The sequence below is a fragment of the Methanothrix sp. genome, assembly GCA_029907715.1.
In the GTDB taxonomy this organism is placed as follows: domain Archaea; phylum Halobacteriota; class Methanosarcinia; order Methanotrichales; family Methanotrichaceae; genus Methanothrix_B.
In genome coordinates this window covers 1-57,671 of sequence record JARYLI010000008.1, presented here as the reverse complement: position 1 = coordinate 57,671, position 57,671 = coordinate 1, and the positions used below count along the sequence as shown (strand labels likewise).

Sequence of the window (57,671 nt, the reverse complement as noted above, 5' to 3'; positions counted from 1 at the left end):
TCTTCGCCTCCTTAAGCAAACGCTCAGCGAAGGCATCCCCTCCGCCAAGGTGGGATACGTCTGGGAATGTGTAGAAAGCCCCTCCCGGAAGCGCGCATCTTATCCCCAGCGATCTCAGACCCTCCACAAGCAGATCTCTTCTTGCCCTGAACTCCTCAGTCATCCTCCTCACAGCATCCTGGGGCCCCTCGAGAGCTGCAATCCCCGCCCACTGCACGAAGGTGGTTGGATGAGAGACAGAGTGCGAGAGAAGCCTGCTCACCCACTTCAGCAGATCCCTCGGACCTGTGAGGTATCCCAGCCTCCAGCCGGTCATTGCGTATGACTTCGAGAAGCCGTTTATGGTAACAGTCCTGTCTGCCATATCAGGGAGCGAGGCGATGCTGATGTGTTCATGCCCGTAGATTATTTTCTCGTAGACCTCATCGGATACGACATAGATATCGTGGTCGATGGCGAGATCCCTGATCTCGTTCATCACATTGCGCCCGAAGACGGCGCCGGTTGGGTTGCAGGGGGAGTTCACCAGTATCGCCTTCGTCCTGTCTGTTATCGCATCAGGAAGGTCTATCGGCATGAAATCCTGGTCGACATCGGCCCATACAGGCCTGCCGCCAGCGAACCTGATGCAGGGCTCGTAGCTGACCCATGACGGGCCGATGAGCACCATCTCATCTCCCTCATCGAGGAGCGCCTGGATGGCCGCGAAGACAGCCATCTTCGCGCCCGGGGTAACCACAACATCCTCCGCCACCGCCGGGATCCTGTTATCCTCGCGGAGCTTCCTGGCGATCGCCCTTCTGAGCTCAGGTATCCCGTTCGTCGGCGTGTATCTCGTCTTCCCCTCCATCATGTACCTGCAGGCCGCATCACATATGTGCCTGGGGGTATCGAAATCCGGCTCTCCAACCCCGAGATCTATGATATCAAACCCCTCAGAGTTCAGGCGCTTGGCCTCCGCAGAGATCCTCATGGTGGCGGATTCCTCTATCGAGGCGAGCCTCTTTGATACCATCTTCACTCCCCCCTCAGGCGCCTGACCAGCTTGACGGCTGCCTCGACCGCGCGCTTGCCGTAATCGACGCGCTTGTGGGCATCCGGCCTGGACATCCTCGGGCCGCTGATGCCGAGCGTGACGGGCTTGTCGAACTCCAGCGAGAGGTCCATGAGCTTTCTTGCAGCATGCTGGGCGACGATCTCGTCATGCGCGGTCTCGCCCTGGATCACACATCCGATCGCCACAACAGCATCTATCTCGTCGCTCTTCAGGAGCTTTCTGACAGCCAGCGGCATGTCGTAGACCCCGGGAACCATTATCGTCTGGACAACCTCAGCGCCGAGAAATCGCGCATGCTCCCTCCCGAGGAGCTCCATCTGGTATGTTATATCCCTATTGAACTCTGAAACCACGAAACCAAGTCGTACCATAACATCAACATCCGATGAAGATGTAACCATCTAGGTTCATGCATTCTTTAATAAATCCATCGATACCGTGCATCAAAACCCATTTATCCTAAGCAAGTTGGGAGGACATCCATGAGCATCGTTTACGTCAACGGCAGCTTCGTCCCGAGAGAGGAGGCTGTGGTCTCCGTCTTCGACCACGGTCTTCTTTATGGAGATGGGGTCTTCGAGGGCATTCGCGCATACGGAGGCAGGGTCTTCAGGCTCGAGGCGCATGTCAGGCGCCTCTACGATTCAGCGCAGGCCATAATGCTCGATATACCGATGACGCAGGAGGAGATGTGCGAGGCGATACTCGAGACCCTGCGGAGAAACAATCTGAGAGACGCGTACATCAGGCCTGTGGTCACCAGGGGCGTTGGCGACCTGGGCCTCGATCCGAGAAAGTGCTCAAAGCCCACTGTCATCATAATAGCGGTCAGATGGGACGCGATGTACGGCAACCTCTACGAGGTCGGCCTGAACGCGATCACAGTCACCATCAGAAGGAACTCGCCTGCAGCGCTCCCGCCGAACATAAAGTCTCTGAACTACCTGAACAACATCCTCGCGAAGATAGAGGCCAATATAAAAGGAGGGGATGAGGCGATATTCCTGGACGCTGAGGGCACGATCTCAGAGGGCAGCGGCGACAACATATTCGTGGTCAGAGACGGCAGGATCCACACCCCGCCGACTCTGAACAATCTGAAGGGCATAACCAGAGAGGTCGTGCTGGAGCTCGCAAGCAGGAACGGAATACCGGTTCATGAGACCAGGCTCGGGCTCTTTGATCTCTACACCGCGGAGGAGGTCTTCGTTACGGGGACCGCAGCTGAGATAGCTCCTGTCTCCAGGATCGACGGCAGGGTGATAGGGAACGGCAGGCCCGGACCTGTGACAAAGCTCCTGATGAAGCTCTTCAGGGAATGCACAGAGTCAGAGGGCACCCCGATATACAGAGAGGATGTTGAGGTCGCTGCCCGGAAGTGAGAATGTTTCTGGCGGTTATGACTGCAGCAATCTGAGGTAAGAATGTCAGAGCTCAGGGAGCAGCTTCTCATCCTGATAAAAGAGATGGCGCTTGAGATCGGCACAGTGGTTCTCTCATCCGGCCGCACCAGCGACTACTACGTAGACCTGAGAAGGATGGTCCTCACACCACGGGGAGCGTATCTGACAGCAAAACTTCTCCTCGATCTCGTCAGACCAGAGGTCAGTGCCATCGGAGGGATGACGCTGGGGGCAGATCCGATCATATCCTCCATGATTGTGGTCGGCCATATGGAGGGAAGGAATCTATGCGGCCTGATAGTGAGAAAGGAGCCGAAGAAGCACGGCAAGAGGAGGTTCATCGAGGGGCCGGCTCTGGAGCCGGGCGCGAGGGTTGCGGTCGTCGATGATGTCGTGACAACGGGGAGATCACTCCTCAGATCGATCGAGCACATCGAGGAGGCGGGCTACAGGCCGGTCCAGGCCCTCGCGGTCCTGGACAGGATGGAGGGGGGAAGAGAAGCTCTGAGGGATGCAGGATTCGAGCTCGAGTCGCTCTTCACAAGAGACGACCTCGGCATCGCTCCGAGCGATCACTCCATGTAGATGGTCTGCTCCCTCGCAGGCCCGACCGATATCGCAGCTATATCCACATCCATGAGCTCCTGTATCCTCTCCACATACGCCCTCGCGTTCTGTGGCAGGTCGTTGTAGTCGAGGGCATCGCTTATGCTCTCAGACCAGCCCTCCATCTCCTCGTACACGGGGACACATCTCTCAAGCTCCGAGGTGCTCTCCGGCGGGTATTCCAGTATCTCACCATCGAGCTCGTATGCGACACAGATCTTTATTCGCCTGAGGCCGGTGAGCACATCCAGCTTTGTCAGAGCGAGCTCGGTGTATCCGTTCAGGTAAACCGCCTTTCTTCCCAGAACCGCGTCGAACCAGCCGCAGCGCCTCGGCCTTCCGGTCGTTGTTCCATACTCCCCGCCAGCCTCCCTGAGCCTGGCTCCTGTCTCGTCCCTGAGCTCGGTGGGCAGCGGCCCCTCGCCCACGCGTGTGATGTACGCCTTCACAACGCCCACAACATTATCGACGCGCACCGGACCAACGCCGAGGTTGGCACAGGCGCTGCCTGCTGTTGTGAAGCTCGATGTGACGAACTTCTGCGTGCCGTGGATCACATCCAGGAATGATCCCTGCGCGCCCTCTGCAAGCACCATCCTCTCCTCGTCGAGCGCCCTGTTTATCTCAAGCGAGACGTCTGTGAGGTTGTTCCTGAGAGACCTGCCGATCTCCAGGTACTCGCTCAGCTGAGCCTCGTCCCTCACGACAGACGGATCTCCTCCCATCTCCCTTATCGCAGCTTCCTTCGCCGGCGCTATCTCCTCCAGCTTCTTTCTCAGCATCTCCGGATCTGTGATGTCGGCCATCTGCACCTCCTCGCGCGCGATCTTATCGATATACGCATACCCTATACCGCGCCTGGTGGTGCCGATCTTTGCTGTCCTGGCCTTTTCCCTCAGGGCGTCCATCTCTATGTGGTAGGGCATTATTATGCTCGTCTTGGGATCTATTCCGAGATCGACCTTCATGCCCTCGCCCCAGAGCGCCTGGAGCTCTCCCCAGAGGATCTTCGGGTTGAGCACCACGCCCGGACCTATCAGAAGTCTTTTGTTGAAAAGAACGCCGCTGGGCACCAGATGGAGCTTGTATGTTTTATCCCCCACCTTCACTGTGTGCCCCGCGTTATCTCCGCCCTGAAAGCGCGCAATGATATCATACTTTTCAGCAAGCAGATCGACAATCTTGCCCTTTCCCTCATCACCAAACTGTGCACCTGTGATTATCGTGAACATGCTGCCTGGGTTTGATGCATTGTAGATAAACCATTTCCCACACTCCCCTCCATGCGATCACACTGCCGGAGAATTCCGGCGATAAAAATGAGGCGCATATCACGCCTTTGATCTCGCCCAAGACTCAATGTTATCGATGAGGTTGAACTCAACGACCTTCTTTGCGTCGAGCAGCATCTTTGCGATCTCCTTGAGCGAGAATCGCCGCTCTCTCCCGTCCCTGTCTCTGACGCTGATCTCCTCGCCCGGAGACTGCGAGTCGATATGAAGGAGCATGTCGCCAAGACGGGAGCATGCCTTCTTCAGATAGCGCACGGTGTAATCCATCAGTGGCTCTCTGTCTGAAAGGTTCTTGTTGACCTCTTTTATTGACCAGCACATCGTGAGGATATCCGAGTACATTTCAGCACCACTCAGAGGGTGTGGAGCATTCTATTTAACGGTGCCGTCAGAAAGGTGGGGCTGGTGCGATTCGAACGCACGATCGACGGGTCTCTCCGATTCTGAGAACACATGATCTTCTCAGTGCTCCAACGGATCATCAACGCCATCCCCGTCGAGATGGCTCAGCAGACCCGTTGCTCATCATCCAAATCATACCGCTGGAGCCCGTCGCCCTACCTGGCTAGGCCACAGCCCCTTAGCGGGCCGAGAGGGATTTGAACCCCCGACCTAAAGGTTAAGAGCCTTTCGCTCTACCTGACTAAGCTACCGGCCCGCGTCGGTAATATGACAAAGCCATTTATAAGCGTTTCGATGTATCCTGCGCAATCGCATCCTGGCGGGCTTTAGGTAGCTGGATTCCACGAGATTATCTCATCGGTGGTCTTGGCTCGTGTGCTCGCATCACTGGACGCTCTTATCCATCTGGTAACTTGTCCGCAGGGTCACCGGTCCTGCCATGCACTCGTTTCGACTTCGTCGAAGGCCTGGCGAACGAATGATTGCGTTCAGCAACCGTCTTGCATCCTTCTGGTTGCTGAATACATAAGAGCGTCACCGAATTCACAGGAATCCGACCCTGTGGTGTTCGGGCGGCAGTATGCCGGTGCATGCTGATCTCTGAGAGCATGTTCATCTGTTCGGGGGCCAGAACTCATGTGACCACAAGATCTATGTCCACGCCCGGGATAACTCATGCGGATGGATCACTCAGACGATGAGATACTCTCTCTGTTCGATGATACGGTCAGGGAATGGTGGATCAGAAGCTTTGGCGGCCGGGAGAGGATGTTCACACCGCCCCAGAGGCTCGCAGTGCCCCTGATCCACGCGGGAAAGAGCGTGCTCATAAGCTCACCAACTGGATCGGGCAAGACGCTGTCCGCCTTCATCTCCATAATAAACAGCCTCTTCATACTCTCCAGAACAGACGGGCTCGAGAACAGCGTGTACTGCCTCTACATATCGCCGCTGAGATCGCTGGCCAATGACATACACAGAAACCTGGAGCGCCCCCTGGCTGAGATACAGGAGATCGCTGCAGAGCAGGGAATAGAGGCGGTGGAGATCAGGCACGCCATCAGGCATGGGGATGTATCATCATCAGACAGGGCGAAGATGCTCAGAAAGACCCCGCACATACTGAACACAACGCCTGAGAGCCTGGCGTTGCTGCTGAACTCACCGCGCTTCAGGGAGAAGCTCAGGACCGTCAGGTGGGTCATAGTCGACGAGATACACTCGCTTGCAGGCTCCAAGAGGGGCGTTCACCTCTCGCTCAGCCTGGAGCGGCTGGAGGAGCTCAAAAGGGAGACAGGCGGGGATAGCTTTGTGAGGATCGGCTGCTCCGCGACCATCGAGCCGCTCCGGGAGGTCGCGGCATTTCTCGGTGGTGTGGGCAGAGAGGTTGAGATCATCGACACCAGGTTCTCCAGAAAGTTCGATCTAAGGCTGATATGCCCGGTGCCCGATCTAATCTCCACGACTCCGGGAGAGCTCAGCCGGGCGCTGTACGAGACTCTGGATGAGCTCATACAGTCACACAGAAACACGCTCATATTCACAAATACCAGGAACGGGGCCGAGCGGATACTCTACAACCTCAGGGCCAGGTATCCGGATCGATACAACGAGAGCAACTCAGGGTGCCATCACGGCTCAATGGGGAAGACGAGCAGGCTGGATGTTGAGGAGAGGCTGAAATCAGGGGATCTGAGGGTTGTGACCTCTTCCACATCACTGGAACTCGGGATAGACATGCCACATCTGGATCTCGTCCTCCAGATAGGGTCGCCGAAGTCTGTGGCTGCTCTGCTCCAGAGGATAGGGAGAGCAGGCCACAGCCTCGATCAGGTGGTCAAGGGGAGGGTCGTTGTTCTTGACAGGGACGAGCTCATAGAGTGCGCGGTGATGCTCGGATGCGCAAGAGAGGGATTTGTGGACAGGATACACATACCCAGAAACTGTCTTGATGTTCTTTGCCAGCACATCCTCGGCATGGCCCTGGAGCGGCGATGGCGGATCGAGGATGCGCTGAGGATCATAAGAAGATCGTACTGCTACAGGGACCTCAGCGAGGGAGATCTGAGGTCTGTCATGAGCTATCTCGCGGGTGCCTATGCCGATCTGGAGGAGAGAAATATCTATGCGAAGATCTGGTACGACCCTGCGACGGGTGAGTTCGGCAAACGCGGCAGGAACTCCAGGATGATATACATGCTCAACATGGGGACGATACCGGACGAGTTCTCCTGCGATGTCGTCACAAGAGATGGGAGGTGGGTCGGGAACCTGGATGAGAAATACCTGGAGCGGCTCTCAAAGGGCGATGTGTTCGTCCTTGGCGGCAGATCGTATGCATTCAGATACAGGCGTGGCGGAAAGATCTACGTTGATCCCACCGGAGAGCGTCCTACGATACCGAGCTGGTTCTCTGAGAAACTACCACTGTCATTTGATCTCGGCCTGAGGGTGCTTCAGTTCAGGGCTCACATGCTCGATCTCATCAGGGGAGCTGATGAGGAGGTGGTTGTTCAGCACCTCCTCGAGATGCTCCCGATAGACGAGAACAGCGCCAGGAGCATTTACCAGATATTCGAGCAGCAGATCAGGTACCTCGGAGAGGATTCCGTCTCGACCGACAGGCGCATCGTTGTGGAGGAGACCCTCTCGCGAGGGAGAAGGGTGTACTACTTCATGACCAACTATGGGCTGAAATTCAACGATGGATTCAGCAGGATGATCGCATACCTCATTTCAAGGGAGGGCAGGAGCAACGTTCTGGTATCGATCGCGGACACAGGCTTCATGCTCTCAATCGCTGAGGGTTCGAGGGCAGATCCCATTACAGCTCTAAGATCAATCAGGCCTGAGATGTGCGAGGATCTGCTCAGGAGAGCGGTCGAGAACACAAACCTCCTGAAGAGGGTGTTCAGGATAAACGCCACCAGGTTCTTCATGATCCTGAGGAACTACATGGGGCACAGGAAGAGCGCTAGAAGGCAGCAGGTATCCGCGGACATGCTCATAGGTCTCGCAAAGCGGCTCGAGGACTTCGCGGTCCTGAAGGAGAGCTACCGCGAGATCATCGAGGACAAGTTCGAGCTTGATAACATGAATAGCGTTGTGGCAGCAATAAACACCGGGGATATAGAGATCGTGAGAAAGATAAGCCCGTCGCCTGGCCCGATGGCATTCGGAATAGCGTCCATTGGAGCTCCTGATGTCGTTCTTGCGCAGGATAGGCTTGCGCTTCTGAAGGAGTTCCAGAGAAGGGTGATGGAGAGGATCGCGGGAGAGAGCGCAGCGTGAGCATCGAGGATCTGCGAGAGCATCTGTTTGAAAGGTTCGATTTCCTTCTGGGATCACTTTATATTAAAGAGATCGGGACATGTGTGCTCTCGGATATCCACATAGGCCTGGAGGAGGTGCTCTTCGCTCAGGGTCTCGTCTTTCCGCTGAGAGAGAGGGAGGAGCTGCTGAAAAGGATTGAGCACATACTGGAAAGATTCAATCCAAGAAAGCTCGTCCTCGCCGGAGATGTGGTGCATTCATTCGGACGGGCGGATCAGAGGATACGGAGGAAGCTTGAAATTGTATTGAGCGCAATCCGGTCCAGATGTGAGCTTGTCCTGGTCTCAGGCACACATGACGGGATGCTGCCATACATGGGATTCACAGCTCAGAGGAGATACGATGAGGGGGGATACACGGTATCCCATGGGGACGAGGACCTGAGGGAGCACGGCCATCTGATAATGGGCCACGAGCATCCGGTGCTGGATGTCGAGATGATGCGCATACCGTGCTACCTCTTCGGCGGGGGTATCATGGACGGCATGGACATCATCGTCCTGCCGGCCTTCAATCCCCTCTGCCAGGGTGTGGCTGTGAACCATCTGGAGAACTCCGATCTGCTCTCACCCCTGCTCAGGAGGATTGACACCGGAAAACTCCACCCCGTGGTCGAGATGGAGGGGGAGGTGATGGTGTTCCCGGAGATCAGGCGTCTGTGAGACTCATGACGCAGCGATCTGATCACGCGCATACCTATCGGCAGAATGTGATGGTGTTTCCGGAGATCAGGCGTCTGTGAGGCGCTTGCCTTCAGGCTCCTCCATGCAGCTCCTGAAGCTGCGTTATCCTCCTCAGCTCCTCCCTGAGGGACTCTGGCAGGCCCTTTATCTCCACATCCAGGAATCCCCTGACTATGACGCCGGTCGCCTGATCCTTTGTCAGGCCCCTCGCCATGAGATACTCCAGCTCCAGCTCCGAGATCTTGCCGACCGCAGCCTCGTGTGACATGTCAAGGCCGCCGCATCTCCCATCCAGCTCTGGTATGGAGTCAATCCTTCCCTTCTCGGAGAGAATCAGCCCCACGCATTCCAGATGCGCCTTGACATCGGGCACCTCTCCGATCATCTTTCCGCGGGTTATTATCTCCCCGCCGACCGAGACCGCTCTTGTTATGGAGTCCGCGCTGCAGCCGGGCGCCCTGAGCATGACCTCGCTTCCGGTATCGAGATGCCCTTCCTTAGCGTACAGCACTGTGTTGAAGCTCGCCACCGCACCCGGCCCATCCAGTATCGCCTTCGGGTATGTCTGAAGGGTCTTGGCGGGCGTCAGGCAGATGTAGTTGTTCGAGAGCGTGGCGCCCTCCTCCATGTATATCGCTGTCCTGGGCCTGACCTCGACCTCGCGCCCCCAGTTATGGATCATTGTGAAGCTGACGTGCGCGCCCTTCTTTATGAAGAACTCAGACACACCGAGATGCAGCCCCCTCTGCACATGGCTGGGCGTCGTGCACCCTGTGATGACATGAAGCTCACTGCCCTCCTCCGCTATTACTATGTTGTGCACCCTCTGGTTCAGGTTCGTCTGCCCTAGATACAGGCAGCTCTTCAGCGGGAATATCGTCTTCGCGCCCCTCTTTGCCCTCAGGAAATATCCCGCAGGTGGATGGAGAGCAACATCTGCCGTGTACTTGTCCTGGTCCACAGGCACGAGCTTCCACCAGTAGTCCCTGAGGCCATCATACTTCTTCAGAGCAGTGGCTATATCCAGAACCTCGATCCCCTCTGTGGAGGATTTTGCAACGACCGGCGTCTGGTCCATCTGGATGTATGCGCCACCGACCTCCTTCTCAAGAGTCACGCCGACCCCCAGCGCTGCCTTCCTGACGTCCTCCGGAATCTCCTCAAGTCTCTGAACCTCTTCGTGAGGCTTAGCCTCAACATCGTACTTCTCGAGGTCCACATCCGGGCCGTAGGTCGCCTTCTTGCCCAGAGCCTTCCTCGCCCTATCAGCTATGTCGGACATAGGCACCTGGCACACCCCTCGTATCCTCTTGTCTTGATCTGCTCCAGTATCTCCCTCGGGCTGCCTGTGCAGACTATCGTGCCCTCCAGCATCACATGGGCTTTGTCTACTGAAATGTAATCGAGAATATGGCCGAAGTGTGTTATTATGATGCCGGAGCGGATCCTTTTGCTCGGCTTCGTGTCCTTCTCAGTGAGCTTGTTTATCGCCCTGCCGATGAGCTTTATGTTCTCCAGATCCACTCCTGAATCCGGCTCGTCCAGCATCACAAGCTCCGGCCTCTGCGCAAGCAGCTGGGCCATCTCGGATCTCTTGATCTCCCCGCCGGAGAAGCCGCGATTGACCTCACGATCCGCGAACTCCAGGAAGTTCATCTCCCTCAGCACCTTCTCCGGGTTCGCATCAGGGTTGCACAGCTTTATGAGGTCCTTCAGCTTCAACCCCCTTATCGCAGGCGGGCTCTGAAACGCGATCCCTATCCCCATCCTCGCCCGCTCGTCCATTGGCAGATGGGTTATATCCTTTCCTTTGAACAGTATCCTCCCGCTCTCCACAACATATCTGGGCACGCCTGCTATCGTATTGAGCAGTGTGGTTTTGCCGCATCCATTCGGCCCGAAGAGGGCATGATTCTCCCCCCGATCGATCTTAAGGTTTATGCCCTTCAGAACCATCCGGCCGCCGATGCTGACATGCAGATCCTCTATCTCAAGCAGCCCGAACACCTCCAGGTTTGGTGGAATTCTGTTGAGTTCTCGGTTTATTTACACTTTCGCATCAATCGCGAGGCTTTTGAATGAATCACACGCATACGCGCATGGATTCTGAGGATGTGGAGCTTCAGATCACATCCACGATGACACTTCCCTGAACCGCTTTCCCTGTGGAGTCACGGACCTTGACGACTATGAGATGCTCACCCCTCTTCAGCCTGCTCGCATCGACATTTATCCTGCTTCCCGACCCCAGGTACCGGTCCATGCTCGACCACCATTCGTAGGTGTACGGGCCTCTTCCGCCGCGCGCGCTGGCCTCCATGACCACAGGACCCTTTGACAGAACAGCTCCCGCCTTCGGGGAGATGATCTTAGCGGTCAGCTCAGAGGAGCCTGATGTCTGGGAGTCCTCCCGCTCGAGACAGCCGGATGCGAGAAGCAGGATCAGCACAGAGATAACCGATATCGTCCTCATGTCTCAACCACCAAACAGAGCTTATCGAATATCCTACTGAGCCCTCAAAGCTGCATGGATATACCTCTGGCAGGATATCTAACTGTTGGTTTCCGCATCTATAATGCCTGGATCGTGGCCTGACCATGAGGATTGCTGAAATGGAGATCACAGGAACGCTCATGAAAGTCTGCAGGTCAGATCCTGTCGATCGGTGATGTGGGCAGACTTCATGCGTCATCGGTTAAGATCGACATGTGTAGAATTGGACTTAATAGTCTTATCTCGCCTCAGTACTGCTATCAGGACTCAAGTCCACAGGCGGTCGATTTGAACCAAACTCGCCAATCTGGCACGGTCTCAATTTGTCAAATTTCGTGGTCAATATATTTACATAAAATCCTTAACCGATGAGCAATGGGGCAGACTTAGATGCCAGGAGGCATTAGCGGCGGCCTGAACACTCCCTTCTCTGTTATTATCGCGCTGACGAGCTCAACCGGCGTGGCGTCGAACGCGGGGTTGTAAACCCTCACGCCCTCTGGCGCAAGCCTTGTCTCCCCGAGACGTCTGAGCTCGTCACCATCCCTCTCCTCGATCACTATCTCGCTCTCATCGTGTGCTGCATCGAATGTCGAGAGCGGCGCTGCCACGTAGAATGGAACTCCATGTGCCCTCGCGATAAGGGCGTGCGTGTATGTTCCTATCTTGTTGAAGACCGCATCCCTCGTGATCCTGTCCGCGCCCACTATGACCCTGTCGATCAAGCCCCTGCGCATGAGCATGCCTGATGCGCTGTCGCACACCAGGGTCACATCTATGCCGTCCTCCATGAGTTCCCACGTGGTGAGCCTGGATCCCTGGTTCAGAGGCCTGGTCTCACATGCGTACACATGGATCTCCTTCCCGTCCATCACAGCCTGGCGTATCACGCCGAGCGCGGTGCCCCATCCGACGCAGGCCAGCCTGCCGGCGTTGCAGTGTGTCAGAACACTGTCACCATCACTGAGGAGCTTCGCGCCATTCCTGCCGATCATCCTGTTGATGATCAGATCCTCCTCTGCAATCCTCTCAGCCTCGCGGAGCGCGATCTCGCGCACCTCATCCGCGACCTCTCCGGCCTGAGCTGCTCTCAGAACCCGGTCCACACCCCATGAGAGGTTGATCGCAGTCGGCCTCGAGCTTTTGATCATCTCTGCAGCGATCTCCATCTCATGCAGCACACCATCCCTGTCAGGAAACCCTGACCTCATCGCGGCCAGGGCGATGCCGTACCCGCCGGCGGCGCCGAGCGCGGGCGCACCGCGTATCTTGAGGGAGGTGATAGCGTCTATGAGCTCCTTCACGCTTCTGATCGTGATCACGACGAACTCTGCGGGGAGCCTGGTCTGGTCGATGGTCTTTATCCCATCGTCCCACCAGATTGTTCTGGACTCAGAGATCATCTCTCCTGATCACCTCCACCGTCCCATTGCGGGCGATGTGAAGCTCATGTATTTTTGTGAATATTCCGTGCTCAACCACGCCCGGTATCAGAGATATCTGCCGGGATAGAGAAACAGGCTCCCGTATCTCTCCAAAAGACACGTCCATCACAAAGTTCCCGTTGTCTGTTATCACAGGGCCGTCCTTCATACGGGCCTGACGTATCACAGGAGATCCACCAATCCTGATGAGCTCGCGCTCGACGACCCTTGCCGCAAACGGCAGGACCTCTACAGGAACGGGTCTGTTCAGCACCTCCACAAGCTTAGATCCATCTGCCACCACCACGAAACGCCTGGCAGCGATCGATACCACTTTCTCCCTTGTGTGCGCCGCACCCCCGCCCTTGATTGCGTTCATCCCTATATCGATCTGATCGACGCCATCTATGGCCAGGTCCAGCACCGGATTCTGTGAGAGGGTCGTCAGCGGAATCCCGCACTCTATCGCCAGCGTCTCTGACTGATAGGATGTCGGAACGCCGAGAACATCAAGCCCATCAGCCACCATTCTCCCTATCGCCCTTATCGTCCATGCAACGGTGGAGCCTGTGCCGAGTCCCACGACCGTGCCGTCTCTGACCAGCGACGCGGCAGACTCTCCGGCAAGCCTTTTTTCATCGAGGTTGGTATCAGGCCTTCTCTCCGTATTGATCCCCCTGCAGCAGCTTTGAGCGCACTGTTGTGAACACCGGCCCGCGGATGTCGATGCGTTTCTTGTAGCTCGTGATGTACCTCTCCAGCGCAGGATCGATTCTCACATTGATCTCGCCCGCGGTCCTCACAATCCTCACCCTGGTCTCGCTGTCCCTACCCTCAATGGTCGCTATCTCGATCTCATGCGCTGCCAGCTCCGCGAATGCGTCTATGAACCTTATGCCGGTCTGGACACCCTCCTCGAAGGCGGCCTCCCACTTCGGTGTTCTCGGTATTCCAAGTATCTCGTTCCTGTAGACCACGATCTCATTTAGGTAAGCGGGACCGCAGAGCTTTGTGTTCTCCTCCGGCTCGACCACAGATACCTTTATTCTCCGGCCGAAGAGCTCCCCCTCCCACGCGTCGAACTCGCACGGCGAGGGGGTGTTTCCATGCTTCACACAGGTCTCCACGATCGACCTCGCTATATCTCTCCCTGCGCTGGTCATAGGGCTCTTATCCACATGTATCATCCTGGCGATCTCGATCGGCTTCAGGCTCCAGTCTGGCTGGAGCTGCGGATAGGACAGAGCACGGAGGTCCTTCGATCCGTAGAGTATCATCGCCAGGCGCTCAACGCCAAGCCCCAGGTTCAGAACGGGGTATGGAATATCGTACTGGGCCAGGGCTGTTGGCGAGTACACACCGAAGGTTGCTATCTCGACCCAGCCGCTCCCGTACTTCGTCTCAGATCCCACAAGGCCTGGATGGTAGGCGTAGACCTCTATCTGCGTCCCCGGAATGTAGTACTTGGAGCGCTTCTCATCCGGCCTGAACCTGAAGTTCTCGAACCCGAACTGGCTCAGAAGCCCCTCTGAGATCGCCTTCCCCTCGTCCACAGACATCTCCTCGTCCATCACAACACAGCTCGCAGAGTGATAGGACATGAGACGGGCTGCATCCTCCGACTGCTCCCTTCTGAAGCATCTGTCCACAGAGAACAGGCGCACAGGCAGGGGCGTCCTGTACCATAGGTTCGAGAGCGATATGAACCACCCGGAGGTCATGTGGCTCCTCAGGGTCCTGCTTGTGGGCTCCGGTTTGAGCTCTCTGAACTCCGGGAACACGCTCTCGAGCATCATCGATACCTGGGAGTCAGGGGCGTTGATCGCCCTGGAGATCTCCGGAACCAGGTCGTCTCCCTCCACAGCGCCCTTCTTGTAACTGTGCAGCACCTCTCTGAGAGCCTCTATCTCCTCAGCGGTGATATCCCTTCCCATTATCGACCTGATCATCGAGAGCCTGCTCTCTGAGATGCCAACATCCGGCCGCGGCAGGCCTGCGAGGTAAAAGCATCTGTCAAGAACAGCAAGCGCCTCGGATCCGAACTGTCTGTGGACCTCCTGTGCATCCACTATAACGGGATTCATCATCTCTGTGAACCCCATGCGCAGATAGGCCTCCCTGAGCCTCTGGATGGTCTCGAAGACAGGGTGCGGTCTTCCGTGAGAATAGCTCCTTCTCGGATAGGTCCTCTCCAGCGAGGGCCTCTCGAGATAGTCAATGCCACGTTTCCAGGCGCTATCAAAGTCCTTTTCAGCAGCCTCTCTGATCTCGGCCGGGTCGAACTTCATGCTCTAGAGATCTGAGTACGACCCTTTAAGCTTATCCTCCAGAAGGGCGAGATGCCTCTCGAGGGACTGTATCTGGATGGCGTTTGTTATGTCGCCGCGCGTCCTCTCTATCATCGACCTCGCCAGATCTGTCTTCCGGCGGAGCCCGCGCATGATGGCCTCAGGGTAATCGAACCTCATGAGCATGTGGTATATCTCCTCCATTATCTCGAGGAGGACCTCTCCATCCTCAGGCCTGCCGTTCCTTATTAGCTCCAGTATGCTCCGCCTGAGCTCGCCCGTCAGATCGCCAAGGCCGCCGAGATAGCTCACCGGATCGACATCGAGATCCACGTGGGTGGGCATTCTCCCCTCGAATATCAGGGAGAAGAGGACGCTCGCCTCGACGAACTCCTGCTCTGCATCGTCCACAAATCCAGAGCATCTCACGTCCTGATGCGTGATCAGGAGGTTCTTTATCGCGCTGAGATGCTCACGCGCCTCTTTGAGAAGCCTCTCCGCCTCGCTCCGCTCCCTTCTGTGAGTGGCGCGTATGGCGGTTGATGCCAATCTGATTACAATTCTGGAAAGCCTCAGCGCCTCCTCCCTGGCAGCATCCTTCTCATCGAAGTGTTTCAGGAGCTCATCGATGAGAGCCTCCAGATCGCTCTTATCTTCCCGCCTCATCTCATTGCTCGGGGTGCGCAGATCCAGCCAGTGCGGAACGATCCGTCCCCTTACCCTCCTTACATCAACCTTTTTATTCTGTTCAGGCTCGTCTGGCCCTGTACCAGGGATCTGGCCTCTGTGACGTATCTGCCTCTGTATCCATTGAGCGATGAAAAGACAAGCTGCCAGTCGACGGTCCCTGAGCCGACAGGCAGATGCTCATCCCTCTCCCCGTGGTTGTCATGTATGTGGACGTGTGTTATCCTCTCTCTGATCTCCAGGAACTCCTTCAGGTTTCCGTTTGTGTTGGCATGCCCCACATCGAGCGTGAATCCCAGGTTCTCCCTGTCGACTGTCTCCATGATTCCAACGATCTCGAACGGCGCCCTGCCCAGAAGCGTTGGTATGTTGACCATGTTCTCAACGGCAATTGTGATTCCCAGGTCAGCGGCATGGTCGCATATGCTCCTTATCCCGAGAATGTTCTGCTCCCACGCGCGGTCCGGCACCTGCGTTCCGAGAGGGGAGAGATGGCCCGGGTGAACCACAGCGAGCTCTGCGAAATCTGCTGCCAGAGTCAAACAGCTCTTCATCTGCCTGATGCTCTCCTCCCATATTGGCTGGTTCACAGATGCAAGGTTCAGATCCGAGTATGGCAGATGGAGTGTTATCACCAGATCTGTCGTCTCCGCTATCTTTCTCGCCTCGTCCACGTTCTCTTCGGTGAGACGCTGCATGCCCTCGCAGACGATCTCCCAGCCTGTGTATCCTAAATCCTCAAGCTGGTATGCCCAGTCGAAAGGCCTGTTCACCAGCGCGCTTGAGGAGAAACTTATCATGTATCCACCTCGTCCAGCTCTATCTCCATCACAGGCTTTCCATCTACAGTCCTGGGAGCAAGCCAGTCCAGGACCATATCGCCGCCGTATATCTCCACATGTATCGATCCGAGCGGCTCTTCCTCTGGCGGGAAGCCAACACGCCCCATGAACGCTCCGGGCTTGCTTATCCTGAACTGATACGAATCGCCCACCCTGCCCGCAAGCATCACAGACCTCGCTGTGTCAAGTATCCTCTCATCTCTTAATATCTTGCGGAAAACCCGGAGGGAGGATATTCCCCCGTAGCCCTGTACCATATCATCCCTTATGTCAAGCGTGAGGTCTGGGAATATCCGCTCTATGGCCATCACAACCCTTTCCACCCTCTCGGTGGGCTTCACCAGGGCGCGAACTGTGATCTCTATCATGGTCATATCCATCTGTTTCCATGCAGGATTTCAATGCTCGTGAGGGTCGGGAAGCATGTGGATTCAGCGGTGTGATGTCTTGTACCTCAGCACAGCCGCGATCCCGCCGAATGCATGCAGGAGCTGCGCCCCCTCCTCGAAGTCTGTGGATATTATCTTCACAGCTGCTCCGCTCTGCTCAGCAAGCTGGGAGAGCTCTGTTATCAGATCAACCTCCTCTGTTATTGTGAGGGGCGAGCCACACCTGGGGCAGATCCCTATCGCGGGGGATGATGATGTCCTCGTCCTTTCATCCGTGTAGTCGCAGCTCTGGTTCTGACATCTGACCTTGACTCTCGTCTTCCTGAGCTCCTCAGAGAGGAGAAGGAGATCCACTGCCCCCAGGGCGAGGTTCTGGCGCACCTCCTTCTCTCCGTACGATGCGAGACCCTTGTCGCTCACGAGCTCCTTCATGAAACGGCGCATGGCCAGCTTCTCCTGGGTGAGCTCAAGGTCCAGAAGCCTGTCCTGCGCAGCCTCGACGAGCTCCGAGAGGCCGGCCTCATCAGTGTATGATACATCGAATGCGTCCAGTATCTTCTTCTGGAGCTCGTGATGCAGGAAGTTCCCTGCGACGAACTCCTCCTTTGTTGGGGATGGGCCGCCTATGAGTATGCCCTGAAGCTCCTTCGGATCGATGCTCAGAAACGCATCGTTCGCAGCCTCCCCTATCCTCTTGTAGAAGTCGTGGATTGCTATCAGCCTCAGCTGCTGAAACCTGTGAGAAGACTGCCCCCCCTTTCTCTGCTTTCCAGGAACTGTTGATGTGAGGTGTTTCAGAGGTTCGATCCTCTTGCCCTTGAGTATGCCGATGGTTGCCTCCCTTCTGTCAAGAACTATCAGGCCAAATGTCTTCTTCTCTGAGAGCATGTCCTCAAGCGGCGTCAGAAGGAACGACGAATCGCAGTGGTAGCGGTATGTGGTGATCGGCTCAGGCGGCTCTATGACCTTTGTGTACATGTCTGTCCTGTTGCCTCCGATGTCAACAGCGCCGATGAAGAGGACGACCCCGTTCTCGGGAGCTCTAGGGATGAGCCTGAGCCTCGCCATCGCTGACTCCAGGGCGCTCTGGACGTTGGTCCTGGTGAGCTTCGACTTTATGTTGGCTGCCTGGCCGTGCTCCTCCCTGAGCTGGGCCATCACATCCGATATCTGCTTGTCCGGGGGTATGTAAAGGGAGATGAGCTCTGTGCCCCTTCCAGATTTCGATCTGAGCTCATCCAGCAGACGCTTGAACTCGTACTTTTCCTGTGCAGAGATCTCCATCTTCTCTCCTCAGATTGATACTGCCTGAAGTAGCCACAGACCCAGATAAAATCCTTTGCGTGGCTGGATGCGGATGGCTCAAACGAGGATTCTGGTTATGGGGCTGGATGAGTTAATGCCCCCTCTCTGGATCATACCACTGAAATGGCTTCTGGAGAGGTATTCGCCATCATGTGCTCAGCAGCTGAGGGCATGCAATCTGGCGGCCGGAAGCACCCGTTCGCTCTCCAGGAGCGGATAGATGGCCAGTGCTTCTTCTGCAAGTGATCAGATGAAATCGAAGACGCTCTTATGTATTCAGCAACTTGGAGGTCATGCGGGAGGTTGCTGAATGCACTCATTCGCTCGCCGGGCCTTCGAATTCGTCGAACTCTTCGACGCAGTCGAAGATAAGTCGAAACGAGCGCATAGCGTGACTGCTCTCTGCGGACAAGTCATCAGATGGATAAGAGCGATAGAAGAAATAACTGGAATTGATCTCTTTTAAAAATGCCGTGCTGGAGAGTGGTGGCACATGGGTGGAATGGGTGGAGATCTGCAGGGCAGCACATCAGATGGAATGCGAGCGCAGGCATTTTCGGCAAGGAGGTGCGGGCTGAGAAAGAAGATGGAGGGACAGCTTCAGCCCGCGGCTAGTAAGACCGGCCGCCCATTACCATGGGTATCAGTAATACTATTTAAATTTTATGTAATAAAAAAGATGACCTGTTAACAATTTATTCACATGGATAAATCACATCGACGCCCGCATATCCTCACACGTACATATCTCCGCGCTCAATCTCTCTGGATGCCTTCTTCCTCAGCGACTCCGCAAGCCGCAGGTAGTACTTCATGGTGTCAGGGGTCACAGAGGGACCTATCTCGCGAATCGCCGCCAGGAAGTGCCTCTGCTGAACATACTCCGAACTCATGCTCTCTCTGAGCGCCAGGCGGCCTGCCTTTCTGCATATCGCCGCTATATCCGCGCCGGTGTAATGCTCTGTCATCTCAACAAGCGCATCTATGTCGACATCCGGAGCCAGAGGCATGTTCTTTGTGTGAACCTCAAAGATCTTCCTTCTGGAGGGTTTGTCAGGCACAGGCACGAGTATAAGCTCGTCGAATCTTCCTGGCCTCAGAAGCGCCGGATCCACGATATCCGGGCGGTTTGTCGCTCCTATAACCACAACACCATGGAGCTCCTCCAGGCCGTCCATCTCTGAGAGCAGCTGATTCACGATCCTCTCCGTGACATGGGGCTCCCCAACCGCACCGCCGCGGACCGGTACGAGTGCATCGAGCTCATCCAGGAATATCACAGCTGGAGCGACCTGTCTGGCCTTTCTGAATATCTCCGCGACCCGCTTCTCGCTCTCGCCGTACCATTTTGATAGGAGCGCGCTTCCCTTCGCCGTTATGAAGTTGGCATCGCTCTCGTTTGCAACCGCCTTTGCCAGCATGGTCTTTCCAGTGCCTGGCGGTCCATACAGCAGTATTCCCTTTGGCGCGTTGATCCCCAGCCTCTTGAAGTTGTTCGCGTAGCGGAGCGGCCACTCAACTGCCTCTATGAGGAGCTGCTTCACGTCCTCAAGACCGCCTATGTCATCCCAGCTGACCTTCGGAACCTCGACCATTATCTCCCTCAGCGCAGAGGGCTGTATCTCCCTGAGAGCAGCCTCGAAGTCGACCCGCCGGACGACGAGCCTGTCGAGGATCTCCTTGGGTATCGTCGGCTCATCCAGATCTATCTCCGGCAGGATCCTGCGCAGAGCATTCATGGCAGCCTCCCTGCACACTGCCGCTATGTCCGCGCCAACGAATCCGTAGGTCAGCTCCGCGAACTCATCGATGTTGACATCGTCTGCAAGAGGCATCCCCCTGGTGTGTATCTGAAAGATCTCCTTCCTGCCTTCATAATCCGGGACCCCGAGCTCTATCTCCCTGTCAAACCTTCCGGGCCTCCTGAGGGCGACATCCAGGGCCTCGGGCCTGTTTGTGGAGCCGATGACGAGAACGTTCTTCCTCTCCTTCAGGCCGTCCATGAGCGAGAGGAGCTGTGCCACAACACGTCTCTCCACCTCTCCTGTGACCTCGCCGCGCTTCGGAGCTATCGAGTCCAGCTCGTCCAGGAATATTATCGCGGGAGCGTTCTTCTCAGCCTCCTCGAATATATCTCTCAGGGCCTTCTCGGACTCACCGTAGTACTTCGACATTATCTCCGGACCGTTGACAGATATGAAGTACGCATCGCTCTCGTTTGCCACGGCTTTAGCCAGCATGGTCTTCCCGGTGCCCGGGGGCCCGTAGAGGAGTATGCCCTTGGGTGGATCTATGCCCAGCCGGTCGAAAAGCTCCGGGTGCTTCAGCGGTAGCTCGATCATCTCCCTGACCTTGGTTATGGCGTTCTTCAGCCCGCCGACATCCTCGTAGCAGACAGATGGCACCGGGCGCTCTGAAATCTCAACTGCCTGGGGCAGAAGCTCGATCTCGGTCGCATCAGTTATCTTGACAAGCCCCGGGGGATTCGTGGAGACGACCCTGAGCTTGATCTCTCCCAGGCCGAACGCCTGCGCTCCCAGGAAACCCCGGAATATCTCCTCGAACATCGTCTCTCTGCCGAATGTATCTGATGGTGGTCTTCGAACACTTGTGGTCGAGATTATGTCGCCCTTGCACACCGGCCTCCCCTGGAAGACCTTGGTGAGCACCTCGCTCGGAGCGAAGATCTGCATGCCCTTCGTCACGGGGGCGAGGGTCACATGCTTCGCCTCTGACCACTCCGCCTTCTTCACCTCAACATACTGACCTATGCTCGATCCGGCGTTCGATCTGATCAGGCCATCCATGCGTATGATGTCCAGCCCCTGGTCTGAGCTGTAAGCGCTCACGACCAGCGCAGCGGTTCTCCTGTCGCCTGTGATCTCGATGACATCAAGCGGGCGCACGCCCATTCTCTTCATATACTCATCGCTGACCCTGGCTATGCCCTTTCCCACATCCCTCTGATCTGCCTCTGCAACCTTCAGCCGCACAGATTCGCTCATAGTCCAAAACCATCCCCTGAATGCGGTAGCGTTCCCGATTTCCGACCCCAGCTAGCTCCAATCCCCCACGGAGATATGGTAGATTGATTCTTAAAAGTTTGCCTCCTGCCCCCAAAGGCCACTATCCCGAGATTATGCCATCTGTGCACGCATGGATTGTAAACACGTATGATTAAGGCGCATGCGACCACGGATTCATCCGGTGTTGTGCAAGTGCCTGCTGATTCCTGGCAGCACATCAGCTATTCAAGCGCCAAACCGATAAGGGGACGTCATCTGGTGAGCGTATCGATCCGGCAGGAACCTCCACAGGGCTGAGAGAAGCATTATATCCCTCCCTGGAGAAGAAGCGAGCATGCTGAAGAGGAGACATGTGCTCTCCATGAAGGACTTCTCCAGGGAGGAGATCGACGAGATCCTGGAGACCGCGGAGTCGCTCGAGCCGTACGCGCGCGGAAAGGGATCTGACATTCTCGATGGGAAGATCCTCGCGCTGATGTTCTTCGAGCCGTCCACGCGCACCAGAATGTCATTCGAGACTGCGATGAAGCGGCTCGGCGGCAGGACAATAAACCTGGGCTCGGCTGAGGCGAGCTCCATAGCCAAGGGCGAGTCGCTCGCAGATACGATACGGGTCGTCGGTGGATACGCGGATGCCATAGTTATAAGGCATCCGAAGGAGGGATCGGCACGGCTCGCCGCAGAGTTCTCGCCAGTTCCGGTCCTGAACGCCGGTGACGGTGCAGGCCACCATCCAACGCAGACGCTTCTCGATCTGTATACAATAAAAAAAGAGAGCCATCTCGACGATCTCTCAATCGCGCTCGTCGGGGATCTGAAGTACGGCAGGACAGTTCACTCTCTCGCATACGCGCTCTCCCTCTACGGAGCTGACATATACCTGGTATCACCCCCAACTCTGAGAATGCCTGAACAGATAATCGGGGATCTCTCAAGAATGGGCACGAGGGTGACAGAGGTCTCTGATCTGAGAGAGGTCATAGAAGAGGTCGATGTGCTCTACATTACAAGAATCCAGCGGGAGCGCTTTCCGGATCCAGTGGAGTACAACAGGGTGGCGAGGAGCTACAGCATAACCACAAGGGACCTGGAGGGCGCAAAGCCGGAGCTCAGGATAATGCATCCACTCCCCAGAGTTGATGAGATATCCCCGTCTATAGATGAGACAGAACATGCGGTCTACTTCAGGCAGTCCTTCTACGGCGTGCCTGTGAGAATGGCCCTGCTCAAGATGATCCTGGAGGATTGAACAATGGCGGAGAGAGAGCTCAAGGTCCGCCCCATCAGGTCTGGAACCGTCATAGACCACATACAGGCAGGTCAGGCGCTGAATGTGCTCAAGATTCTCGGCATCTCCGGGACAACTGATGCGACAGTCAGCGTGATAATGAATGTCGGCAGCAGAAAGCTGGGCAAGAAGGATATAGTGAAGGTCGAGGACAGAGAGCTGAGGGAGGATGAGGTCAACAAGATAGCCCTCATAGCTCCGGGCGCGACTATAAACATAGTCAGGGATTACGCGGTTGTGGAGAAATACGCTGTCGATCTACCGGATGTGATAGTGGGAGTTGTGCGCTGCCAGAACCCGAGCTGCATATCAAACACCAATGAGCCGATAAAGCCGAAGATGCTGGTGAAGGGGAAGAACCCGGTCGTTCTGCGGTGCTTCTACTGCGATCAGCCTCTGACAGAGAGGATCGCGGATTACCTGCTTTGAGTCAGCTGGATCCACCGGTGGTATGGATCCACTGATTGCAGCCGTGTGGCCTTTCAGGGATAGGCATTCAGTGGCATGCGACCGCCTGAAAGAGGATGCTGTCGGAGATCATGGGTAGCGACCTATCAGTGCACAGGCGACGATCGCTCTTATGTGTTCAGCAGCTTGAAAGACATGCAAGCTTGTTGCTGAATCCACTCATTCGCTCGCCACGAGCGCATAGCACGAGTGGCGCCTCTTCGGGCAAGTTATCAGATGGATAAGAGCGGAGACGATCATGAGCAGATGCAGACCTGAGCAGCATGATGCCTGTCCCTGCAGCTCGATCGATAGATTAATATGACACCTCTGCAACGAGAAGAAACAGGCAGCCCGGTGGTGTAGCGGTCAATCACGGGAGGCTCTGGACCTCCTTACCTAGGTTCGAATCCTGGCCGGGCTACCATTATCATCACCGCCTATACAGGACAGTTCTTCTTTGGTCTCGAATTGTATCGTCAGCACTCCTGCTATCTCCTGGGCTTACCGATGCGTCTCTCGAAAACTATTTTTAATCTCGGCGATCACAGCCTTTTGTGATCTTCAGAGCATATGATGTTAGGGGCATCTACGGAGATGAGCTGACAGAGGACGTTGCGATGCGCGTCGGTGCCGCTTTTGGCACCTATCTCTCAGGCGGGGCGATATCTCTGGGCCGGGATACCAGGACCAGCGGCCCCTCGCTGGAGGGTGCGTTTCTCAGGGGCGTTCTCGGGACAGGCGTGGATGTTCACAGTTACGGCGTGATACCAATACCGATTCTGGGATACGTGACCATGAGGAGTGGGAGAAGAGCTGCAGCATACATATCTGCTTCTCACAACCCACCTGAGTACAACGGCATACGCTTCCGAACCGGCGATGGCTATGGCATGCTTTACAGAGAGGCCGGAATTGTGGATATATACACAGGAGGCGGGTTCAGGTCTGGAAATGGAAGCCTGACCGTGGAGGACGCTGACAGGGCAATTATCGAGTACGGAGATTATGCTGCAGAGAAGGTCGAGATAACCAGAGATCTCAGAGTCGTGCTCGACACGGGCAACGGATCTGCATGCGGCATCTCTCCTGTATACACCAGAGCCGGAATCGATGTGGAGCTCCTGAATGCGACCATGGACGGAAGGTTTCCGGGGAGAGGGCCCGCGCCAACAGCAGAATCACTTCGAGACGCTGCTGCGAAGGTTATCAGCACAGGCGCGGACTTCGGAGTGGGGTTTGATCCAGATGCAGACCGCGGGATGGTGATCGATGATAGAGGGAGAGTTCTGCCCCCTGAAAAGATAGCGATAATAATCGCGAGAAGGCGTTACAAACCAGGAGATCTGGTCATTGCAGGCTTCGATTGCTCCATGATACTGGAGAGGGAGCTCGAGCGCTACGGGATAAAGGTGCAGCGTGAGAGGGTTGGTGATGTATTTGTGGCCAACAGGGTCAAGAACTCGGGGGCGGTTCTCGGCGTCGAGAGAAGCGGTCATTTCTTCATTCCCGAGTTTCAGTACTCCGACGATCCATTCGCCATGAGCCTGGCGCTTGCCGAGATCGTGGCCGTGGAGCGGCTCTCTCATATGGCTGACGAGATACCTGATTATCCATACATCCAGAAGAGCATAAGGCTGAAGGATATCGCTGATGCACCGGCTCTGATGAGGAGACTCCTGGAGAGGCTCTCGGATCTCGAGCCCGACACCACCGATGGCATAAAGGTGATGGGGGAGGGTCACACCGTTCTCATAAGACCATCGAACACCGAGCCGCTGATCCGGATCTACGTGGAGAGCGTGAAGGATGACGTGAAGGAGATAGCGGGCATGTATGAGAACATGATCCTGAGCGCAATGAGGAGCGGGAATTGAAGAGAGACGATGTTTGTGTGCTTATACCCACGCTCAACGAGGCGGGGTCCATCAGGGGAGTCATAGAGGACTTCCGACGCATGGGCTTCCAGGATATCCTCGTGATCGACGGGCACAGCACAGATGGCACCCCTGATCTGGCGAGGGAAGCCGGCGCGAGGGTGATCGTCCAGAGCGGATCCGGGAAGGGGCAGGCCCTCCTCGAGGCCTTCGGGCTTATAGACAAGGAGTACATCGTGCTCATAGATGGCGATGGCACGTATCTGCCGTCAGAGGTTGACAGGCTTCTGGATCCACTCATGAGGGGCAGAGCTGATCACGTCATAGGTAACAGGTTCTCCAATCTGAGGGGCGGATCGCTGAAGCGTTTGAACCTGGTGGGGAACTGGCTCATCAACCTGCTATTCGGGATAATCTATGGGGTGAGGCTCAGGGACATACTCTCCGGATACAGGGCGTTCACCAGATCGGGTATCTCCAGCCTGGATCTCTCAATGACAGGCTTCGAGATCGAGTCGGAGATAACGATAGAGAGCCTGAAGAAGGGCCTCCGGATCGTGGAGGTACCGATAACGTACCTGCCGAGAGCAGGTGGAACCAGGACCAAGCTCAGCCCGCTCCGAGACGGCCCGAAGATCATGCTAACGATCTACAGGCTCGCCAAGACACAGAATCCTCTCTTCTACTTCGGGCTGATGGGTGCTATCTTTGGATCTGTCGGATTTATGCTCGGTCTATACGTCGTGAGGGACTGGCTCAACGGAAGGGTGGAGCACATACCTCTGACGATCCTGACCGCTATACTGATCATCGTCGGGTTCCAGCTGTTCCTCATGGGCATCCAGGGAGACATGATGGCCACAATGCACAGAGAGGTGATGAGGGAGCTCTACAGAAAGAGGCGTTAGGGATACAAAATGCATTTGAAGATGCTTCTCCTCATCGGGCTTCTAATCGATTCCTCCCTTGCGCTTCAGGCGCCCGACTTCTCCATCATTATCGGGAATGCAACCGTTCGGGGAAACGAGGGGTCAGGGGTGCTGACCACAGAGGCGCACTGCTTGATGTTCAACCTCTTCTGGCTGAGGGATGCTGGCGTCGGGCCTGAGAAATACCTTGATGCAATCCAAGAGCTGTACACCGGCAACGGTCTTGTGGTTGGATCCGTGAGCCGCTACAGCTCCCGCATCAGAGATATTGAGGTGAGCTTTCTTGATATCAACTACAGCTTCGCGGGATGCAGCACTAGGAAGACCTTTGCAGTGTGGTACTCTCCCGCCACGGATCGCACATACATCGCCTCGATGAAGTCGTGCTCCGGCGATACCCGGATACTGTTTGACATTCTGAGAACAATCTCAGAGACCGACAGATCCACGACTCTGGTTAAAAGAGGGAGGCGCAATGACACGTGGTCGCTCCTCCTCTCAGATCTGCTCTCGAGCTGGAGGTACGCAGACCCATCACACCTGACCGGCGGTCAGTTTCTGATACACACGAATCACACGGTATCTGAGAGAGGGCTTCTATCATACGATGGCATTGATGTTTCATTTCCTCAGGATCTGTTCCTGAGACCTGCTGCTGTCTTTTATCTCCTGAAGGGTGCTGGATACACCCCTGTTATCATGCAGAGGCATGGCAGCATATGGGTCGCTGTGAAGGACGGTGATGAATGGCAGGCGATCTCGCTCAACCCTCTTAACCCCGACAGGGCAGTGGGGGCGCAGGTCTTTGAGGATGAATGGTATACTGGAATTGTGTACAGAGATCCTGAGGAGCTTGCAGCGGCCAACTCGATCAATCTCAGTGTGCCTGTTGATTATATCGTGAGGAGATGTGAGCCATCCAGATATGTTCACCTGGAGATGGACAACAGCACAGACCGCAGAGACCTGGAGAGGCTTCTCGAGGAGCACATCTACATCCCACGATACCGTGAGAGCGTGTTTGATTGCTCCAACGCATCGCAGGTCTGCTGGTCTTTTCTGAAAGGAATGGGCTACGACGCGTATCTGATGGTTGGGGCGAAGGATCATCCGCTCGGCGAGCACATGTGGGTTGTGGTCAGAACGGAGGATGGATACACAGCGATAGAGTCCGCAGTGGTGGATAGCGCGCAGAACTTCGTGAACCTCGGATCGATCAGGAGCGACGCAGCCTATTACAGAGGGGTGATGTACAACTCGAGCGTCCACTACTCGCTTCTGAACCCTGAGGAGGGCATGTGGCTGGAGCCAGGGGATGAACGGCTCAGGTCGTGGATGCGCATCAAGGCCGTGAGATAGAACTCGTGCTCTTATATGCTTAGCAGCCTGAGGGCATGCAATCTGGTTGCTTGAGGCACCCTTTCACCATCCAGGAACGGATAGATGGCCAGTGTTTCTTCTGCAGGTTATCAGATGGATGAGCTCGAGAACTTATATCGGAACAGCCAGCATCTGGGAGGGCACAACTTGCTGGAAGCCATGAGCCTGAGTGATCCACATGACGAGATGGATTGCTGACGCAGTTTTGTACGACCTCAACCGGTGTGATGCCCAGCCTGCTCTCGTCTCGCAGCCCAATCTCCATCAATCCACATTCTCATTGCGCCCGATTTTCATGCACATCTCACCATATTTGTTCTGAGGTGGAACATCTGTGATCTTCTACCTCCAGATTGGTGAACTACACAATGTTAATTAAAAAATATAATGTATTTCGAATTTTGCCTGTGTATCGCATCCTTTTCAAACGTTTATATGCATGCACGATGAGAGAAAGTTAAGTATGATGAATGCAAACAATCAATGCGGAGGAATATCATGGCTAGGATACTGGTCGCGTACTACTCCCGCACGGGCAACACGGAAAAGATGGCCAGAGCTGTGGCGGAGGGGGCGAAGGATGCTGGAGCAGAGGTTGCTCTCAAGAGGGTAGAGGATGTGCAGCTCGATGATCTCAAATCGGCCGACGGAATAGTGATCGGCTCGCCCACATACTACGGGCTGATGGCGGCAGAGGTCAAGCAGCTCTTCGACAGAAGCGCGAAGGTTAGGGGGAAGCTGGAGAACAAGATCGGTGCTGCCTTCACCTCGTCTGCAAGCATCGAGGGGGGAAATCAGACGACGATCCTCTCCATAATTCAGGCGATGATGATACACGGGATGGTAGTTGCAGGGGATCCGATGGAGACCGGAGGGCATTACGGCGCCATAGCAATTGGATCTCCTGATGATAATTCTCTGAACACATGCAGAAAGCTTGGCGAGAGGGTCGCAAAGCTGGCTGAGAGGATATGGAGATGAGAAACGCGATGATCTCGATGACTCTGGATCTCTGATGGACGTGTCCGATTAAGGATTGCGTGTCTCTGATCAAAAGCAGCAAGGTTCAATTTCTGGCTTCTGCTCCTTATTCGGAGAAACCCCTGGTACATCGCAACATAGATCTCAGGAGGATGCGCTGCATAGAATCATGATAGAGGATACCGCAGAGAAGATCAGGAGCATGGAGATAAGGGGCGCAGGGCTCATCGCACGTGCCGCAGCTGCTGCGCTGAGGGATTTTGCTCTGACCCTCGACGTCTCGAGTCTGGATGAGTTCGACAGGGAACTGAAGAATGCTGCGGATACGCTTCTAAGAACCAGGCCAACGGCCGTCTCCCTATCGAATGCCGTTAGGATGGTGGTGAGGTACCGTTCTGCTGATCTCGAGTCTGCCAGGAGAGAGATCGTGGCAAATGCTGAGCGCTTCATAGAGAGATCCCTGAAGGCTGTGGAGAGGATCGGTGAGATCGGAAGCAGGAGGGTCAGGGATGGGGATGTGATACTGACTCACTGCAACTCAAGCGCTGCTCTGGCGGTCATAGAGCGCGCTCACACGGATGGAAAGAGCATAAGAATCATAGCCACCGAGTCCAGGCCCAGGTATCAGGGGCATCTGACCATAAAAAGGCTTGATGAGGTCGGCATTCCAACAGAGCTGATTGTGGATTCTGCAGTCAGAAGCGTCATCGAGGATGTGGATCTTGTTGTTGTCGGCGCTGATGTGATAACTGCCAACGGCTCGCTCGTCAACAAGATAGGGACATCACAGATCGCTCTCTGCGCACATGAGGCCAGGAAGCCGTTCATGGTGGCAGCAGAGACTTACAAGTTCAGCCCGGACACTCTCATGGGGGAGCTTGTCGAGATCGAGGAGCGGGGACCTGAGGAGGTTCTGGATGACTACATGAGGTACAAACATCTCCGGGTGAGAAATCCTGCCTTCGATGTGACACCACATCAGTACATAGATGTGATATGCACCGAGGTCGGAGCCATACCGCCCGAGATGAGCTACATAATAATAAAGGAGTGGCTCGGCTGGGAGATGGGTGCATGAGTTCTCCGGCCTGATGATACGAGGCCTGTTGGACCGCATAATGCCGGATCGCGATCTGTTGTGGCGATAACAGAATCAGCAATAAACAGACGCTCTTATGTATTCATCAACTTGGAGGCATGGGGGGAGTCTGCTGAATGCACTCACCCCTCGCAAGGCCTTCGACGCAGTCGAAGATAAGTCGAAACGAGTGCATAGCACGGCTGCTGCCTCTTCGGGCAGGTCATCAGATGGATAAGAGTGTAAACAGAATGCGCATGCACAGGAAAAGAGGTGTGCTGTGATGGGCCACCGGCACCTCCTTGTGGACACACTGCAGAGCTTGACACCTGACGATCCCGGGATCAGCATGATGGATGTCGAGCGCCTTTACGGCATACCCGCTGAGAGGATAATATTTCTCAGCAGGAATGAGAACCCGTACGGCCCGTCTCCCGAGGTCGTCAGGGCCGTGAGCTCCGCGGATCTGAGAAGGTATCCGTCGCAGGATGAGTTTCTGAGCGCTGCTGCGGAGTACCTTGGCGTTTCAGAGGATCTCGTGATCGCAGGGGCAGGGCTTGATGGCATAATTGACACTGTGTCGAGGCTCTTCCTGGAGAGGGGCCGGTCGGTGTTCATACCTGTGCCGACATACACCTACTACGAGCTCGCAGCGAGGCTCTGCGGCGCAAAGCCCGTGCTCGGCCGCAATCTGAGGGAGATTCCAAAGGATACATCACTCACATTCATCTGCTCACCGAACAACCCCACAGGAGGGTTGATAGATGATGAGCTGCTCCGGGAGGTTCTGGAGGGCACAGACTCCATGGTCTTTCTGGATGAGGCTTACGCCGAGTTCGCGGGTGTGGGCCATGCGGAGTGGGTCGAGAGGTACGAGAACCTCATCGTTGGAAGGACTTTGTCAAAGGCATTCGGCCTCGCAGGGCTCAGGATAGGGTATGCGGTCGCGCCAGAGTGGGTGGTGGAGCAGTACACCAGGGCTGCGCCGGTTTTCGGCATAAGCGCTCCTGCGATAGCTGGCGGCGTGGCAGCTCTGAGAGATACAGACCACATGCGGAGGATCGTCGAGAAGATCGTGGCTGAGAGGGAAAGGGTCGCTCGATATTTGAGGGCGTCCCCATCGCATGCAAATTTCCTGTATGTGGAGACCGAGAGGAATTCCAGCGCGCTAGTTGAGGATCTTCTGAAAGAAGGAATATCTGTAAAGGACTGCTCGGGAATACCTGGCTCTGACAACCACCACATAAGGGTCACCATGGGAACGCCGGAGCAGAACGATGCATTCCTGGAAGCTTACAGAAGGGTGGAGGGGTCACGCAGTTCGCGATGATCTCGGGAGCAGACTCAGGAGAGGGAGTACTCCCGGCGCATCACGGATCACGCAATGGTTGTGTACACCATATCTTTGAGATACGTCGCATGCGACCTCCTGGGATTCATGCGGCGTTATACCAGTGCACGCTGATTCCTGCGAGCCCATTCAGTTATTCGAGCCCACAACATGATCTCTAACCTGAACAAGAATAAAGAGAATCGAACTGTTGGAATCGAAACGCGAAAATACTACAGACTGGAACATTAATATGGAATTTGGGATAGAACCTAACAACACGAGATTCAAACGGTGGTTTTATATAGCAGATTGGATGATAGGGATTTTCAGGAGGGAATAAGGTTACTCAGTTGATATGTTGGGCAGACTGGCTTATTTATTAAGTGAGCGCGATACAATAAGATTGTGTAATGTTCGGTTTCGAATTATATGTTATCAGTTGTTAGTATCATATATTAAATGCTTGGGTGGTTGACATATGATCCAGTTTTGTAATTTACTACTTTTGGTGTTAGTTTTTAAGTGTTTGACAACTTCGAGCTCGTGCAAGCCGGTTGGTGTATGTGCACATCCATTCACAAGAAGCGCACGGCCGGATCAACATCACCGCATGCAATTTATTATATATATGATATTACTACTTATATTTTTTATATACGCATATCCTTTTATGACACATGGTCAGGAACCGTACGAAATCGAGTGCTGCGATGATATTTGTTGGAACAGTTATTATGATAATACCAAAAATACTTATAATTATACGATAGATCTTCAGGAAATACGCAGAGGAGAAGTTTGCATTAAGTTGAATGTAACGGAAGATATCAATGATTTCACGTTTGGATGGTGGAAGGAAGATGCACCATTTACATATATGAAATTCTACAAAAATAATGTTTTCCAGTGTGAGTTTATAGGTACGGAGTGGCAATTAAAAAATTATACTGTTAGACGAGGTGACGAACTAAAATGGGTATTTGGCATTATGTCTACCATACCCAAAGGTCGTGCAGTAGTCGGACTGCCTCTCCAGTCTCGATGTCCATTTTTGGACATAATCGTCTCAGATAATACACACTGTGTAAATCAAACTAACTTGAGAGCTGAAATCTCTAATATAAACGATGCAACATATCAATGGTCTGTGAATGGTAATGGTATTGTAAGTGGCCAAGGCACTCCGAGCATAATATGGAATGCTGGAGATAATGATACGAATCTCCAAGTCGATGTTTTGAGATCGAATGGTGCAAGATGTTCGTATAGAAAAGTTATTCCTGTAAACAGAGCTTGTGTATATTTGAATTGCCGTGATAATATAAATGGTTATGTCAAAAACAATACGCAGATTTATCTGCTTCCTGGCGGCTGCAGGTATGATGGTGACGTAAAAATAGAGGGTGTACATGATCTCTCTATTAAGTCCGCTGTTGCAGATAGTAAGCCGGAAATATTCGGGAGAATTGAGCTCGGCAACTCCTCGCGAATCCTAATAAGCGGGGTTACAATTAGGACGCCGGAATCTTCAGGAAGTGATCATTATACCAAGGCAATTTGTACAGACAAATTAAACGACAGTATTATCTCGGATAATATTATTTATTCATCGGATGGGTTTATATTTTTTAATGACTCATTTAGAAATACAGTTGAACGCAATATTATTTATTCAAACACAATAAATTGCTTAATAGGTGTTCAATTCAGCCAAAATATAAATATAAGTGGTACTAATAGAATTTACAACAATAGCAATCTGTATAGAATAGTCGAAAGAAATAGAAGTGGTATCAATAGTTGTATTATCAACCAATCGCGTAGTTGCTACAGCTGTACAGCAGCAGATATACGATCAACCACGACAAATGTGTGGGGGATTTTAAATGGATGCGATGTATGTAGATAATACGCATATTTACTCAAAAATTATTATATATGTGTTGTTGATACTACTGATGGTCTCTCCAGTAGCTTTGTCACTGCGTTATACTGCAGAAGAGACAAAAGAATTGGATCGAATTGTTTATGGCATATCTGAGCAAAAATCCGCTGTTAAGGCAGTTCCTGCTGCAAGCCCATCAATCTCTATATCTTCAGGAACGACAGCAAGAACGATCGAAAGGCAGTACTATCAAGCAGGTGATCCAATTAAAATAAACAAAGTTGTATATCTATGTCCGGGAAGAAGATTTTATAGCGATGATGGTTATTATCCTGGGGATACCTTAGTTGTATTTACTGAGTTAATACCTGCTACGTCCGACGAGATAAAAGGGTTGTGGATCCACGAGAATATTGATAGGGGTTTGTATGTACAAAATATATCCAGGATTTATGAGGTGTTAACGGGGGGTGACCTCAGTATATGTCAAAATAGCGCCTCTGATGGAATCTTTGAGATCAATGAGACTGATTATGAAAATAGTTTCAAATTTTCATATGACCCAAAAAAGCATCTGATAACATTTGGAGACCTGCGGCTCCAGAAACCATCAAGACTTTTATACTGGTACGCCGTTAAGCCCAATGATACAAGGAAGTACAACATCAAGACCACACTCAGGTTTTATGATGTTTCGTTTGCTGATATGGATTACAGTACAGAAATCGATATAAATCCACCAGAACCGCTATTTGAAGTTGGTGCAAACATCAATCAAAAAGACATCTCCAAAAACGATATTGTTAGAATAATATATGATATATCTTATTTGGGTGGTATGGGTAATAGGACCCAAAATATTACAGTAGTCTTTGAAGATACAGATTACTGTGAGTATGTGGATCAAAATAAGTTTGAAAATGTTTCGTTGGATCACAATGAAGTAATAAATATAGAGGAATATTTGAAATTCAACAAAAGTGGAATGTTCTCACTGCCAGCTATTACGATAATATCAGATGATTATCTTTTTAAAAAACGATTCCATTTTAAAGATGACGAGATTGTAGTAAAAGATTTTTGGGAAAGATGGGGCAACCATATATTATTAGCTCTTAGTATATTTGGTATAATTCTAGGTCCGATTTACGGTGCAATTAAAGATGAACTCTGGAAAACAAGAGTTAAATATATTATTATATTTATTTTATTAATGGTGTTAATATTGATGGTGATTATAGTAAAACACACGTAAATCGAATACGTTCGATGGAAATATAATTATAATTTTTCTATGTTCAAATCACAGGCGAAAACAATAAAGAGGTGGTTGTGAATACGCTGATTTTGTTGTCGAAACATATCGTGGGTGGGGATGTTGAACGGGAAAAACAAACAGCTGACCCTTACGGGTGTTGTTGTCTCCGCGATGCCCAAGGTGCGCACCACAGATGGGCATCTGCTCGACTGGGACAGGAACGCGATAGTGAAGCAGCTTCTCAAGGAGACCAAGCTATCTGAGAATTTTTATAAAATGCCCGCCATAACTGAGGATGAGGCAAAAGAGATCGCGAAGGAGGTGGAGCGCAGGATACGATGGATGAACGTCCGCTACCTCTCAGGGCCCCTCGTCAGGGAGATCGTGAACGTGGTTCTTCTCGAGAGGCATCATCCCGAGTGGCGCAACATATGCACAAGAATAGGCACACCCGTGTACGATGCTCACCTCATCGATATAGGCACAGGGTTCGAGTCGAGGGAGAACGCGAACCTTCAGGACAACGCGGAGACGTCGCACAAGAAGAAGGCAGACAAGATCAGCAAGGAGCAGTACCTCCTGCTTCTTCCCCCGCACCTCTCAGATCACCACATCTCCGGGGACCTCCACATCCACGATCTGGAATACTTCGGCACACGTCCGTTCTGCCAAGATCATGATCTCAGGTACTTCTTCTACTACGGATTGATGCCTGACGGGCGCGGGACCAAGGCATCCGTCGCGGGTCCTGCCAAGAAGCCTGAGGTGGCGATACTCCATGCGGTAAAGGCGCTTGGCAGCGCGCAGACGAACTTCGCAGGAGGGCAGGGCTTCTACAACTTCCTGACATTTGTGGCACCGTATCTGGAGGGGTTGAGCTACACGGATATCAAGCAGCTCATGCAGATGTTCGTCTACGAGATGACCCAGATGATGGTCGCGCGGGGCGGGCAGCTAGTCTTCTCCTCAGTCCAGCTCACGCCTGGCGTGCCCACGATCTGGAAGGACAAACCTGCTGTCTATAAAGGAAGGATATGGAACGGGGAGCAGGCGCCCCTCAGAACATACGGCGAGTTCGAGAGGGAGGTGAGGCTCGCATTCAAGGCGCTGATGGAGGTCATGCTGGAGGGCGATTACTGGGGAAAGCCGTTCAATTTCCCGAAGCCGGAGATAAGCATCGAGCCTGATTTCATGAAGGAGGACGAGGAGTTCAACCGTGCACATCCGGATCTGCCGACTTACAGAGATCTGTACATGCTTGCCTTCAAGCTTGCTGCAAAGTACGGCGCGCCATACTTCGACAACCAGCTCCCAGAGTACAGAGGTGCTGGAAAGGGGATATCGTGCTACCAGTGCTGTGCGTATCAGTTCTCCTCCACCTTCCAGAACGACACCGAGTTTGAGGACAAGCTCTACTTCAAGGACGGAAAACACTTCTCGATGGGTTCGTGGCAGGTCGTCTCGCTGAACTGCCCGAGGGCTGCCTACAGGGCGCGCGGGGAGGACGAGCTGCTCTTCGAGTATCTAAAAGAGCTGATGGATGTCTCAGTGGAGATCTTCAAAGTGAAAAGAGAATGGATGAACAAGATCATAGCAAACGGACGGATGCCGTTTGCCACCCAGCGGCCCAGGGACCCGGTCACCGGAGAGAAGGGCGCGATGGCTGTGGATCTTGAGAAACTCGTCTACACAATAGGCGTCGTGGGTATAAACGAGATGGTCCAGTTCCACACAGGTAAACAGATGCATGAATCGAGGGATGCATGGCGGTTTGCTGTCAGGGCGATGACCGAGATGCAGCTTTATGTTAAAAAGCTGAGCAGGGACCACGGGATGACCATCGCGCTTGCGAGGACTCCAGCCGAGACCACTGCGCAGCGCTTTGCGGTCTCGGATCTGCTGCATGACGAGTACAGGGAGTGCGCAAGGCGTGTTGTGAAGGGTGATCTCAGGACAGCGCTGGAGAACCTTCACAGGACAAGGGATCTGCCGGTCTACTACACAAACGGCACCCATGTGTGCGTGAACGCAGACATCCCCATAATGGAGCGGGCCATGCTGGAGCATGTCTTCTTCCCGATAGTGGATGGGGGCAACATCTTTCACATCTTTCTGGGAGAGAACGATCCGGATCCAGAGTCGCTGATGAGCTTCGGGATGAACCTCGCGAAGAGCACTCAGATCGGGTACTTCGCGTTCACCAGGGATATGACCGTGTGCCTGAGCTGCTGCGCAATATCTCCGGGTCTCCAGGAGATGTGCCCGCGCTGCGGCTCTGCTGAGGTGGATCACATAAGCAGGATAACAGGATACCTGCAGGCTGTCAGCGGCTGGAACGCCGCGAAGCAGCAGGAGCTCAGGGACAGGAAGAGATACAGGGACCTCAGCTGATCAGCCTGCTCTCACACCATTCTCAGTGCAGCATGCTGCATTCGCATTTATTGCAAAAGCTGCTGACGAAAGGTATATATCATATCTGCCTACTCCACGATTACTGGCCGATAAAAGGCAAATTGGAGGATTTCGTAATGCCTGCAGTAGTTAACAGAGAGGAATGTGTGAGCTGTGGAACCTGTGTGGAGGAGTGCCCGGAGGAGGCTATCAAACTCGATGATGAGGAGATAGCAGTGGTCGACCCGGAGAAGTGCACAGAGTGCGGCACATGCGTAGAGGCCTGCCCATCTGAGGCAATACACATTGAGTGAGAATCTCTCCGCTTTTTTTATTTGTTCGCTCTCATTGTTTGGCAGGTGCAGGTTGCGCAATCCGGCTGCTGGAAGCACTCATTCGTTCTACAGAAGCGCATGCCAAAGCCGATGCCTTTACCATCGCATGCGGGGTTCACAGGCAATTTATCAATAAGAGCTTATCTGTTTCAGGTTACAGACACCATCCGACCTCATGCGGTGGGTTATCTGAAGACAGAGTGCATGCCGGCTCTGAATTGGATGCATGCGTCATCGGTTAAGATCGACATGTGTAGAATTGGACTTAATGGTCTTATCTCGCCTCAGTACTGCTATCAGGACTCAAGCCCACAAGCGGTCGATTTGAATCAAACTCTCCACTATGGGGAGATCTCAATTTGTCAAATTCCATGGTCAATATATTTTCAGAAAATCCTTAACCGATGACAAATGGAATTGGATGCATCCAGAAATTCGGGCGATCCACATCGTTCCGAGCTTCAGGGAGAGATCGCAGCCCTGCATGAGATCTCTCCTTCTGTAAGCACACAATCAGGGCATGCACTGGGAGCATCCTGAATAGGATCCTCAAAATCCAGCTCTTTGGTATAAAGCCTGTTTGATAAACGCATGCGGCAGCATTCGCAGATACCCGAACAGGAGGTTGATAGGGATCCTCTGAAAATAGGTTGCTGAGCTCTCAGGATCAGTAGAACATCCTGAGAGACTCGTCGGTCTTCTCCTCCTCACCCATAACCTTCTTCACGGCCTGTCTGAAGTCATCCATGTTGACCACAGTGGCCTCTCGCCGTATCGCGTTCATTCCGGCCTCGACAGCAATGGCCTTCAGCTCAGCGCCGCTCGCTCCATCCGTCTGCTTCGCTATGGCTGAGAGATCGACATCATCGGCCTTCTTCATCTTTCTCGTATGGATCTCAAGTATCTTCAGCCTCGCGACCTCATTGGGCATTGGTATCTCTATGATCCTGTCGAATCTGCCAGGCCGGAGGAGAGCTGGATCCAGGATGTCTATCCTGTTTGTTGCAGCGATTATCTTGACATCCCCTCTCTCCCGGAAGCCGTCCATCTCGGCCAGGAGCTGCATCATGGTTCTGTTGACCTCTGCGCTGCCTGTTGTGCCGTCGTGCGTCCTGATGCTTCCCACAGCGTCTATCTCATCGATGAAGACTATTGATGGTGCCTTCTCCCTTGCCATCTGGAATATGTCCCTCACCAGCTGTGCGCCCTCTCCGATGAACTTGTGGACCAGCTCGCTTCCCGACATGTGTATGAACGTTGCCCTGGCATGGTGCGCAACAGCCTTGGCAAGGAGTGTCTTGCCGGTGCCCGGGAGCCCGTAGAGGAGCACCCCCCTGGGCGGCTCTATTCCTATGTTGCTGAAGAGCTCCGGCCTTGTCAGCGGAAGCTCAACGGTCTCGCGTATCTCCTGTATCTGAGCGTCGAGACCTCCAACATCATCATACGTCACATTCGGAGCCTCTATCAGCTCCATTGTCTTCGCCCTGACATCCACAGATCTCTCCAGGAGTCTCACTATCGTCAGGGAGTTGTTTATTGCAACCCTGCTGTTCGGCTGCAGCTTCTCCATTATCTCCGGAGGAGCTGTGGTTATGAACTCCTGGTTGTTCCCATGCTGTCTGAGCATGACGTAGTCGTCGCCCACCTCTATCACTGTGGCCAGAAACAGCGGCATGCGCCTCAGCAGAGCGTTCTCCTTCTTAAGACGCTCAAGCTCGCGCAGATACTTCTTGTTGGATATGAGAGACTCGAAGAGCTTCGCTCTGGCCTCCTCGCGCTCCATGCGGAGGGCCTCGGCCTCCTCAGCCAGTGCCCTGTTCTCCCTCTCGAGCGCTGCGATCCTCTTGGTGAACGACTCGATCAGGCTTTCCTGATCCGTCATAGCTGACGATTCACTCATGGTTGCATCTTCGATCTTCAACGATATAAACTCATGCATCCACGCTCGGGAGGCGCCCATAAATTTCGCATTCGACGCGGCTACACCGAACATGCTCGATACGTTGAGCTAAAATGCCCTCCTGAGAGATTTCTGGATGAACGACTATGCCCGATGATAGCGGCTTCACTTGATCTGTACCTCAAGCACGCGCACGATATTTAGCAAATACGCTACACCCTTCGCTCTCATTCCAGGCCGAAAACAGGGAAAATCCCCGGCTTTGACCAGCTCTCGACTGCGTGGAGCGTTCGACAGGTGTCATAGTTCTCCATTCCTGCGGGCTGGAGGCGCATCGTTCAGGATTTCATGCGACGACTGATGCAGCCATAGTTATATGTGCATTCAGGATCCATGCTTCCTGGATGGCAGAGCATCTTGCTGAGATGGCCGGGGCTCTGGTGAGGATCAGGGATGGGGTACCTGAGGTCCTGACCGATCCCCAGATCAGGTTCTGCCCTCTCAGGAGGGATCTGTACGGGATCCATGAGGAGAGCCGTGAAACCGTGGAGAAGGTGATTCGCAGCCACATCATGGATCTCGGCATGTACAGCTCGCAGCGGGTTCTTGAGCTTGCAGAGGATCCGGTGAGCTTCGGCGCATCGGAGATCCTCATGGACGGGATGGCCGAGGGTCTGGTGGACGCGGCTGTTGTTGTCTGCGACGGCGCCGGCACAGCTATCGTAACCAGGCCGGATGTGCTGCAGGCTGTCGGAGCACACATGACAGGGCTCATCAAGACTGAGCCAATAAAGGCGATCCAGGATGGCCTGGAGCAGCGTGGATGCATCCTCATCGATCGTCATGCTACCATAGACCAGATCAGAGGTTTCGTGGCTGCACTCGATGCAGGCTTTGAGCGGGTTGCTGTGACCCTGGCTGGGAGCATGTCCTCTGATGCCAGAGATCTCCGTGCAATAGGGGCAAGGGCTGGAAGGAGCCCTCTGATCCTTGCGGTACACACAACCGGCATAGGCAGGGATGAGGCTGCTGCTCTGGCAGACACCTGTGATATCATATGGTCCTGCGCGTCCAGGGCCGTCAGGGAGGTCGCTGGGGAGAGGGCCATGCTCCAGATAGGTGTATCGATACCGGTATTCGCCATGACCCAGGAGGGAAAGCGGCTCGTCCTGAACAGGGCGCTGCATTTCAGAGGCAAACTTGTGATCCACAGATCGAGCCTGCCATATCTGCATGCGGATCGCCAGCCGAGCCCTCTGATATAGTCTCCCGCCTCGCCTCTCGCATATGATGATTGCACCTACCCGGCGGCTCTGGTGCGAAGGTTCATATTTGCAGGCTCATAGCATAATTCTGTGCTGATCAACAGGATGCTCCATCTCGGAGAGGACGAGTGCGTATTCCTTGCGGAGGAATCCCTCGAGGACCTCATATGGCTCCCGGTCACAAGAAATATTGTGGCTGAAGCCGGTAGTTTCGATCGCGCCATTGCTGTAAACGACAGGTCTCTTGCGCTGCACTCGGAGCCCCAGGATCTCTGGATCCTCCTGACCGATCTTTACTCAGAGAGCAGACCTGTGATGGAACTCATCAAAGGCATGGATTGCGAAAGGGTCGATGCAGATGAGGATGAGCTCTTCCAGGCCATAGTGGAGTGCCTCTCGGTATCGCTGATGGAGGGCATATTCTGCGATGGGTGTGCTGAGAGCGGGACCGTTCACCATCCTGCGGACAGGATATCCAGACTTGAGAGCATGCTGAAAGAGCTCCTTGAGGATCTGCTGGACGATGGCTCTCGGCTGCTTGAGGTTGGATGCGGAAGCGGCACTGGAACAATGGTTCTCAGGAAGCTCGGAACAGACCCATGGGCGATGGACGTGGACCGGTGCGAGGTGTGCCAGGGTCTGAGAGCTGGCGCTCTGGACCCCTTCAGGACATTCGTGCTGGATGCCAGGCTCCTCCCGAGGTTCTTCAGCACGGAGAGCTTCGATGCTGTGATCGGATTCATGGTGGGGTTGATAGACGACTCGAACTGGCACATCTGGAGGGATATAATAGTTAAATCATCATCACTCGCCAGGAGCACGCTACTCTACACGGTGTACTCCAAGAGGGAGGCTGAGAGGATCGCAGATCTTCTCGGAGGTCTCGGCTGGAAGGGCAGTCTTATAGACAACAGCAGCTCCATAGCCGTATACGATCAGTGGGTGTATCTGGGACGGAGGAGCTAAGATCGCTGATCGCGGGCACGTTGCGATTACGTTAGCATGCCTTTGGATTAAGGGATGCGAGCCCGCGATCGCTGATGCAATTATTGTGGACGCTTGTGTTCAGCAACTTGTGGGTCATGCGGTCCGGTTGCTGAATCCACTCATCCCCTCGCCGGGCCTTCGACGCAGTCGAAGATAAGTCGAAACCGGCGCATAGCATGAATTTTCTTCGGGGGAAGTCATAAGATGAATAAGAGCGATTGTGGATACCGGTCAGTCCTCGCTGGGCCGGGCTGCATGTGATCATTTTGCATCAACATTTATAGATATGTATTCTTCATTCAGCTTTATGAAATAAACAAAATCACCATTCACAACGTTTATATATCAATTGAGATTGATGCGTTGTGTGGTGATTGCTTGCTGGACAAGATCTTTGGCAGGATGAGTGGTGGTTGCTGTGGGCGTGTTATCAGCCTTCAGCAGATAAACGTTGGAGGTCGCCTCATAGGCATCATGGGAATGAACGAGGTCTTTCAGGAGTATTTCAGGAAGGGAAAAACGCCTGACGACTCAGTCGGCGATGAGCTTGTAAAAGACCTCAGGAAATTCAACTACATCGCTGAGGGAGCGGAAGAGCTGTACAAAGAGGCCTTCTTGAGGGAGTACAGGCGGTACTACGAGGCCAGAACGAAGTAGAGCCAGTCATTTACTCTATTTTGGATGCAGGATACCTTATGTCTTACCTGCATCAGGCTCTGGATATTCGGGGTGGTCGGGTGTTTCATGACAATTTAGTTGTAGCTGTCGATTTCTTTGTGAAGATCGCATTAGAACTGACCGTTCTGTTCATAGGTGTGACCTTTCTCGTGGGACTCATTCGGGAGTATGTGCCGGATGAGACTGTAAAGAGGGCTCTTGGCGGCAGACACATCGTTGAAGGCAGCGTTTTAGGTGCTGCTTTTGGTGCGCTAACACCGTTCTGCTCCTGCTCCACAATACCGCTGCTTCTTGGGATGCTCAATGCCGGAGTCCCATTTGCAGCCTGCATGGCGTTTCTGTTCTCTTCCCCACTGCTGAATCCCGTCATATTATCGCTCTTCCTTGTGCTGCTGGGATGGAGGGTTGCTCTGCTTTACCTCATCGTAACCTTTGCGGTGGCGGTTTCGGCCGGTCTGGTACTGAACGCCCTTGGCTTTGAATCTCAGGTGAAGTCTGTGGCTTTTGTGAGGGATGATCAGCCAGCGCAGGATGCAGGATCGAGGATACGGAGATCGGCTGATTTTGCTCTCGCCCTCTTCCGTCAGCTCATGCCGTACCTTCTGCTTGGAGCAGGTATTGGGGCGTTCATTTACGGTTTTGTGCCTTCAGATCTCGTTGTCCAGATTGCTGGGCGGGACAACCCTCTCGCCATCCCTGCGGCTGCCCTCATCGGCATCCCCCTCTACATCAGGGCTGAGACGATCCTTCCAATAGGCCTGGCTCTCATCGGGAAGGGCATGAGCGTCGGTGCTGTGCTCGCGCTCGTCATAGGTGGTGCTGGCGCAAGCATTCCCGAACTCTCCCTGCTGTCGGCCATGTTCGAGAAGAGGCTGCTTGCGGCATTTGTGCTCACCATCTTCACAACAGCAGTGGCTGCAGGTTACCTGACAAACCTCCTGTAGCTTTTGCAGGAATGGCCACCGTCTTCAGGCACTGATGAGGGGCGGAGCCCCCCTCAGGTCTGATATGGCGATGATCTCCTCTCTGATGGAGGAACGTGGCTCTCAGAGAGTGCATGTATGCACGCTCCGACGGTGGAGATCTGCTCTTCATAGCGTGGTTTTCAATGCGATCGTATGATTGCAGCGCTCTCTTCAGCTCTCATGCATCGGGCTAAAGATCTGAGCTCAATCAGTGACCGGCGAGAAAGTCCTCGGGTCGAGCGAGATCGCGGCCTCACAGAATGAGCATGCTGTCTCAAGGTATCTGTTCTCGCTTATCGCGCGGTCCACATTCTCCTGTGGTGTGAGGTACTGTGTCATCTCCTCTCTGCATATCGGGCACCTGACCCTGAGCCACTCCAGCCTGGTGAGGGATCTGACGATCCTTATCAGATCTGCCACTGCGTTCGCGAACGCACCGGACGAAAATGTGATGGGAACAACATCCTCGATGAAGAATGTCACCTCCACCCCATCCTCTGCGATCGGAATTATGAGGTGATCTACAGCCTTAGCGAATCCTATCTCCATGTTGACAGTCCTGGAGAATATCGAGTTCGACGTCAGGATTGGCACAAAGCATTCCGATGATCTTATGCCGAAGGACGCCCACTCTGCCCTGGAGATGCCGCGATGGTATCTGAATTGAGACGTGAGCGTATCGAGACAGATGCGGTAGAGCGCAGAGCTGATTTCTCCTGCAAGATCAGCGTCAGACTGGCTGTGAGAGATGTATATCTTGGAGATCATGCTTTATCCAACCCTCGACGAGGGCACATAAACTGGCATTATCATAGCCCCCTCTCCCCATCTATGAATGCCCGTGATTTTAAAGGCGCTCTGTGGCATCCGCAGAGGACCCAGGACGCCATCAGACTTCCATGTAAAAATAACTCTGAAGCATTATAAGCCTTGTGACATCTGAGGATGTGTTGGCTTTCTGCGCCCCGGCACGCCTAGCTCTGTCATGATCTCAATAATAAAGATGATGTGCGAGCATGTCCCGAAGCCTGTCCAGTGATATCCGCTACCATTCCACCCAGCCCGAGGGTTAATATACAGGCATGAGTCTGAGTAGCATACTGTTGAGGAAACCTCATGCCAGCAAGTCTGGCTCAATGATAGTCCATCCCTGCACCCGGGGAGGTATTATGAAAGAGAAATGGCTCATGGCGCTTGCACCTGAATGGGATGATGTAAAGCCGCTGATAACCACAGCGCTCGAGTCCGGCTTCGACTGTGTGGTTGTGAGCAGAGATCACATCGATCTTGTGAGGGAGCTCGGGAGCATTAAGATCGCGTGCTTCGGCCGCGAGCGCGGCTCTGAGGATATTCTGATACTGGATGCATCAGTGCCAAGGGAGAAACAGATCGAGGCCGTCGAAAATATGGGCAGGCCCATCGGGGGTTATGTTGAGATACGCTCCAAGGAGGATGAGCTCTTCGCCGCAGAGCTCGGCAAACATGTCGATTATCTCCTTGTTGTCGGAACCGACTGGAAGGTCATACCGCTGGAGAACATGATCGCAGCGCTCCAGGGATACGGCTGCAGGATAATCAGCTGCGTCCGCTCCTCAGAGGAGGCAGAGGTCGCCCTCTCCACACTCGAGCACGGCGCTGATGGCGTGCTTCTTGATACCCGAGACCCCTCTGAGATCAAGCGGGTCCAGGCAGCCGCAGAGCGCTCTGGGATGAGCAGGATAGACCTGAAGGCCGCGACCGTGGTCTCTGTCAGGCCGGTCGGCATGGGCGACAGGGTATGCGTCGACACCTGCAGCCTGATGCGGAGGGGCGAGGGGATGCTTGTCGGCTCACAGTCGAGGGCGTTCTTCCTGGTGCAGAGCGAGGCCGAGGAGAGCCCGTATGTTGCGGCAAGGCCGTTCCGCGTGAATGCCGGAGCGGTCCATGCCTACATACGGGTTGGGGATAAAACCCGGTACCTGTCAGAGCTGAAGAGCGGTGATGAGGTAACGATAGTGGGCGGTGACGGGATGACGAGAAGCGCGGTTGTCGGCAGGGTCAAGATCGAGAGGAGGCCGATGATCCTGGTCGAGGCAGAGGTCGATGGCGACAGGGTGAGCACGCTCTTGCAGAATGCTGAGACGATAAAGCTCGTGTCCCATGACGGAACCCCGATATCGGTGGCAGAGCTGAAACCCGGTGATAAGGTTCTGGTGCATGTTGAGGACAGCGCGAGGCATTTCGGCATGAGCATCGATGAGACGATAATCGAGAGATGATCGAGGGGTCTCAACAGCGGAGATGTGCATGATGGATGTGCAGCAGAACGGTTGATCTTGGAGGCCTGAGGATCCGAACCCCTGCGATCGTCGCCTCGCTCGGGGCAGATGCGGAGCGCGCAGCAAGGAGCGCCGAGTCAGAGGGGGCGGACATAATAGAGGTGCGTCTCGATCTTCTCGAGGATCCAGATGTGATCAGAGACATAAGGGCGTCAGTATCGCTGCCACTTATGGCCACGAATCGCATCCCATCAGAGGGCGGCTCCTTCAGGGGGTCTGAGGAGCGACGGATAGGTGTTCTCATGGATGCATCGCGCTTTTCCGATATCATCGACATCGAGCTGATGGCGCCAGGGAGGGATCAGCTGCTGGAGAATATCTCATGCCCTGCTCTTGTATCATACCACGACTTCAGCGGCGTGCCGGAGAACGTGCAGGCCATAATAGAGGACGCCAGGAGCGCGGGCGCTGATGTGGTGAAGATAGCCGTCACCCCGCGCTCCATGCGGGAGGCGCTGGATCTCCTGAGAATTCTCCTGGATGAATCACATCCCATCTGCGTGATCGGCATGGGCGCTGTTGGGAGGCATCTGAGGGTTGTGGCCCCCCTCTATGGCTCTGTGCTGACCTACGGCTATGTTACAGAGCCCACTGCACCGGGGCAGATGAGCATCAGGGAGCTGGATACCGCTCTCAGGTGCCTGGGGGCGAGATGATGCTGAAGTGAAGCGCAGTCTCTAGATATGGCGAAAATGAAAGGAGGGAGCAAAAGTCGTCTGGGATGTAGGAGGGAGGAAAAATGGTACGACTTTTGCCACATCCGCTTACGTCTATAGTCGAATATAAATCTTTCGGTCGCAGCGGGGCTGTTCGGCGCAGATCTCTAAGACCTCTCTGGCCCAAAATCGGGGTCTCGGGCTCTAATCACTTATGATTTTGCCGGAATCGACAGCCTCGGGCGAGATCTTCCATGCGCCTGGAGGGACTGAGCACTGCGGGGGTTTCATGAAGAGTACATATCCCTCGCACGATTCACGATCTTTTCTCCCGGACCACATGATCTTGACATGGATTGCATGGTATCGGCCAGTGGCCGGCAGCAGGCAAACCTCTCGATGGAGAACAGGAGCATTCGCCGGATTATCGTCTTCCCGTCCCATGATGAGGATATCAGGCTGTTATGCAGGTTAATAAAAATTGTTTGATCTCTGAGCTGCACCAGGATTGCATCACAGCAGACCTGATACAAACATGGCTGCGCATGCTACTGCGAGAACACCTATCCAGTACGGAAAGACATTTTTCATTTTATCACAAACCTCCAGTAGGTTAATGTATTTCTGTACAAAAAGGTATTTAGTCTTTTGCATGTGCGACGCTGGAGACCACGACATCAGAGTCATGCCAAAAGGATGTGGTCTCATCCCGGTGATTCGGCGGACAGGTGATCTCGCGGAAAGATGGAGTGCCGGTTGATGCTGGATCGATTGCCAGAGTTTGCCTCTCCGGCGATTCAACCACATGAGCCAAGATGAGACCCGCGTGGACTGCCGTTGGACTCGAGCTGTTCGTATTCTGGCGTTGGGTGTGGATTCGCCATATGAGGGTTCGCCGGTATATCACCTCATGAATTCGGTGAGTCACATGATGTTGATCTCAGCGGGAGGCGTGGGCAACCTGTTAATCCAATGGATGCATGCGTCCCTGCATTTGTCCCTGCACCGAACCGATGACTCAGCCATTGATTGTATGGCGATCGTGAGACAAGCGAAAACAGTTAAATCCGATCCCCCCAACCTTGGATCCGTATGCCCGAGCCTCAGAAGACGCAGGATCTCGTCTCCATAGAGGTCAGCGGCCTCAGCGCATCCCTGCTCATGACACACGGCTCGATAAGCCTCTGGTTCGGAAGGAGCGCGACTCCGTCGCTTGTATCCCGGATCATAAGAACGATCGCTAGGATTGACTGCGCTGCAGAGCACGAGCGGGTGATAATCTGCGACTTCGATGAGATAGGCGATTTTGAGGGCAGGGGGTATGTTCTGACATCATACGCGCGAAGCGGCGATATGTACAGGGCCATCTTCGTCGTTCCCTTCTCAAGGGAGGAGGCTCTTGATTTATTCATCGATTCGATCCTAGATGCCATCTCGAATGGCGATGTCAGCGTGAGCCTGCGCTGGCGTGGCGGCCCTGTGCGCATGAGGGCTCTCTGCGAGGAGCTCAAAAGGCTGAACTACTTCACGAGATTCATATCAAACTACAGAACAGATGAGTGATTGGAATGCGATTTGCGGAGCACATCATGGAGATTGAGAGCTCTGGTATACGGAAGTGCTTTGATGGCGCCGGACCTGGCGCGGTCAACCTGAGCATCGGGCAGCCTGACTTCGACACTCCAGGGCACATAAAAGAGGCGGCGATCAGGGCGATCGAGCGAGGGATGACCGGCTACACGCCAAACCTGGGAATACCTGAGCTGAGGGCAGCGATATGCGAGAAGCTCGGACGCGAGAATGGGATGAAATACACTCCGGATCAGGTGATGGTGACATCGGGCGCGAGCGAGGCCCTCTTTCTGGCAATCGCAGCCGTCACATCTCCCGGGGATGAGGTGCTGATTCCGGATCCGGGCTTCGTCTCGTACAGGCCGCTGGTCCAGACAGCCGGAGGGCGTCCGGTCGGTGTGCCCCTCGATCAGGAGCTGAAGCTCTCTGTCGATGCAGTTGCAGAGCGCATCACTCCGGAGACGAGCGCGATCATAGTTAACTCGCCCGCAAACCCCACAGGAGCTGTCCAGTCGGAGAGCGAGATCCGGGGGCTTGCAGAGCTCGCCGAGGATAACGACATCGCCCTCATCTCGGATGAGGTCTACGAGCACTTCATATACGAGGGGGAGCACGTCAGCCCCGGCAGGTACAGTGAGAATGTCATAACTGTGAACGCTGTCTCGAAGACGTACGCCATGACCGGATGGAGGCTGGGCTACCTGGCTGCGCCTCCGGAGGCCATCGATGTCATGCTTAAAATCCATCAGTACATCCAGGCATGCGCATCATCCATATCACAGGCCGCCGCGCTCGCGGCCATAACAGGGCCGCAGGACTGCGTGCGGGAGATGAGGGAGACCTTCCAGCGTCGGAGGGATATGATGGTTCGCGGCCTCAGAGATCTTGGAATTGATCTGGTTATCCCGAAGGGGGCGTTTTACATATTCCCAAGGGTCGGAGATGGCGATGAGTTTGCGGCCAGGCTGAGCTCAGCCGGTGTCATAACGGTGCCCGGGTCTGCATTCGGAGCGAATGGAAGGCCGTACATACGGATATCATACGCCACATCCGACGAGAGCCTCAGGCTTGCTCTGGAGAGGATCAAGACCGTCATGGAGTGACCCGGGAGAGGTGCAGAGGAAACTCCTAGTGTTCATGGGCAGCTGATCTGGCAGTAGCTGCCCTCTGTTCAGATCAACTCTGGGATAATGTCGAATTGCCTGTGAAGATGAAGTTCATCCTTGCACATCCGGCTTTCGAGCGACGCCTCAGTGCAGCAGCTTCACCCTTATCTTCCCGAAGTCCTCCTTTATATCGACGGCGAACCCCATGCCTCTGAGGATCTCCTCGACCTCGGTCCTCACGAACTTCTTGCTCAGATCAGAGGAGAGTATCAGCGTGTACTCACTCTCGGATGTCCTGCTCAGCTTGAATAGGTTGCACGCCTCCAGTCTTTTCAGAATAACATCTGCGTTGTAGAGCCTGTGCCTGAACTGCTCCGCATGTGCCTTGCATACGTCCTTGTGTTTCTCCCAGAACGCCTCAGCATCGGGGTGGGTATCGATGAACCTGAGGAAGAGGAGCCAGTGATCTATGTCGAGTATCACGTGCTCCCCTGCGGAGAGCATCTCCGCGTGCGTGTAAAGCTTTCTGTCCTCCACAGATTCGAATATGCCCCTGTGGCGGCTGTAGAACTTCAGCGCCTCCCTCATCATCTCGCTCTGAGAGATGCCGAGCTCGTCCCTTAGCTTCCTGAATATCCTGGCGGTCTCTTCGTCCATGGATATCGTTATCCTCTCAGGTGCCTTCATGGTTCCTCCCGGCTGTCATCACGAAATCCCGCCTCACCGGACACACTCCTGCCGCCACAGTCCGGGCACCGCTCGTTCCTCTCAATCGGGATCTCGTCCATCTGGGCGCATCTCCCGTCCCATATGAGGAGCCTGCTGGCAAGCGGCTCGCCGAGGCCCGTGAGCATTTTGATCGCCTCCATAGCCTGGATCGAGCCGATGATGCCGCATGTCGCACCTATGACAGGAGGCGCAGCCCTCGGCGGTGGTTTGGGGAATACGCATCTCAGGCACGCAGTCCTTCCGGGAATGATTGTGGTGACCTGCCCGTCGAACCCTGATACAGCGCCATGGACCAGAGGCAGAGCATGCTCAAGCGCAGCCAAGTTCAGGATGTACCTGGCCTCGAAGCTGTCCATGGCATCGACTATGATGTCAATATCATTCAGCAGATAGTCTATGCTGCTCTCCGATATGCAGACATCAACGCCCTCAACCTCGATCGTGGGGTTCAGGGATCGCAGCGCCTCCTCAGCTGATAGGGCCTTGCGCAAGCCTGGAACGCGATGCAGTATCTGCCGGTTGAGGTTGCTGAGGTCGACAACATCTGAGTCCGCGATTCTAATGTGTCCAACACCGGCTGCCGCCAGATAGTATGAGGATACAGATCCCAGTCCGCCAGCACCTGCTATCAGAACTCCAGCTTCCTTCAGGCGCTCCTGCCCCTCGATTCCGAGAAGCGGGAGCTGTCTTGCGTACCTCCTCTCCTCTCCCTCTGTGAGCACACTCAGCCTCCGATTATGGCCGGCACGATCGCGATCTCATCGCCATCCCTGAGAGCTGTGTTGATATCGCTCACACTCCTTCCATTCACCAGCACGTAGACGTCATCCTTTATCCTAAGACCGTCAAGCAGCCGCTCATGCCCTCGCAGGGAGAGGAGCGCATCCCTGAGCAGAGAGCCCTCGCCCATCTCCAGAATGAGATCTCCGCCCAGATCTCTTCTCAGAGTGCCAAACGATCGCAGCCTGATCCGCATTCGATTCCAGCCTCCTCGCCCTTTGCAGATCCGAAGACGGCTTTAAGGACTGCAGGCCTGATGCGATTGCTTCCAGCGCCTCTGCCGTCTGACATCACGATCGCTTCAGGGTCCTGAGCGTTACCTGGGGAATTAGCTGCTCGAAGTCCTCCCTGCTGGCGAGGGCTGTGCCCTTCCTGAGGGTCGTCGCAGTGCCTGCTGCCACAGCAAAGATCAAGCACTCGTCCAGCGATTTTCCGTTGACCATGCCATAGATGAAGCCAGCAACCGACGAATCTCCAGCGCCCACTGTGTTCTCGACCCTGACCTGGGGCGGGATCGCATGGTACTCCTCATGGGCTGATACAAGAACTATTCCGCGCGGCCCCATCGAGACCAGCACCACCTCCACGCCCTTTCTGTTTATCTCTCTGGCCGCAGCGAGAACCTCCTCGATCTCCTTCAGCTCCCTCCCGACGAGCTCGCTGAGCTCGTTTATGTTCGGCTTTATCACATCAGGGCAGGCCTCTATCCCGGATCTCAGAGATCTGCCGTCGACATCGAGGAAGACCTTTGCCCTGCAGCCGTTGTGCTCGCACTTCTTCGCCTCTGCCACTATTCTCCTGTACACAGCAGGGCTCAGGCCAGGAGGGAGGCTGCCGCCGATTGTCACAATCTCGGGCGCCCTCAGGGACTCTATCTGCTCTATGAGCATGACGAGCTCATGGGGCCTGATCTCCGGACCCTTCGCGTAAAATGAGAGTTGTCGACCGGTCGAGATCTCGTGGATGATTATGTTTGTTCTGGTCTCTCCAGAGACCCTGATGAAGTCGGTGCCGATGCCCTCGTTGAGGAGCCTGCCCTCAAGCTCCATTCCGGCGAAACCTCCGACGAATCCGAGCGCGGTGCTCTCAACCCCCAGGTTCTTGAGCACCTTCGAGACATCGACGCTCTTTCCGCCCGCGTAGTTCTCCTCTCTGACTATCCTGTTTGGCTCATCATCAGTTATGCGTTCGACCCACATCGTCCTGTCTATTGCAGGGTTCAGTGTGATTGTGTATATCATAATCACCCACTCCTCAGCTGCACCTCGATCCACTAATCTCATACCGGCAGCGGAGCCGTTTGATCTCACTTCCCGATGCTCTCGAACCTTCTGTTTGCCTCCTCCCAGTCGGCTATCTGCCAGAATGCCTCCACGAACTTCGCCCTGTCATTCCTGTAGTCGAGATAGTACGCATGCTCCCAGACATCCAGCACCAGGAGCAGTCTGAACATGGGGTACACGTTGACGTTGTGCTTCTCGATCTGCATTATTATGGGCCTTCTGGTCTGCATGCAGTACGCAAGCGCAGCCCAGCCGGAGCCCTCGACGCTCACAGCGGCTGCTGTGAACTCCTTCCTGAATCGCTCGAAGGAGCCGAACTCACTCTCTATCTCCCGGGCCAGAGCGCCAACAGGACCGCTGCTCGGTGGTTTGCGCAGGTTCGCCCAGAAGAGGCTGTGCAGCAGATGCCCTCCAATGTGGAAGGACAGCTCCTTCAGCGTTGACTTCTGGTCGATCTCCGCTCCATCTCTTCTGGCCTTATCGAGCCGCTCGAGAATGGCGTTCGCACCATTGACGTATGCAAGATGGTGCCTGTCGTGGTGCAGCCTGAGCTGCGCCTCGGAGATGTAGGGCTCCAGGTCGTTTGCGCTGTATGGCAGCTCAGGAAGTGTGTAGAACTTCTGTGTCATAAAAAATAATATGCACAGGTCCTTGATTAACCCAGCGCCTGTGCTCAGCGCATTGCTCTGTAGCCACTCGCGAACTCGCAGTTGACCTCGACGACCTCAGCGTTGAATCCCCTGAGAGAATCGGGCACCGGTCCTAGGGCGTCCGCCTTTTCCTGGGTGTCGATGACGCTTCCGTGCGGCACAAAGCTCCCATCCTTCAGCGTAACACCCATCACCAGCGCCCTGTGGCCTACGAAGCACCTCTCCCCCAGAGTGGACGCGTGCACAACTGCATTGAACCCTATGAAGCTCTCGTCTCCGATCGTCAGTGGGCCGTGGATCACAGCGCCATGTGCGACGCTGACCTTCCTTCCGAGCTTTATGGAGCTGCCCTTCAGCCCGTGGAATATCGCGCCGTCCTGGACGTTGCACTCATCGCCTATGACTATCGGCGTCGCCTCATCCGCCCTTATAGACGCACATGGTCCGATGTAAACGCTCTCCCCTATGCGGACATCGCCTATCACAACCGCAGACTCATCCACGTATGCGGTGGATGCAACACTGGGCATCGATTCCTGGCTGTTCCAGGATGTTCTCGGGTTCCTCCTGAGCATGAGATCCCTCCTGAAAAAGAATGTGATTTCAACGCATAAAGCGTTTTACCAGACCTTGAGATCGATCGCCTCTATCCTGACCCTCGACCCCTCTGAGTGGACGACAACCCCTGAGTGGACCTTCTGCATCATGCAGTGCTCTGGCAGGAATCTGACGGTCCTCCCTACCTCGGGCACTCTTCCACGCACCACCCTGCCCTCGAAGGCCAGGACCATGCATATCCCCAGGTCCCTGCAGTTCCTGCCTTTCGCGGAGAGAGGGCCGACGATGCGGACTCTCGCCACGCCGCGATCGAACTCCAGGACCTCTGCGAAATGAGTTATTGGGCATCCAAGAGGCCTGTATCTTATCAGGTCCCCGGCCTGCAGGGAGCAGTGATCGAGCGGGTGGAGATCCTCTGTGCACGACATATCCCCATCGAGCGGCCCGAGCGAGAACTCTGCCTCCAGACCATCCATGACGCCCACGATCCTCTCGTGGGATGCTCCCCTCTCCAGGATTCTGCGTATCTCCTCCAAACGACCTCTGAAGCGCTCCTGCGACATGAAAGGGCAGCGCGATATATCCTCAGCGGAGGAGAGATGCTCCGCAAAATCCCTGCAGCTCCTGCGCCCGCACTCCCCGCAGTTGTACCCCGGAAGAAGTCTCTCCAGCACTCTCATTCCCCCACGTACTCCGTGAAGCCATCGAGATGTCTCAGAACTCCACGATGGTGTTTCTTCGATACTCTCAGCTCACCGGTGCAGAGCGTGCAGACCGCCAGGGGCGGGTTGTGCCTCAGAAGCATCTCATCCTCTATATCGCTGGAGTCTTTTATGAGATCTGCAAGCTCCCTCGACCCCTTGCCTGTGAGCCCGTTCGCCTCAACGATCCTGCAGCCGGGATTGACCTCGACGATCCTCTCCCTGAAGACCTCCCGCTCCGCCTGCGATACCAGATCCCCTTTTGTGGCGACCACAACATCAGCTGTCGTGAGCAGCGGGCCGATCTTGAGAGGCGTGTTCGGCCCGGAGGTGACATCAATGACGCAGACCGCCAGGGCTCTGTCCGGATAAGGGGCGCACCTGAGACACAGCCCGGCTGTCTCATTCAGGAGAACATCAGCACCCTGCGATCCCGCCCATGAGATCATCTCCTCTGTGTTGTATATCGAGTAGTGATCCGGACACATATCGCGCGCGAGACCGACGCGCACCGGCACGCCCAGTCTTCTGATCCGCGCGTCATCCTCTGTCCAGAGGCAGTCAACCTTGACCACAGCAGCTCTGAGACCGAGATCCTGCAGGTTTTTTATGGCATGAATCATGACAGATGTCTTCCCGGATCCGGGTGTTCCGGCCACTATCACCACCTTCAAACAGCTGCCCCCGTCGAGCTCAGCACCTCCCCGCGCCTTATCAGCTCTCTCAGAGAAAGAAGCCAGGTATCAACCCTGAACAGGGAATCGCAGAAGCGCCTCTCCTCCTCTGTGGTTTCTATGACCTTGACCATCCCGCCGTTTCTCATGACGATCCTGCGCTCTGTCATGAGTGCGAGAAGCGGATCATGTGTGACAACTAACACAATCTTCCCCTCTCCCGAGAGCATCCTCAGAGCCTCTTTCTTCCTTATGCCGGCGTTCTCTATCTCGTCTATGAGGACTATGGGAGAGTCGCTTATGATGGCGATATCTGCAACCATCAGCGCCCTGGACTGGCCGCCGCTAAGCTCTGTCAGGTTGTCATCTCCATGTACGGGCTCTCCGGTCAGGGTGTTCGCCATCTCCAGAACTTTGGAGAGCAGCCCCGGGTCCCTCCCCCTGCTCCTGGCGTGCATGTAAATAAAATCACAGACGCTCATGTCAGCCAGAAAATGCATGTTCTGGGAGAGCTGGGCGACCGGCTTCCTTCTCGGATCATGCCGCATACCCGGATCCGGCGGGGAGCCGTCGATCAGTATATACCGCCTCGATGGTGTATCGCCCTGGGCGAACTGCTCCAGATCTGATATGAGGGAACTCTTGCCAGAACCTGTGGGCCCAACGATGCCTATAACCTCACCGCTCGATATATCCAAACTTCTGACACATTCAGGCATGCCATCCTTATCAAATCCGCCTTTTATCGTGATGATCATGCAGAAACCATCTCCTCTATCGATGCTATTCCATCAGCAGAATCCTGCTGCCCGAGCCTGAGATCGCATTTCAGTCTCATGCGGCTGTAGTCCTCGGCGAGGCGCTTCATGCCGCCGCCTGTTATGTTCAGCAGGATCTCATCATCCCTCCCCACAGATCCGGATTCCACGGCATCTGCAAGCGCTGCAACAGCAACCGCAGCCGCTGGGAGTATGTCGATCCCCTCCGATCTCTCAAAGAGCCTCTGTGCGCTCGCCGCCCGGGTGTTATCCACGCCGTATATCCTCCCACGTGAGGAGATGACCGCGTCCCTGACGCCGCCCGGAACTGCGTATGGCGGGTTCCGGTTGAAGAGCACGTCATCGTGCATCCCCTCAGGGCAGCCGTATGCATCGAAATTCATCTCCTCCTGGCCTGCACCATGCCACATCGCATGCACAGGCGCGCAGGGGATGTTCTGCGCCAGGTGGAGGCGTGGGAGGCTCTCTCCAAAGCGGCCGTCCCCGATGACGCGCATCGATGCCTCCCAGACAGCTATCCCGCCTGTGCCGCTCCCTATCGCCTGGAAGTAGTGGGCCGGCAGGGATCCAGAGCGTCTCACATGATCGAGAAGCACCGTGCCCATGCCATCCCTCCTCGCGATGTTCCTGGCGCCGCCCTCTGGCCTGAAGCCGTTTCTTGAGGATAAAACACCGGCGAGCTTTATCGCGTCAGCGTAATCTCCCTCCACCCCAACAACCAGCACCCTGCCAGGCTCGACGGTCGTCCAGAGCCTATCCAGTGATGGTACTGGCACAAAAAGGACAACCGGCTGTCCGGTGATGGAGCAGACCTCGGCGAATGCCCTTGCGGTGTTGCCTGCGGATGCCACAACCAGGATCTCCTCTGCACCTCTATCAAGAAGCATCTGCATCGTCGGCGCTGCCTCGAGCTCCTTGAAGCTGCATGTCCTCATCAGCGCCCCGCGCTCCGGCCAGTACCCCGAGAAGCTGATGTACAGGCACTCCAGATCCAGCTCGTCTGCGAGCCCGGAGCTCCTGTAAGTCACCGATGATGATCCAGTGCTTGGATTCCATCCATCCACTGGCAGCCAGTCGATGAAAGACCAGATGCCAGGAAGCTCTCCGGGATTGAATCTGCGCTCGAGGTAATCTGCCCTGGGAAGACCGCCGTCCAGAGGACATGAGGTGGCGCCGTCGCTCAGAACATTTCCGCATCCGGCACACCTCAGAGTGTACTCGCCCATGCTTCCAGGTTGGCCATTGCAGCATATAATCTTTTCTGTTTTGTACAATTAGAATGCCTTTTTGTGAAATAAAATGATAATTTATTATCCAGAAAGGACAAAAACCTGATCGATGAGAATATCTAAGATGCGTGTCTCCGGTGAGGTGTATGTTGCTTGCAGTTGATGTCGGGGCGGGCACTCAGGACATTCTCCTCTACAGGGAGGATGTGGAGCCTGAGGGGCTGTACAAGATGATCATGCCCAGTCAGACAGTGGTGATTGCGAGTAGGATCAGAAGTGCGACAGATCGTGGAAGTGATGTCTTCCTGCATGGATACACGATGGGCGGGGGACCTCTGACCGCTGCGGTCAGGAACCATATCGCATCCGGTTTCAGAGTCTATGCGACAGCTGATGCAGCCCTGAGCATGCATGATAACCTCCAGCGCGTCAGATCCATGGGTGTGGTGATCACCAAGGACCCGCCTGAGGGCTGTGTTGATATCAGGACGGGCGATGTGGAGCTCACGGCTCTGCGGAGAGCATTCAGATCGTTTGATATTGATCTGCCGGAGGCGATCGCGGTCGCGGTCCAGGATCATGGCTTTTCTCCGGAGAGATCGAACAGAGCCACGCGGTTTGATATAATGAGAGCAGCTCTGAAAAACGGCGGACGGATCGAGGATTTCGCCCACAGAGAGCCTCCGGAGGTTCTGAGCAGGATGCGTGCTGTCTGGAGGCATCTGCGTGATGAGGGAATGGATGTGATGCTCATGGATACAGGCCCGGCTGCGGTATTCGGCGCTCTTGAAGAGAAAGGATGCAGAATGCCTGCCCTTGTGCTCAACATAGGGAACGGTCATACGATTGGAGCTCTGGTGGATGATTGGAGGATCACGGCGATCTTCGAGCACCACACATCCGCAATCGATCCTGAGAAGCTTCATCTTATACTGAAACGGTTCTGTGCCGGAGAGCTCACGAACAGCGAGATCTTCGAGGACGGCGGCCACGGGGCTCATACAGAATATGTTCCCGGTGAGGTGAGATCGATTCTCGTCACAGGACCGAGGCGATCTGGTTTCGTGCAGAGGATGAACATGAAACTCACACAGGCCGCCCCCTGGGGGGATATGATGATAGCTGGCTGTGTTGGACTTGTCAGGGCGTGGAGAGCGCTTAGGGGGTGATTGTGATGGAGATAGGCAGGGGCGCTGAGGCCATACTCACACGCGACGGTGATGTGGTGAGAAAGTGGAGGCTCCCGAAGAGCTATCGCATGAGGGAGCTTGATGAGCGGCTTCGTGCGGAGAGGACTGTTATGGAGGCGAGGATAATGGCCGAGGCCAGGCGCGCCGGAGTCCCGACGCCGATAATCAGGGATCTCTCGAGGTTCGAGCTCGTGATGGAGTATGTTGATGGAAAGAAGCTCAGGGATATCATAACTCCGGAGCTCTCAGAGCGTGTGGGGGAGCTCGTCGGAAGACTTCACAGAGCAGGAATCGTGCATGGGGATCTCACGACATCGAACATGCTCCTGAAGGACAACCGGATATACTTCATCGATTTCGGCCTCGCCTACCACGACCAGAGCATCGAGGCGCAGGGTGTTGATGTTCATGTCTACTTCCAGACTCTGAGAAGCACGCATGATGATGCAGACGCTCTGATAGATGCGTTCAGGCGCGGCTACAGAAGAGCGTACCAGCGCGCAGATGCTGTTCTCACCAGGGTCGAGGAGATACGATCCAGAGGAAGGTATCTGTAATCTCTTAATATCTCAGGCCCTGATTTTGAACCTGATTTTACAAAAAAGAGCTGGAGAGCGATAAGCTCTCCTCAGTTCCTCCTGCTGACAAGGTATGCGACCGCAAGGAGTCCGGTCACTGCGAAGACCGCCTCGAATCCGGGAGCGCCCTTCTCAGCTGCAGGCTTTGCCTCTGCCTCTGCGGCAGGCTTCTCCTCGGTCACGTTGGTCGGGGCAACCTCCTCGACCTTCTTCTCCTCGACTACAGGCTTCTCCTCGGTCACGTTGGTCGGGGCAACCTCCTCGACTACAGGTGCGGGAGCAGCGCCCTCAATGGTCGCCTCCTTGTATATGTAGAACCTGAGCGGGTTATCAGCGTCGATTACGTCCTGGTCGGCTGTCTTGACGTGGATGCCAGCCATCAGGGCGATGTCCTTGTTCTTGTTCAGTGTTATGGCGTTGTCCTTGGAGATTCTCATCTTGTCGTACTCTGTATCGACGGAGACATCCATTGGCTGATCGGAGACCTGGAATATGCCCTTGACTGTGGCTATATCCTGGTCAGCGCCGCGGAATGCGTTCTTGAAGTGGACGCCGATTATGACGAGCTTCTCAGTGTCGCCGATGTTCTTCTTGTAGTAGTATGTCTGATCGCTCATCGTGGCGCCTTCTTTGGACGGGGAGATGACCTTTGTGTCAACG

Annotated in this window: 54 protein-coding genes and 3 tRNA genes (1 of these 57 running past the window's edge); 27 read left to right on the top strand and 30 right to left on the bottom strand. The window is 54.6% G+C overall.

Translation table 11 applies throughout. The features are described 5' to 3' along the window. Both QHG98_06575 and ribH read right to left on the bottom strand, forming a co-directional pair. A protein-coding gene (locus QHG98_06575; GenBank protein MDH7597381.1) for a pyridoxal phosphate-dependent aminotransferase crosses the window boundary here: on the bottom strand, positions 1 to 1,015 show its 5' portion. Its footprint begins 125 nt before the window's first position; the window shows 1,015 of its 1,140 coding nt (coding positions 1-1,015); it begins with the start codon at positions 1,013 to 1,015; the stop codon falls past the left edge of the window. A gap of 2 nt (positions 1,016 to 1,017) precedes the next feature. Continuing rightward, a complete protein-coding gene (gene ribH, locus QHG98_06570) occupies positions 1,018 to 1,428 on the bottom strand; it encodes a 6,7-dimethyl-8-ribityllumazine synthase (GenBank protein MDH7597380.1) in 411 nt (136 codons plus the stop codon). A 111-nt stretch (positions 1,429 to 1,539) separates the two neighbouring features. On the opposite strand from ribH, the gene ilvE reads away from it, so the two are divergent. Both ilvE and pyrE read left to right on the top strand, forming a co-directional pair. After that, the gene (gene ilvE, locus QHG98_06565; protein MDH7597379.1) at positions 1,540 to 2,439 is read left to right on the top strand and encodes a branched-chain-amino-acid transaminase; all 900 of its coding nucleotides are present in this window, start codon (positions 1,540 to 1,542) and stop codon (positions 2,437 to 2,439) included. 42 nt (positions 2,440 to 2,481) lie between these two features. After that, positions 2,482 to 3,045, top strand: coding sequence for an orotate phosphoribosyltransferase (gene pyrE / locus QHG98_06560; GenBank protein MDH7597378.1), 564 nt, complete (start codon positions 2,482 to 2,484; stop codon positions 3,043 to 3,045). On the opposite strand, the gene QHG98_06555 is transcribed toward pyrE, so the two are convergent. The 4 genes from QHG98_06555 to QHG98_06540 form a co-directional block, all read right to left on the bottom strand. Further along, positions 3,033 to 4,298, bottom strand: coding sequence for an adenylosuccinate synthase (locus QHG98_06555; protein ID MDH7597377.1), 1,266 nt, complete (start codon positions 4,296 to 4,298; stop codon positions 3,033 to 3,035). The genes pyrE and QHG98_06555 overlap by 13 nt on opposite strands. A 99-nt stretch (positions 4,299 to 4,397) precedes the next feature. After that, on the bottom strand, positions 4,398 to 4,700 hold the full coding sequence (locus tag QHG98_06550) for a hypothetical protein (protein ID MDH7597376.1): 303 nt from the start codon (positions 4,698 to 4,700) through the stop codon (positions 4,398 to 4,400). Positions 4,701 to 4,755: 55 nt separating this feature from the next. Further along, positions 4,756 to 4,938 (bottom strand) — tRNA-Trp (locus QHG98_06545). A gap of 4 nt (positions 4,939 to 4,942) precedes the next feature. Beyond that, positions 4,943 to 5,016: transfer RNA gene (locus tag QHG98_06540), tRNA-Lys, on the bottom strand. A 425-nt stretch (positions 5,017 to 5,441) separates the two neighbouring features. Here QHG98_06540 and QHG98_06535 point away from each other — a divergent pair. Both QHG98_06535 and QHG98_06530 read left to right on the top strand, forming a co-directional pair. Then, complete coding sequence (locus tag QHG98_06535) at positions 5,442 to 8,051, top strand: ATP-dependent helicase (GenBank protein ID MDH7597375.1); 2,610 nt, start codon at positions 5,442 to 5,444, stop codon at positions 8,049 to 8,051. Continuing rightward, positions 8,048 to 8,755, top strand: a complete 708-nt coding sequence (locus tag QHG98_06530) for a metallophosphoesterase (protein ID MDH7597374.1) — start codon at positions 8,048 to 8,050, stop codon at positions 8,753 to 8,755. Before QHG98_06535 ends, QHG98_06530 begins: the two co-directional genes overlap by 4 nt. A 91-nt stretch (positions 8,756 to 8,846) precedes the next feature. Here QHG98_06530 and QHG98_06525 read toward each other — a convergent pair whose 3' ends face one another. From QHG98_06525 to QHG98_06475, 11 genes are all read right to left on the bottom strand, one after another. Beyond that, complete coding sequence (locus tag QHG98_06525; GenBank protein MDH7597373.1) at positions 8,847 to 10,058, bottom strand: SufD family Fe-S cluster assembly protein; 1,212 nt, start codon at positions 10,056 to 10,058, stop codon at positions 8,847 to 8,849. Then, entirely contained in the window at positions 10,046 to 10,783 is a 738-nt protein-coding gene (locus QHG98_06520) for an ABC transporter ATP-binding protein (protein MDH7597372.1), read from the bottom strand. The genes QHG98_06525 and QHG98_06520 overlap by 13 nt, the downstream gene beginning before the upstream one ends. Positions 10,784 to 10,898: 115 nt before the next feature. Next, positions 10,899 to 11,249 (bottom strand): hypothetical protein, encoded by a 351-nt coding sequence (locus QHG98_06515; protein ID MDH7597371.1) that lies wholly within the window; start codon positions 11,247 to 11,249, stop codon positions 10,899 to 10,901. A 407-nt stretch (positions 11,250 to 11,656) separates the two neighbouring features. Further along, the gene (locus QHG98_06510) at positions 11,657 to 12,673 is read right to left on the bottom strand and encodes an S-methyl-5-thioribose-1-phosphate isomerase (protein ID MDH7597370.1); all 1,017 of its coding nucleotides are present in this window, start codon (positions 12,671 to 12,673) and stop codon (positions 11,657 to 11,659) included. Continuing rightward, on the bottom strand, positions 12,663 to 13,367 hold the full coding sequence (rpiA, locus tag QHG98_06505) for a ribose-5-phosphate isomerase RpiA (GenBank protein MDH7597369.1): 705 nt from the start codon (positions 13,365 to 13,367) through the stop codon (positions 12,663 to 12,665). The genes QHG98_06510 and rpiA overlap by 11 nt, the downstream gene beginning before the upstream one ends. After that, the gene (sepS, locus tag QHG98_06500; GenBank protein ID MDH7597368.1) at positions 13,345 to 14,982 is read right to left on the bottom strand and encodes an O-phosphoserine--tRNA ligase; all 1,638 of its coding nucleotides are present in this window, start codon (positions 14,980 to 14,982) and stop codon (positions 13,345 to 13,347) included. The genes rpiA and sepS overlap by 23 nt, the downstream gene beginning before the upstream one ends. 3 nt (positions 14,983 to 14,985) lie before the next feature. Beyond that, a complete protein-coding gene (locus tag QHG98_06495) occupies positions 14,986 to 15,648 on the bottom strand; it encodes a translin family protein (protein MDH7597367.1) in 663 nt (220 codons plus the stop codon). Between the two features lie 59 nt (positions 15,649 to 15,707). Continuing rightward, on the bottom strand, positions 15,708 to 16,469 hold the full coding sequence (locus QHG98_06490; protein ID MDH7597366.1) for a sugar phosphate isomerase/epimerase family protein: 762 nt from the start codon (positions 16,467 to 16,469) through the stop codon (positions 15,708 to 15,710). Further along, positions 16,466 to 16,879 carry an RNA-binding domain-containing protein gene (locus QHG98_06485; GenBank protein ID MDH7597365.1) on the bottom strand — a complete coding sequence of 138 codons (414 nt, stop codon included), beginning with the start codon at positions 16,877 to 16,879 and terminating at the stop codon, positions 16,466 to 16,468. Before QHG98_06485 ends, QHG98_06490 begins: the two co-directional genes overlap by 4 nt. Before the next feature lie 63 nt (positions 16,880 to 16,942). After that, positions 16,943 to 18,184 (bottom strand): peptide chain release factor aRF-1, encoded by a 1,242-nt coding sequence (gene prf1 / locus QHG98_06480; protein MDH7597364.1) that lies wholly within the window; start codon positions 18,182 to 18,184, stop codon positions 16,943 to 16,945. Positions 18,185 to 18,939: 755 nt separating this feature from the next. Beyond that, positions 18,940 to 21,210: a CDC48 family AAA ATPase gene (locus QHG98_06475; GenBank protein ID MDH7597363.1), complete on the bottom strand. Its 2,271-nt coding sequence runs from the start codon at positions 21,208 to 21,210 to the stop codon at positions 18,940 to 18,942. Positions 21,211 to 21,565: 355 nt separating this feature from the next. On the opposite strand from QHG98_06475, the gene pyrB reads away from it, so the two are divergent. From pyrB to QHG98_06410, 13 genes are all read left to right on the top strand, one after another. Next, on the top strand, positions 21,566 to 22,480 hold the full coding sequence (gene pyrB / locus QHG98_06470; protein MDH7597362.1) for an aspartate carbamoyltransferase: 915 nt from the start codon (positions 21,566 to 21,568) through the stop codon (positions 22,478 to 22,480). Positions 22,481 to 22,483: 3 nt separating this feature from the next. Further along, positions 22,484 to 22,948: an aspartate carbamoyltransferase regulatory subunit gene (pyrI, locus tag QHG98_06465; protein MDH7597361.1), complete on the top strand. Its 465-nt coding sequence runs from the start codon at positions 22,484 to 22,486 to the stop codon at positions 22,946 to 22,948. A 369-nt stretch (positions 22,949 to 23,317) separates the two neighbouring features. Further along, positions 23,318 to 23,393, top strand: a tRNA-Gln gene (locus tag QHG98_06460). A gap of 130 nt (positions 23,394 to 23,523) precedes the next feature. Continuing rightward, positions 23,524 to 24,843, top strand: a complete 1,320-nt coding sequence (locus QHG98_06455) for a phosphoglucomutase (protein ID MDH7597360.1) — start codon at positions 23,524 to 23,526, stop codon at positions 24,841 to 24,843. Next, positions 24,840 to 25,751 carry an S-layer glycoprotein N-glycosyltransferase AglJ gene (gene aglJ / locus QHG98_06450; protein ID MDH7597359.1) on the top strand — a complete coding sequence of 304 codons (912 nt, stop codon included), beginning with the start codon at positions 24,840 to 24,842 and terminating at the stop codon, positions 25,749 to 25,751. Before QHG98_06455 ends, aglJ begins: the two co-directional genes overlap by 4 nt. Positions 25,752 to 25,760: 9 nt before the next feature. Beyond that, the gene (locus tag QHG98_06445; GenBank protein ID MDH7597358.1) at positions 25,761 to 27,131 is read left to right on the top strand and encodes a hypothetical protein; all 1,371 of its coding nucleotides are present in this window, start codon (positions 25,761 to 25,763) and stop codon (positions 27,129 to 27,131) included. Positions 27,132 to 27,650: 519 nt separating this feature from the next. Beyond that, complete coding sequence (locus tag QHG98_06440; GenBank protein ID MDH7597357.1) at positions 27,651 to 28,133, top strand: NAD(P)H-dependent oxidoreductase; 483 nt, start codon at positions 27,651 to 27,653, stop codon at positions 28,131 to 28,133. 169 nt (positions 28,134 to 28,302) lie between these two features. Continuing rightward, positions 28,303 to 29,211: a ribose 1,5-bisphosphate isomerase gene (locus tag QHG98_06435; protein ID MDH7597356.1), complete on the top strand. Its 909-nt coding sequence runs from the start codon at positions 28,303 to 28,305 to the stop codon at positions 29,209 to 29,211. 283 nt (positions 29,212 to 29,494) lie between these two features. Further along, the gene (gene hisC, locus QHG98_06430; protein ID MDH7597355.1) at positions 29,495 to 30,541 is read left to right on the top strand and encodes a histidinol-phosphate transaminase; all 1,047 of its coding nucleotides are present in this window, start codon (positions 29,495 to 29,497) and stop codon (positions 30,539 to 30,541) included. Between the two features lie 673 nt (positions 30,542 to 31,214). Then, positions 31,215 to 32,453, top strand: a complete 1,239-nt coding sequence (locus QHG98_06425; protein MDH7597354.1) for a hypothetical protein — start codon at positions 31,215 to 31,217, stop codon at positions 32,451 to 32,453. 49 nt (positions 32,454 to 32,502) lie between these two features. Then, entirely contained in the window at positions 32,503 to 33,684 is a 1,182-nt protein-coding gene (locus tag QHG98_06420) for a hypothetical protein (GenBank protein ID MDH7597353.1), read from the top strand. Between the two features lie 123 nt (positions 33,685 to 33,807). After that, on the top strand, positions 33,808 to 36,078 hold the full coding sequence (nrdD, locus tag QHG98_06415; protein ID MDH7597352.1) for an anaerobic ribonucleoside-triphosphate reductase: 2,271 nt from the start codon (positions 33,808 to 33,810) through the stop codon (positions 36,076 to 36,078). Between the two features lie 137 nt (positions 36,079 to 36,215). Continuing rightward, on the top strand, positions 36,216 to 36,392 hold the full coding sequence (locus QHG98_06410) for a 4Fe-4S binding protein (GenBank protein MDH7597351.1): 177 nt from the start codon (positions 36,216 to 36,218) through the stop codon (positions 36,390 to 36,392). Positions 36,393 to 37,080: 688 nt separating this feature from the next. Here the strand turns inward: QHG98_06410 and QHG98_06405 are convergent. Beyond that, complete coding sequence (locus QHG98_06405; protein MDH7597350.1) at positions 37,081 to 38,313, bottom strand: proteasome-activating nucleotidase; 1,233 nt, start codon at positions 38,311 to 38,313, stop codon at positions 37,081 to 37,083. A gap of 404 nt (positions 38,314 to 38,717) precedes the next feature. Between QHG98_06405 and QHG98_06400 the strand changes: the two genes are divergently transcribed. The 4 genes from QHG98_06400 (at position 38,718) to QHG98_06385 (ending at position 42,187) form a co-directional block, all read left to right on the top strand. Continuing rightward, the gene (locus QHG98_06400) at positions 38,718 to 39,578 is read left to right on the top strand and encodes a DUF2099 family protein (GenBank protein MDH7597349.1); all 861 of its coding nucleotides are present in this window, start codon (positions 38,718 to 38,720) and stop codon (positions 39,576 to 39,578) included. Positions 39,579 to 39,668: 90 nt separating this feature from the next. After that, the gene (locus QHG98_06395) at positions 39,669 to 40,544 is read left to right on the top strand and encodes a class I SAM-dependent methyltransferase (protein ID MDH7597348.1); all 876 of its coding nucleotides are present in this window, start codon (positions 39,669 to 39,671) and stop codon (positions 40,542 to 40,544) included. Between the two features lie 399 nt (positions 40,545 to 40,943). Next, positions 40,944 to 41,222 carry a hypothetical protein gene (locus QHG98_06390; protein MDH7597347.1) on the top strand — a complete coding sequence of 93 codons (279 nt, stop codon included), beginning with the start codon at positions 40,944 to 40,946 and terminating at the stop codon, positions 41,220 to 41,222. An 80-nt stretch (positions 41,223 to 41,302) separates the two neighbouring features. Beyond that, positions 41,303 to 42,187 carry a permease gene (locus QHG98_06385; GenBank protein ID MDH7597346.1) on the top strand — a complete coding sequence of 295 codons (885 nt, stop codon included), beginning with the start codon at positions 41,303 to 41,305 and terminating at the stop codon, positions 42,185 to 42,187. Positions 42,188 to 42,412: 225 nt separating this feature from the next. On the opposite strand, the gene QHG98_06380 is transcribed toward QHG98_06385, so the two are convergent. Then, complete coding sequence (locus QHG98_06380; protein MDH7597345.1) at positions 42,413 to 42,976, bottom strand: toll/interleukin-1 receptor domain-containing protein; 564 nt, start codon at positions 42,974 to 42,976, stop codon at positions 42,413 to 42,415. A 401-nt stretch (positions 42,977 to 43,377) separates the two neighbouring features. Here QHG98_06380 and QHG98_06375 point away from each other — a divergent pair, with 401 nt between their 5' ends. The 4 genes from QHG98_06375 to QHG98_06360 all read left to right on the top strand — a co-directional run bounded on the left by QHG98_06375 (position 43,378) and on the right by QHG98_06360 (position 47,857). After that, positions 43,378 to 44,466 carry a 3-dehydroquinate synthase II gene (locus QHG98_06375; protein ID MDH7597344.1) on the top strand — a complete coding sequence of 363 codons (1,089 nt, stop codon included), beginning with the start codon at positions 43,378 to 43,380 and terminating at the stop codon, positions 44,464 to 44,466. Between the two features lie 35 nt (positions 44,467 to 44,501). Continuing rightward, positions 44,502 to 45,182 carry a type I 3-dehydroquinate dehydratase gene (locus QHG98_06370; protein MDH7597343.1) on the top strand — a complete coding sequence of 227 codons (681 nt, stop codon included), beginning with the start codon at positions 44,502 to 44,504 and terminating at the stop codon, positions 45,180 to 45,182. A 1,092-nt stretch (positions 45,183 to 46,274) separates the two neighbouring features. Continuing rightward, a complete protein-coding gene (locus tag QHG98_06365) occupies positions 46,275 to 46,745 on the top strand; it encodes a hypothetical protein (GenBank protein ID MDH7597342.1) in 471 nt (156 codons plus the stop codon). Positions 46,746 to 46,750: 5 nt separating this feature from the next. Next, entirely contained in the window at positions 46,751 to 47,857 is a 1,107-nt protein-coding gene (locus QHG98_06360; protein MDH7597341.1) for a pyridoxal phosphate-dependent aminotransferase, read from the top strand. Between the two features lie 147 nt (positions 47,858 to 48,004). On the opposite strand, the gene QHG98_06355 is transcribed toward QHG98_06360, so the two are convergent. From QHG98_06355 to QHG98_06310, 10 genes are all read right to left on the bottom strand, one after another. Then, positions 48,005 to 48,547, bottom strand: coding sequence for a ribbon-helix-helix protein, CopG family (locus QHG98_06355; GenBank protein MDH7597340.1), 543 nt, complete (start codon positions 48,545 to 48,547; stop codon positions 48,005 to 48,007). Continuing rightward, positions 48,544 to 49,311, bottom strand: coding sequence for a HesA/MoeB/ThiF family protein (locus QHG98_06350; protein ID MDH7597339.1), 768 nt, complete (start codon positions 49,309 to 49,311; stop codon positions 48,544 to 48,546). Before QHG98_06350 ends, QHG98_06355 begins: the two co-directional genes overlap by 4 nt. A gap of 2 nt (positions 49,312 to 49,313) precedes the next feature. Continuing rightward, positions 49,314 to 49,565: a MoaD/ThiS family protein gene (locus QHG98_06345; protein MDH7597338.1), complete on the bottom strand. Its 252-nt coding sequence runs from the start codon at positions 49,563 to 49,565 to the stop codon at positions 49,314 to 49,316. Between the two features lie 94 nt (positions 49,566 to 49,659). Continuing rightward, positions 49,660 to 50,610, bottom strand: a complete 951-nt coding sequence (gene pfkB / locus QHG98_06340) for a 1-phosphofructokinase (protein ID MDH7597337.1) — start codon at positions 50,608 to 50,610, stop codon at positions 49,660 to 49,662. 65 nt (positions 50,611 to 50,675) lie between these two features. Continuing rightward, entirely contained in the window at positions 50,676 to 51,281 is a 606-nt protein-coding gene (locus QHG98_06335; protein ID MDH7597336.1) for a superoxide dismutase, read from the bottom strand. A gap of 44 nt (positions 51,282 to 51,325) precedes the next feature. After that, on the bottom strand, positions 51,326 to 51,877 hold the full coding sequence (locus tag QHG98_06330; protein MDH7597335.1) for a DapH/DapD/GlmU-related protein: 552 nt from the start codon (positions 51,875 to 51,877) through the stop codon (positions 51,326 to 51,328). Between the two features lie 45 nt (positions 51,878 to 51,922). Further along, positions 51,923 to 52,540: a (Fe-S)-binding protein gene (locus QHG98_06325; protein ID MDH7597334.1), complete on the bottom strand. Its 618-nt coding sequence runs from the start codon at positions 52,538 to 52,540 to the stop codon at positions 51,923 to 51,925. Then, positions 52,537 to 53,229: a GTP-binding protein gene (locus tag QHG98_06320; GenBank protein MDH7597333.1), complete on the bottom strand. Its 693-nt coding sequence runs from the start codon at positions 53,227 to 53,229 to the stop codon at positions 52,537 to 52,539. Before QHG98_06320 ends, QHG98_06325 begins: the two co-directional genes overlap by 4 nt. Before the next feature lie 2 nt (positions 53,230 to 53,231). Beyond that, a complete protein-coding gene (locus tag QHG98_06315) occupies positions 53,232 to 53,993 on the bottom strand; it encodes an ATP-binding cassette domain-containing protein (protein ID MDH7597332.1) in 762 nt (253 codons plus the stop codon). Next, the gene (locus QHG98_06310; protein ID MDH7597331.1) at positions 53,990 to 55,240 is read right to left on the bottom strand and encodes a cysteate synthase; all 1,251 of its coding nucleotides are present in this window, start codon (positions 55,238 to 55,240) and stop codon (positions 53,990 to 53,992) included. The genes QHG98_06315 and QHG98_06310 overlap by 4 nt, the downstream gene beginning before the upstream one ends. 149 nt (positions 55,241 to 55,389) lie before the next feature. Between QHG98_06310 and QHG98_06305 the strand changes: the two genes are divergently transcribed. Both QHG98_06305 and QHG98_06300 read left to right on the top strand, forming a co-directional pair. Continuing rightward, positions 55,390 to 56,412, top strand: coding sequence for a DUF1786 domain-containing protein (locus tag QHG98_06305; protein ID MDH7597330.1), 1,023 nt, complete (start codon positions 55,390 to 55,392; stop codon positions 56,410 to 56,412). A gap of 5 nt (positions 56,413 to 56,417) precedes the next feature. Then, positions 56,418 to 56,990, top strand: coding sequence for a Kae1-associated kinase Bud32 (locus QHG98_06300; protein ID MDH7597329.1), 573 nt, complete (start codon positions 56,418 to 56,420; stop codon positions 56,988 to 56,990). 71 nt (positions 56,991 to 57,061) lie between these two features. Here the strand turns inward: QHG98_06300 and QHG98_06295 are convergent. Beyond that, the coding region (locus tag QHG98_06295) for an S-layer protein domain-containing protein (GenBank protein MDH7597328.1) at positions 57,062 to 57,671 on the bottom strand (610 nt) is incomplete at its 5' end.

Coding starts and splice junctions, on each gene's coding strand:
- pyrB (MDH7597362.1), top strand. CDS start 21,566: ATGCTGAAGAGGAGACATGTGCTCTCCATGAAGGACTTCTCCAGGGAG.
- QHG98_06345 (MDH7597338.1), bottom strand. CDS start 49,565: ATGCGGATCAGGCTGCGATCGTTTGGCACTCTGAGAAGAGATCTGGGC.
- pyrI (MDH7597361.1), top strand. CDS start 22,484: ATGGCGGAGAGAGAGCTCAAGGTCCGCCCCATCAGGTCTGGAACCGTC.
- QHG98_06485 (MDH7597365.1), bottom strand. CDS start 16,879: ATGATAGAGATCACAGTTCGCGCCCTGGTGAAGCCCACCGAGAGGGTG.
- QHG98_06535 (MDH7597375.1), top strand. CDS start 5,442: ATGGATCACTCAGACGATGAGATACTCTCTCTGTTCGATGATACGGTC.
- QHG98_06305 (MDH7597330.1), top strand. CDS start 55,390: ATGTTGCTTGCAGTTGATGTCGGGGCGGGCACTCAGGACATTCTCCTC.
- QHG98_06410 (MDH7597351.1), top strand. CDS start 36,216: ATGCCTGCAGTAGTTAACAGAGAGGAATGTGTGAGCTGTGGAACCTGT.
- QHG98_06475 (MDH7597363.1), bottom strand. CDS start 21,210: ATGAGCGAATCTGTGCGGCTGAAGGTTGCAGAGGCAGATCAGAGGGAT.
- pfkB (MDH7597337.1), bottom strand. CDS start 50,610: ATGATATACACAATCACACTGAACCCTGCAATAGACAGGACGATGTGG.
- QHG98_06300 (MDH7597329.1), top strand. CDS start 56,418: ATGGAGATAGGCAGGGGCGCTGAGGCCATACTCACACGCGACGGTGAT.
- QHG98_06310 (MDH7597331.1), bottom strand. CDS start 55,240: ATGGGCGAGTACACTCTGAGGTGTGCCGGATGCGGAAATGTTCTGAGC.
- QHG98_06405 (MDH7597350.1), bottom strand. CDS start 38,313: ATGAGTGAATCGTCAGCTATGACGGATCAGGAAAGCCTGATCGAGTCG.
- prf1 (MDH7597364.1), bottom strand. CDS start 18,184: ATGGAGATCTCTGCACAGGAAAAGTACGAGTTCAAGCGTCTGCTGGAT.
- QHG98_06425 (MDH7597354.1), top strand. CDS start 31,215: ATGACACATGGTCAGGAACCGTACGAAATCGAGTGCTGCGATGATATT.
- QHG98_06335 (MDH7597336.1), bottom strand. CDS start 51,281: ATGACACAGAAGTTCTACACACTTCCTGAGCTGCCATACAGCGCAAAC.
- pyrE (MDH7597378.1), top strand. CDS start 2,482: ATGTCAGAGCTCAGGGAGCAGCTTCTCATCCTGATAAAAGAGATGGCG.
- QHG98_06315 (MDH7597332.1), bottom strand. CDS start 53,993: ATGATCATCACGATAAAAGGCGGATTTGATAAGGATGGCATGCCTGAA.
- ribH (MDH7597380.1), bottom strand. CDS start 1,428: ATGGTACGACTTGGTTTCGTGGTTTCAGAGTTCAATAGGGATATAACA.
- QHG98_06555 (MDH7597377.1), bottom strand. CDS start 4,298: ATGTTCACGATAATCACAGGTGCACAGTTTGGTGATGAGGGAAAGGGC.
- QHG98_06400 (MDH7597349.1), top strand. CDS start 38,718: ATGGCAGAGCATCTTGCTGAGATGGCCGGGGCTCTGGTGAGGATCAGG.
- QHG98_06525 (MDH7597373.1), bottom strand. CDS start 10,058: ATGTCCGACATAGCTGATAGGGCGAGGAAGGCTCTGGGCAAGAAGGCG.
- QHG98_06495 (MDH7597367.1), bottom strand. CDS start 15,648: ATGAGGCGGGAAGATAAGAGCGATCTGGAGGCTCTCATCGATGAGCTC.
- ilvE (MDH7597379.1), top strand. CDS start 1,540: ATGAGCATCGTTTACGTCAACGGCAGCTTCGTCCCGAGAGAGGAGGCT.
- QHG98_06420 (MDH7597353.1), top strand. CDS start 32,503: ATGGTCTCTCCAGTAGCTTTGTCACTGCGTTATACTGCAGAAGAGACA.
- QHG98_06380 (MDH7597345.1), bottom strand. CDS start 42,976: ATGATCTCCAAGATATACATCTCTCACAGCCAGTCTGACGCTGATCTT.
- QHG98_06515 (MDH7597371.1), bottom strand. CDS start 11,249: ATGAGGACGATATCGGTTATCTCTGTGCTGATCCTGCTTCTCGCATCC.
- QHG98_06435 (MDH7597356.1), top strand. CDS start 28,303: ATGATAGAGGATACCGCAGAGAAGATCAGGAGCATGGAGATAAGGGGC.
- hisC (MDH7597355.1), top strand. CDS start 29,495: ATGGGCCACCGGCACCTCCTTGTGGACACACTGCAGAGCTTGACACCT.
- QHG98_06355 (MDH7597340.1), bottom strand. CDS start 48,547: ATGAAGGCACCTGAGAGGATAACGATATCCATGGACGAAGAGACCGCC.
- QHG98_06440 (MDH7597357.1), top strand. CDS start 27,651: ATGGCTAGGATACTGGTCGCGTACTACTCCCGCACGGGCAACACGGAA.
- QHG98_06445 (MDH7597358.1), top strand. CDS start 25,761: ATGCATTTGAAGATGCTTCTCCTCATCGGGCTTCTAATCGATTCCTCC.
- QHG98_06325 (MDH7597334.1), bottom strand. CDS start 52,540: ATGAGAGTGCTGGAGAGACTTCTTCCGGGGTACAACTGCGGGGAGTGC.
- QHG98_06365 (MDH7597342.1), top strand. CDS start 46,275: ATGCCCGAGCCTCAGAAGACGCAGGATCTCGTCTCCATAGAGGTCAGC.
- QHG98_06510 (MDH7597370.1), bottom strand. CDS start 12,673: ATGATCTCTGAGTCCAGAACAATCTGGTGGGACGATGGGATAAAGACC.
- QHG98_06330 (MDH7597335.1), bottom strand. CDS start 51,877: ATGCTCAGGAGGAACCCGAGAACATCCTGGAACAGCCAGGAATCGATG.
- QHG98_06375 (MDH7597344.1), top strand. CDS start 43,378: ATGAAAGAGAAATGGCTCATGGCGCTTGCACCTGAATGGGATGATGTA.
- sepS (MDH7597368.1), bottom strand. CDS start 14,982: ATGAAGTTCGACCCGGCCGAGATCAGAGAGGCTGCTGAAAAGGACTTT.
- QHG98_06360 (MDH7597341.1), top strand. CDS start 46,751: ATGCGATTTGCGGAGCACATCATGGAGATTGAGAGCTCTGGTATACGG.
- QHG98_06550 (MDH7597376.1), bottom strand. CDS start 4,700: ATGTACTCGGATATCCTCACGATGTGCTGGTCAATAAAAGAGGTCAAC.
- QHG98_06490 (MDH7597366.1), bottom strand. CDS start 16,469: ATGATAAGTTTCTCCTCAAGCGCGCTGGTGAACAGGCCTTTCGACTGG.
- QHG98_06370 (MDH7597343.1), top strand. CDS start 44,502: ATGTGCAGCAGAACGGTTGATCTTGGAGGCCTGAGGATCCGAACCCCT.